Source organism: Microbacterium aoyamense (assembly GCF_023155855.1).
GTDB lineage: Bacteria > Actinomycetota > Actinomycetes > Actinomycetales > Microbacteriaceae > Microbacterium > Microbacterium aoyamense.
The window spans coordinates 1-55,770 of record NZ_JAKNUT010000007.1 but is presented as its reverse complement, the minus strand read 5'-3'; the positions used below and the strand labels follow the sequence as shown (position 1 = coordinate 55,770).

51 protein-coding genes, 1 pseudogene and 1 other annotated feature (1 of these 53 only partly in view) are annotated in these 55,770 nt (G+C 68.2%); of the genes and pseudogenes, 26 read left to right on the top strand and 26 right to left on the bottom strand.

What is annotated here, in order from left to right:
* Positions 1-754, top strand: the 3' portion of a protein-coding gene (locus tag MA876_RS16365; protein WP_308221670.1) for an aggregation-promoting factor C-terminal-like domain-containing protein. The gene continues 185 nt to the left of window position 1, outside the view; only the last 754 of its 939 coding nucleotides appear in the window; its start codon lies beyond the left edge, outside the window; its stop codon occupies positions 752-754.
* A 14-nt stretch (positions 755-768) separates the two neighbouring features.
* On the opposite strand, the gene MA876_RS16360 is transcribed toward MA876_RS16365, so the two are convergent.
* The gene (locus MA876_RS16360; protein ID WP_248151998.1) at positions 769-1,230 is read right to left on the bottom strand and encodes a hypothetical protein; all 462 of its coding nucleotides are present in this window, start codon (positions 1,228-1,230) and stop codon (positions 769-771) included.
* A 214-nt stretch (positions 1,231-1,444) separates the two neighbouring features.
* Between MA876_RS16360 and MA876_RS16355 the strand changes: the two genes are divergently transcribed.
* Positions 1,445-2,143, top strand: coding sequence for an aspartate/glutamate racemase family protein (locus tag MA876_RS16355; protein ID WP_248151990.1), 699 nt, complete (start codon positions 1,445-1,447; stop codon positions 2,141-2,143).
* A gap of 1 nt (position 2,144) precedes the next feature.
* Here the strand turns inward: MA876_RS16355 and MA876_RS16350 are convergent, their stop codons facing one another.
* Positions 2,145-2,714 carry a helix-turn-helix domain-containing protein gene (locus tag MA876_RS16350; RefSeq protein WP_248151988.1) on the bottom strand — a complete coding sequence of 190 codons (570 nt, stop codon included), beginning with the start codon at positions 2,712-2,714 and terminating at the stop codon, positions 2,145-2,147.
* Between the two features lie 29 nt (positions 2,715-2,743).
* Between MA876_RS16350 and MA876_RS16345 the strand changes: the two genes are divergently transcribed.
* Together MA876_RS16345 and MA876_RS16340 are read left to right on the top strand one after the other, a co-directional pair.
* Complete coding sequence (locus tag MA876_RS16345; RefSeq protein WP_248151986.1) at positions 2,744-4,246, top strand: FAD-dependent oxidoreductase; 1,503 nt, start codon at positions 2,744-2,746, stop codon at positions 4,244-4,246.
* A gap of 55 nt (positions 4,247-4,301) precedes the next feature.
* A complete protein-coding gene (locus MA876_RS16340) occupies positions 4,302-5,501 on the top strand; it encodes an MFS transporter (protein ID WP_248151983.1) in 1,200 nt (399 codons plus the stop codon).
* Here MA876_RS16340 and MA876_RS16335 read toward each other — a convergent pair whose 3' ends face one another.
* From MA876_RS16335 to MA876_RS16325, 3 genes are all read right to left on the bottom strand, one after another.
* Positions 5,502-7,172, bottom strand: a complete 1,671-nt coding sequence (locus tag MA876_RS16335) for an ABC1 kinase family protein (RefSeq protein WP_248151975.1) — start codon at positions 7,170-7,172, stop codon at positions 5,502-5,504.
* 57 nt (positions 7,173-7,229) lie between these two features.
* Positions 7,230-7,802 (bottom strand): PadR family transcriptional regulator, encoded by a 573-nt coding sequence (locus tag MA876_RS16330; protein WP_372491542.1) that lies wholly within the window; start codon positions 7,800-7,802, stop codon positions 7,230-7,232.
* An 89-nt stretch (positions 7,803-7,891) separates the two neighbouring features.
* The gene (locus MA876_RS16325) at positions 7,892-8,713 is read right to left on the bottom strand and encodes an SDR family NAD(P)-dependent oxidoreductase (protein WP_248151972.1); all 822 of its coding nucleotides are present in this window, start codon (positions 8,711-8,713) and stop codon (positions 7,892-7,894) included.
* Between the two features lie 78 nt (positions 8,714-8,791).
* Between MA876_RS16325 and MA876_RS16320 the strand changes: the two genes are divergently transcribed.
* Positions 8,792-9,859, top strand: coding sequence for a DNA polymerase IV (locus tag MA876_RS16320; RefSeq protein ID WP_248151970.1), 1,068 nt, complete (start codon positions 8,792-8,794; stop codon positions 9,857-9,859).
* Between the two features lie 3 nt (positions 9,860-9,862).
* Here the strand turns inward: MA876_RS16320 and MA876_RS16315 are convergent, their stop codons facing one another.
* Complete coding sequence (locus tag MA876_RS16315; RefSeq protein ID WP_248151967.1) at positions 9,863-10,354, bottom strand: DUF427 domain-containing protein; 492 nt, start codon at positions 10,352-10,354, stop codon at positions 9,863-9,865.
* Positions 10,355-10,444: 90 nt separating this feature from the next.
* On the opposite strand from MA876_RS16315, the gene MA876_RS16310 reads away from it, so the two are divergent.
* Complete coding sequence (locus tag MA876_RS16310) at positions 10,445-11,140, top strand: LON peptidase substrate-binding domain-containing protein (RefSeq protein WP_248151964.1); 696 nt, start codon at positions 10,445-10,447, stop codon at positions 11,138-11,140.
* 7 nt (positions 11,141-11,147) lie between these two features.
* Here the strand turns inward: MA876_RS16310 and MA876_RS16305 are convergent, their stop codons facing one another.
* Together MA876_RS16305 and MA876_RS16300 are read right to left on the bottom strand one after the other, a co-directional pair.
* A complete protein-coding gene (locus tag MA876_RS16305; protein ID WP_308221669.1) occupies positions 11,148-12,230 on the bottom strand; it encodes a DNA glycosylase AlkZ-like family protein in 1,083 nt (360 codons plus the stop codon).
* Positions 12,231-12,346: 116 nt separating this feature from the next.
* Positions 12,347-13,759 (bottom strand): dihydrolipoyl dehydrogenase family protein, encoded by a 1,413-nt coding sequence (locus tag MA876_RS16300; protein ID WP_248151962.1) that lies wholly within the window; start codon positions 13,757-13,759, stop codon positions 12,347-12,349.
* 142 nt (positions 13,760-13,901) lie between these two features.
* Here MA876_RS16300 and MA876_RS16295 point away from each other — a divergent pair, with 142 nt between their 5' ends.
* The 6 genes from MA876_RS16295 to MA876_RS16270 all read left to right on the top strand — a co-directional run bounded on the left by MA876_RS16295 (position 13,902) and on the right by MA876_RS16270 (position 18,137).
* Entirely contained in the window at positions 13,902-14,726 is an 825-nt protein-coding gene (locus MA876_RS16295) for an ABC transporter ATP-binding protein (RefSeq protein WP_248151960.1), read from the top strand.
* Entirely contained in the window at positions 14,723-15,394 is a 672-nt protein-coding gene (locus MA876_RS16290; protein WP_248151957.1) for an ABC transporter permease, read from the top strand. Before MA876_RS16295 ends, MA876_RS16290 begins: the two co-directional genes overlap by 4 nt.
* Positions 15,391-16,119: an ABC transporter permease gene (locus MA876_RS16285; RefSeq protein ID WP_248151953.1), complete on the top strand. Its 729-nt coding sequence runs from the start codon at positions 15,391-15,393 to the stop codon at positions 16,117-16,119. The genes MA876_RS16290 and MA876_RS16285 overlap by 4 nt, the downstream gene beginning before the upstream one ends.
* Before the next feature lie 34 nt (positions 16,120-16,153).
* Positions 16,154-17,071 carry an ABC transporter substrate-binding protein gene (locus MA876_RS16280; protein ID WP_248151951.1) on the top strand — a complete coding sequence of 306 codons (918 nt, stop codon included), beginning with the start codon at positions 16,154-16,156 and terminating at the stop codon, positions 17,069-17,071.
* A gap of 22 nt (positions 17,072-17,093) precedes the next feature.
* The gene (locus MA876_RS16275; RefSeq protein ID WP_248151950.1) at positions 17,094-17,396 is read left to right on the top strand and encodes a DUF427 domain-containing protein; all 303 of its coding nucleotides are present in this window, start codon (positions 17,094-17,096) and stop codon (positions 17,394-17,396) included.
* Positions 17,397-17,531: 135 nt separating this feature from the next.
* Positions 17,532-18,137: a winged helix-turn-helix transcriptional regulator gene (locus MA876_RS16270; RefSeq protein WP_248151948.1), complete on the top strand. Its 606-nt coding sequence runs from the start codon at positions 17,532-17,534 to the stop codon at positions 18,135-18,137.
* Between the two features lie 6 nt (positions 18,138-18,143).
* Here the strand turns inward: MA876_RS16270 and MA876_RS16265 are convergent, their stop codons facing one another.
* The 3 genes from MA876_RS16265 to moaA all read right to left on the bottom strand — a co-directional run bounded on the left by MA876_RS16265 (position 18,144) and on the right by moaA (position 22,491).
* Entirely contained in the window at positions 18,144-20,522 is a 2,379-nt protein-coding gene (locus MA876_RS16265) for an FdhF/YdeP family oxidoreductase (protein WP_248151939.1), read from the bottom strand.
* Positions 20,519-21,397 carry a formate dehydrogenase accessory sulfurtransferase FdhD gene (gene fdhD, locus MA876_RS16260; protein WP_248151934.1) on the bottom strand — a complete coding sequence of 293 codons (879 nt, stop codon included), beginning with the start codon at positions 21,395-21,397 and terminating at the stop codon, positions 20,519-20,521. The genes MA876_RS16265 and fdhD overlap by 4 nt, the downstream gene beginning before the upstream one ends.
* Before the next feature lie 65 nt (positions 21,398-21,462).
* Positions 21,463-22,491 (bottom strand): GTP 3',8-cyclase MoaA, encoded by a 1,029-nt coding sequence (gene moaA, locus MA876_RS16255; protein WP_248152530.1) that lies wholly within the window; start codon positions 22,489-22,491, stop codon positions 21,463-21,465.
* Positions 22,492-22,753: 262 nt separating this feature from the next.
* On the opposite strand from moaA, the gene MA876_RS16250 reads away from it, so the two are divergent.
* Genes MA876_RS16250 through cydC form a run of 4 tightly spaced genes read left to right on the top strand, consistent with a single transcriptional unit; the run spans position 22,754 to position 28,631 of the window.
* The gene (locus MA876_RS16250) at positions 22,754-24,199 is read left to right on the top strand and encodes a cytochrome ubiquinol oxidase subunit I (protein WP_248151932.1); all 1,446 of its coding nucleotides are present in this window, start codon (positions 22,754-22,756) and stop codon (positions 24,197-24,199) included.
* Between the two features lie 9 nt (positions 24,200-24,208).
* A complete protein-coding gene (gene cydB, locus MA876_RS16245; protein ID WP_248151931.1) occupies positions 24,209-25,243 on the top strand; it encodes a cytochrome d ubiquinol oxidase subunit II in 1,035 nt (344 codons plus the stop codon).
* A 38-nt stretch (positions 25,244-25,281) separates the two neighbouring features.
* Positions 25,282-26,967 carry a thiol reductant ABC exporter subunit CydD gene (gene cydD, locus MA876_RS16240; protein WP_248151928.1) on the top strand — a complete coding sequence of 562 codons (1,686 nt, stop codon included), beginning with the start codon at positions 25,282-25,284 and terminating at the stop codon, positions 26,965-26,967.
* Entirely contained in the window at positions 26,964-28,631 is a 1,668-nt protein-coding gene (cydC, locus tag MA876_RS16235; RefSeq protein WP_248151926.1) for a thiol reductant ABC exporter subunit CydC, read from the top strand. Before cydD ends, cydC begins: the two co-directional genes overlap by 4 nt.
* Before the next feature lie 9 nt (positions 28,632-28,640).
* Here the strand turns inward: cydC and MA876_RS16230 are convergent, their stop codons facing one another.
* From MA876_RS16230 to MA876_RS16195, 8 genes are all read right to left on the bottom strand, one after another.
* Positions 28,641-29,174, bottom strand: coding sequence for a gluconokinase (locus MA876_RS16230; RefSeq protein WP_248152527.1), 534 nt, complete (start codon positions 29,172-29,174; stop codon positions 28,641-28,643).
* 29 nt (positions 29,175-29,203) lie between these two features.
* Positions 29,204-30,124, bottom strand: a complete 921-nt coding sequence (locus MA876_RS16225; protein WP_248151924.1) for an amidohydrolase family protein — start codon at positions 30,122-30,124, stop codon at positions 29,204-29,206.
* Positions 30,117-31,025: an NAD(P)-dependent oxidoreductase gene (locus MA876_RS16220; RefSeq protein WP_275563290.1), complete on the bottom strand. Its 909-nt coding sequence runs from the start codon at positions 31,023-31,025 to the stop codon at positions 30,117-30,119. The genes MA876_RS16225 and MA876_RS16220 overlap by 8 nt, the downstream gene beginning before the upstream one ends.
* Positions 31,022-31,930, bottom strand: coding sequence for an NAD-dependent epimerase/dehydratase family protein (locus MA876_RS16215; RefSeq protein ID WP_248151918.1), 909 nt, complete (start codon positions 31,928-31,930; stop codon positions 31,022-31,024). The genes MA876_RS16220 and MA876_RS16215 overlap by 4 nt, the downstream gene beginning before the upstream one ends.
* Positions 31,927-32,949, bottom strand: coding sequence for an ABC transporter permease (locus MA876_RS16210; RefSeq protein ID WP_248151915.1), 1,023 nt, complete (start codon positions 32,947-32,949; stop codon positions 31,927-31,929). Before MA876_RS16210 ends, MA876_RS16215 begins: the two co-directional genes overlap by 4 nt.
* Positions 32,946-34,379: a sugar ABC transporter ATP-binding protein gene (locus MA876_RS16205; protein ID WP_248151913.1), complete on the bottom strand. Its 1,434-nt coding sequence runs from the start codon at positions 34,377-34,379 to the stop codon at positions 32,946-32,948. Before MA876_RS16205 ends, MA876_RS16210 begins: the two co-directional genes overlap by 4 nt.
* Before the next feature lie 104 nt (positions 34,380-34,483).
* Positions 34,484-35,539: a sugar ABC transporter substrate-binding protein gene (locus tag MA876_RS16200; protein ID WP_248151911.1), complete on the bottom strand. Its 1,056-nt coding sequence runs from the start codon at positions 35,537-35,539 to the stop codon at positions 34,484-34,486.
* Positions 35,540-35,591: 52 nt separating this feature from the next.
* Entirely contained in the window at positions 35,592-36,932 is a 1,341-nt protein-coding gene (locus MA876_RS16195; RefSeq protein ID WP_248151909.1) for an NAD(P)H-dependent oxidoreductase, read from the bottom strand.
* Positions 36,933-37,119: 187 nt separating this feature from the next.
* Between MA876_RS16195 and MA876_RS16190 the strand changes: the two genes are divergently transcribed.
* A complete protein-coding gene (locus MA876_RS16190; RefSeq protein ID WP_248151908.1) occupies positions 37,120-38,160 on the top strand; it encodes a LacI family DNA-binding transcriptional regulator in 1,041 nt (346 codons plus the stop codon).
* On the top strand, positions 38,157-38,471 hold the full coding sequence (locus tag MA876_RS16185) for a putative quinol monooxygenase (RefSeq protein WP_248151907.1): 315 nt from the start codon (positions 38,157-38,159) through the stop codon (positions 38,469-38,471). The genes MA876_RS16190 and MA876_RS16185 overlap by 4 nt, the downstream gene beginning before the upstream one ends.
* Positions 38,472-38,589: 118 nt before the next feature.
* On the opposite strand, the gene MA876_RS16180 is transcribed toward MA876_RS16185, so the two are convergent.
* The 5 genes from MA876_RS16180 to MA876_RS16160 all read right to left on the bottom strand — a co-directional run bounded on the left by MA876_RS16180 (position 38,590) and on the right by MA876_RS16160 (position 45,862).
* Positions 38,590-39,189 (bottom strand): GNAT family N-acetyltransferase, encoded by a 600-nt coding sequence (locus MA876_RS16180; protein ID WP_248151905.1) that lies wholly within the window; start codon positions 39,187-39,189, stop codon positions 38,590-38,592.
* A gap of 9 nt (positions 39,190-39,198) precedes the next feature.
* The gene (locus MA876_RS16175; RefSeq protein ID WP_248151903.1) at positions 39,199-41,493 is read right to left on the bottom strand and encodes an FdhF/YdeP family oxidoreductase; all 2,295 of its coding nucleotides are present in this window, start codon (positions 41,491-41,493) and stop codon (positions 39,199-39,201) included.
* A 9-nt stretch (positions 41,494-41,502) separates the two neighbouring features.
* Entirely contained in the window at positions 41,503-43,059 is a 1,557-nt protein-coding gene (locus tag MA876_RS16170; RefSeq protein ID WP_248151901.1) for an SDR family oxidoreductase, read from the bottom strand.
* A 125-nt stretch (positions 43,060-43,184) separates the two neighbouring features.
* The gene (locus MA876_RS16165) at positions 43,185-45,074 is read right to left on the bottom strand and encodes a helicase HerA-like domain-containing protein (protein WP_248151899.1); all 1,890 of its coding nucleotides are present in this window, start codon (positions 45,072-45,074) and stop codon (positions 43,185-43,187) included.
* Positions 45,075-45,184: 110 nt separating this feature from the next.
* Complete coding sequence (locus MA876_RS16160) at positions 45,185-45,862, bottom strand: phosphatase PAP2 family protein (protein WP_248151897.1); 678 nt, start codon at positions 45,860-45,862, stop codon at positions 45,185-45,187.
* Positions 45,863-45,903: 41 nt separating this feature from the next.
* Here MA876_RS16160 and MA876_RS16155 point away from each other — a divergent pair, with 41 nt between their 5' ends.
* Together MA876_RS16155 and MA876_RS16150 are read left to right on the top strand one after the other, a co-directional pair.
* Complete coding sequence (locus tag MA876_RS16155; protein ID WP_248151894.1) at positions 45,904-46,392, top strand: nitroreductase family deazaflavin-dependent oxidoreductase; 489 nt, start codon at positions 45,904-45,906, stop codon at positions 46,390-46,392.
* Positions 46,392-46,865, top strand: a complete 474-nt coding sequence (locus MA876_RS16150) for a nitroreductase family deazaflavin-dependent oxidoreductase (RefSeq protein ID WP_248151893.1) — start codon at positions 46,392-46,394, stop codon at positions 46,863-46,865. The genes MA876_RS16155 and MA876_RS16150 overlap by 1 nt, the downstream gene beginning before the upstream one ends.
* A 3-nt stretch (positions 46,866-46,868) precedes the next feature.
* Here MA876_RS16150 and MA876_RS16145 read toward each other — a convergent pair whose 3' ends face one another.
* Positions 46,869-48,227 (bottom strand): multidrug effflux MFS transporter, encoded by a 1,359-nt coding sequence (locus MA876_RS16145; RefSeq protein ID WP_372491541.1) that lies wholly within the window; start codon positions 48,225-48,227, stop codon positions 46,869-46,871.
* 559 nt (positions 48,228-48,786) lie between these two features.
* Positions 48,787-50,274: an HNH endonuclease signature motif containing protein gene (locus MA876_RS16140; RefSeq protein ID WP_248151890.1), complete on the bottom strand. Its 1,488-nt coding sequence runs from the start codon at positions 50,272-50,274 to the stop codon at positions 48,787-48,789.
* Between the two features lie 321 nt (positions 50,275-50,595).
* On the opposite strand from MA876_RS16140, the gene MA876_RS16135 reads away from it, so the two are divergent.
* The 6 genes and pseudogenes from MA876_RS16135 to MA876_RS16110 all read left to right on the top strand — a co-directional run bounded on the left by MA876_RS16135 (position 50,596) and on the right by MA876_RS16110 (position 55,494).
* On the top strand, positions 50,596-50,997 hold the full coding sequence (locus tag MA876_RS16135; RefSeq protein ID WP_248151888.1) for a hypothetical protein: 402 nt from the start codon (positions 50,596-50,598) through the stop codon (positions 50,995-50,997).
* Entirely contained in the window at positions 50,994-51,866 is an 873-nt protein-coding gene (locus tag MA876_RS16130; protein ID WP_248151885.1) for an AHH domain-containing protein, read from the top strand. The genes MA876_RS16135 and MA876_RS16130 overlap by 4 nt, the downstream gene beginning before the upstream one ends.
* On the top strand, positions 51,857-52,420 hold the full coding sequence (locus MA876_RS16125) for a hypothetical protein (RefSeq protein WP_248151882.1): 564 nt from the start codon (positions 51,857-51,859) through the stop codon (positions 52,418-52,420). Before MA876_RS16130 ends, MA876_RS16125 begins: the two co-directional genes overlap by 10 nt.
* Before the next feature lie 100 nt (positions 52,421-52,520).
* Positions 52,521-52,973, top strand: coding sequence for a hypothetical protein (locus tag MA876_RS16120; protein ID WP_248151880.1), 453 nt, complete (start codon positions 52,521-52,523; stop codon positions 52,971-52,973).
* A gap of 101 nt (positions 52,974-53,074) precedes the next feature.
* Positions 53,075-54,067 carry a hypothetical protein gene (locus tag MA876_RS16115; RefSeq protein WP_248151877.1) on the top strand — a complete coding sequence of 331 codons (993 nt, stop codon included), beginning with the start codon at positions 53,075-53,077 and terminating at the stop codon, positions 54,065-54,067.
* 165 nt (positions 54,068-54,232) lie between these two features.
* Positions 54,233-55,494: pseudogene (locus tag MA876_RS16110) on the top strand (IS3 family transposase).
* Positions 54,516-54,644, top strand: a sequence feature (AL1L pseudoknot). (Overlaps the previous pseudogene by 129 nt.)
* Positions 55,495-55,770: the final 276 nt, after the last annotated feature.

Below are 55,770 nucleotides of genomic sequence, written 5' to 3'. Positions count from 1 at the left end.
GACTCCTGCGCCGTCGGCGACGGCCGAGGCTCTGGCGTCGGATTCGGCGGAAGGCGAGTCCGCTGTGACGACGGCAGAGGCTTCACTCGCTGCGGCCGCGTCGATCACCGCCGACATCGCGGCATCCGGTCTCGACCTCGGAGTCGGCGACACGTCCGTCGATACGACTGACCTCGCGGATGTCGCATCCCGCCTGTCGCTCGCCGTCGAAGGCGACCAGCCCGACCTGATCGTCGACTCACTCGTGCTCGACGTCACCGAACTCGTCGCGCCCGTCGACGAGCGGGTCGCCGCGCTGCGCGGCAGTCTCGAGGCCGCCGTCGCTCTCAAGGCGAAGCAGGAGGCGGAAGCCGCTGCGGCTGCTGCCGCCGCGGAAGCCGCAGCCGCCGCACAAGCCGCAGCCCGCCCTTCGCCCGTCTACGCGACGGGTGGTGCGGCCGGCGACAACAGCCCCGCGGGTGCCCAGGCGTCCGCCCGCGGGATGCTCGGCGGCTACGGCTGGGGCGATGACCAGTTCGGCTGCCTCGTCGCGCTGTGGAACAAGGAGTCCGGCTGGAACTACCAGGCCTACAACGCCTCGAGCGGCGCAACCGGCATCCCGCAGGCTCTCCCCGGCAGCAAGATGGCCAGCGCCGGTGCCGACTGGCAGACGAACGCCGCCACCCAGGTCGCGTGGGGCCTCGGCTACATCGCGGGTCGATACGGATCGCCGTGCGGCGCGTGGTCGCACTCGCAGTCGGTCGGCTGGTACTGACCGCCGCTCCGATCTCACCTCACGCCGGCGTAATCGTCGAGTGTCAGGATGCGGATCCCGTCGTCGTGAAGTCGGAACTGCGCCCGGAGCGGCACACCCTCTTCGCGACACGCGTCGGCCATGGCGCGCGCCCAGTTGAGCTCGTCATCCCCGAGCGTGGCGGCTCCTGGGCGCTCCCACACCAGGACGACCCGCGCGGCGCCCGTCAGTTCGAGGATCCTGCCCAAGCGGTCGGCCAGGAGGTGCGCGAAGTCGGTGAGTCCCGCCTCCGGATCGGTGAACAGCTCGTCGGGATCGCTCGGATAGTCGTCGCACGGCATGATGACGTCGCTCAGACGGTCGTCGGCTTCGAGGAACAGCAGCCAGAGCTGCCGCGGGTTATAGGCCCGCTCCAGCAGTCGGTCGAGCTGGTCGGCGAGGTCGGTGTCGGTCGTGAGGCAACGGTCGCGATCGAGTCGCGTACGAGAACTGGTCATGGGTCCAAGATCGTCGGGTTGCACACTGCCGCCACCTCTCCGCGCTGCATCTGTGAGCACTGCCGCGCGGTCGACGAGCTGGGGAGGAGTCGTCGACGCACTCAGGGCGGGCTCCCCGGTCAGAAGGTGCGGAGTCGGCGGGGATCCCGACGTCGCAGACGTTGCCGTCGCCGTCGCACGTGCCGCAGGATGAGAACCGACGAAGGGACCACCGATGCGCCGGATCGGGATGCTGGGCGGCATGAGCTGGGAGTCCACGGCCGAGTACTACCGCCTTGCGAACGAGATCGTGCGCGATCGGCTCGGCGGCGTCCACTCGGCGCTCGTCCTGGTCGATTCCGTCGACTTCGCCGACATCGAAGCGCTCCAGTCCTCGGGCGACTGGGCGAGCGCCGGCGCGGTGCTGGCGGAACGTGCTCAGGTCCTCGAGAACGCCGGCGCCGAGATCCTCGTGCTGTGCACCAACACGATGCACAAGGTGATCGGCGCCGTTGAGCGTGCCGTGACGATCCCCGTGATCCATATCGCCGATTCGACGGCGGAGCAGGTCCGTGCCGCGGGACTCGGGAGCGTCGCGCTCCTCGGCACGGCGTTCACGATGGAGCAGGACTTCTACCGTGAGCGACTCGCCGAGCACGGGATCGACGTGAAGATTCCGGATGCCGCGGACCGGGCGATCGTGCATCGCGTCATCTACGACGAACTCGTCCGCGGCATCGTCTCCGACGGCTCCCGGGCCGAATACCGTCGGATCATCCGCAGCCTCGTCGACGACGGTGCCGAAGGTGTCATCCTCGGATGCACCGAGATCGAGCTGCTCGTCACACAGGCCGACAGCCCCGTGCCGGTGTTCCCGACGACCCGGATCCACGTCGAAGCCGCCGTCGCTCGGGCGCTCGCGCCGCAGCCCTGACTCAGCCGCTGCGGGTATGCATCCGCTCGCCGGCGGCGTTGAAGATGCTCAGCACCTCGACGGCCCCGGAACCGGCGGCGCTCATGGCATGCGGCGTCCGTGTGTCGAACTCGGCGGCTTCGCCCGGCTCGAGCTCGAGGTCCTGATCTCCCAGCCGCAGGCGCAGGCGTCCGCTCAACACGTACAGCCACTCGTACCCGTCGTGCACGCGCAACTCGGGCAGCTCCGAGACTGCCGGGTACGTGATCTTGAAGGTGCTCACGGGCGAGTCCTCGAGCGTGAGCGGCGCGATGACGACTCCCCCGCGACGTCGCGCGGGGCGCCGCACACGGGGGTCCACGGCATCCGGACGCACGAGATCGTCGAGGCGGATGCCGAGCAGTCGCGTGAGCGGCACGAGCAGCTCGAGGCTCGCCTGACGCTTGCCCGACTCGAGCCGCGAGAGGGTGCTCACCGACATACCGGCCCGCGCGGCGACGTCTTCGAGCGTGAGCCCGCGGTCCTGGCGCGCTGCCCGCAGGCGTGGTCCGACGAGAGCTGTGCTTGCCGATTCCGCAAACTCGCTTGCCATGCGAGCAGTATGCCACGCACGCTGGAGACATGGAAACCTGGGATGCCATCGTCATCGGAGGCGGCGCCGCCGGCCTCAGCGCCGCACAGATGCTCGGCCGTTCGCGGCGTCGCACGCTCGTCATCGATGCGGGCTCGCCGCGCAACCGCTTCGCCGCGCACATGCACGGCGTGCTCGGCCAGGACGGCACCGCGCCGCTCGACCTCGTCGCCCGGGGGCGCGCCGAACTCGAGGCCTACGGGGTCGCATGGCGCGAGGCATCCGTCCTCCGCGTCGATGCGCACGCCGCCGGCGTCGCCGTCACGTTCGACGACGGCTCGGTCGAGAACGCCCGCGCGCTCGTCGTCGCGACGGGGCTCACCGACGAACTGCCCGACGTTCCGGGGCTCGCGGAGCGCTGGGGCACGAGCGTCCTGCACTGCCCCTACTGCCACGGGTGGGAGGTCCGCGGCCGGCGCCTCGGGGTGCTGATGGTCTCTCCGCATCAGGTTCACCAGGCGCAGCTCGTTCGCCAGTGGAGTGACGACGTCGTCGTGTTCGCCGCGATCCCCCTCGACCCCGCGTTCGAACACCGCCTGCGGGCGCGCGGCGTCGAGATCGTGACGGATGCCGTCACCGCGCTGGTCGGCGACGGAACGGCGCTCACGGGTGTCGCGCTCGAGAGCGGCGCAGTGCACCCCGTCGATGCTCTCTTCACGATGGGAGCGGCGCGCCCACACGACGCCTTTCTCGCGCATCTCGACCTCGATCGCACCGAGACTCCCGTCGGCTCGTTCCTCTCCGTCGATGCGACCGGCCGGACGAGCTCGCCGCGCATCTGGGCCGCGGGCAACGTCGTGAACCCCATGGCCAACGTGCCCCTCTCGATGGGCGCGGGGGCTCTCGTGGGCGGCGCGGTCAACGGCGCCCTCGTCGAAGAGGACTTCGACAACGCCCCGGCGGTGTACTGGGAGGGCCGCTACGCGGATCGCCTCTGGTCGGGCACGCCGAACCGCACACTCGTCGACGTGGTCGAGGGGCTGGAGCCGGGTCGCGCGCTCGACCTCGGCTGCGGCGAGGGCGCCGACACGATCTGGCTCGCGGAACGGGGGTGGGATGCGACGGGCATCGACATCTCCGCATCGGCCATCGCACGAGCGCGCGCTGCGACGACTCGGGCGCGCTTCGAGGTCGCCGATCTCGGAAGCCATCGACCGGCGGGCGACTACGACCTCGTGACGGCGAGCTTCTTCCAGTCGCCTGTCGCGCTCGACCGTGCGCGGATCCTGCGCGACGCCGTCGCGCGGATCGCTCCCGGTGGCCGACTGCTCCTCATCTCGCACGCGGCACCCCCGCCGTGGTCGACGCACGCTCACGCGCACGGCGGCACTTTCCTCTCGCCCGGCGACGAGCTCGCGGCGCTCGCGCTCGATCCGAGCGAGTGGACGACAGAGCTCGCCGAGGTGCGCCACAGGCCTGTCACGGCTCCCGACGGCACGCCGTCGACGCTCGACGACACCGTGGTGATGGTGCGCCGCACCCCTCGCCCTTAGCGTCGCGACACCGCGGTGTTGGTGCGTCGCATCCGTCCTCGCTAGCGTCGACGACATGACGAACGCGAGCAGCCGCGCGGTGTCGGCCGCGACAGGCTTCTGGATCGTCGCCGTCGTCTTCCTCACGGCGATGGCCTACTCGACCATCCCGACGCCGCTGTACACGCTCTACCAGCAGCGCGACGGCTTCGCCGTCTGGGTGATCACGATGATCTTCGCCGCGTACGCCGTCGGGGTCGTGCTGAGCCTGTTCTTCGCCGGTCATCTGAGCGACGTGTTCGGCAGGCGACGGATGCTGGTCATCGCCGTCCTCGTCTCGGCGGCCTCGGCCGTCATGTTCCTCGTGTGGAACGACGTCGCCGGACTGCTGGCGGCGCGCCTCGTGAACGGCGTCAGCATCGGCATCCTCACCGCCACCGCGACGGCTCACGTCTCCGAGCTCAGGGCGAGGTCGAAGCCCGACGAGGATCCGATCATCGCGGCGTCCGTCGCGGGCGCCGCGAACCTCGGCGGGCTCGCGCTGGGGCCCCTCATCGGCGGATTCTTCGTCGAGTTCCTCCCCGACCCGCTCGTGCTGCCGCACGCCGTCTTCCTCGTGCTGCTCCTCGCGGCGGGCGCCGCACTGCTCGTCGTTCCCGAGACGGTGATGCGGCCGGTTCCCCGGCCGAGATACCACCCGCAGCGACTCGCGTTCCCGCCCGGGTCGCGACCGTCGTTCGTCGCGGCGGGGCTCGGCGCGTTCGCGTCCTTCGCGCTGTTCGGCCTCTTCACGTCGCTCGCGCCGACGTTCCTCGTCGATGCGTTCCACGCACCGAGCCACCTCCTCGCGGGGGCCACACCGTTCGCGGTCTTCGCCTCGGCGGCCATCGCGCAGGTCGTCCTCGCCCGCGTCGCGCTGCGGCGTCAGCTCGCGATCGCCGTCCTGAGCTGCGCCGTCGGCCTGATCGCGATCGCGGTGGGCGCCGTGCTCCCCTCACTCGCCCTCTTCCTCGTGGGCGGGATCATCGGCGGCGTCGGCGTCGGCATCCTCTTCCGCTCCGCCATCGCGACGGCCGCCGGACTCGCGGCCCCCGGCAAACGGGGCGAGACGCTCGCGCTCATCTTCCTGATCGCCTACTGCGGACTCGCTCTGCCGGTGATCGCCGTCGGTGTCAGCCTGCTCTTCTTCGGTGAGACCGCCGTGCTCCTGGTCTTCACCGCCCTCGTGCTCGTGGCAACGGTGTCCGCGGGAACCGTGATGCGCCGCCGCGCATGATCAGCGCCGCGTCGCCCACCCGGCGAACAGCGCGTACGCGAGCGGCAGCGCCGAGACGATCATCAACACCGTGCCGAACACCGCTTCCTGCGAGCGGAGCACGACGCCTCCGATGAGCAATCCGGCGAAGAGCACGCCGGCGAGGATGCGGCGGCCGACGCGTTCGAGACTGCGGATGCGCGCATCGAGCCGTGGCGTGTCGACGGCGAGCTTTCCGCTCTCGAGGCGCGTGAGCGCGTCATCCATCCGCCGCGGCAGCCGCGCCGTGATCCCCGCGACCGACACCGCTTCGCGCGCGAACGCCTGCACGACGTTGCCGCGCTCGTCGCGCAGGAGTCCGTCGGCGTAGGGCTCGACGGCGTCCCAGATGTTGAAGTCGGGATCGAGCCCGCTGCACATGCCCGACGTGAGCGACACCGCCCGGATGATCAGCAGGAAGTTCTCGGGCAGCTGGAACGGCATCGCGCGGACGACGTCGCCGAACTCGGTCGCGAACTCCTGGAACTCGCGCGGGTCGACCCGCTGCAGCTCGGCGAAGCCCATGCCGCCGAAGCGCGCGAAGAGCGCCGTCATCGCACGCTCGAGCTCGACCGTGTCGGCCGACGGCAGCAGCACGCCGACCTGGCGGATCGCCTCGACGAGCTGCGGACCGTTGCGGGATGCCGCGGCGATGATGAGCCTGCGCAGCCCCTCGCGCAGACGTTCGGGCACCTCGCCCATCATGCCGAAGTCGATGAACGTGAAGATCCAGTCCCCATCGTCTCCGGGCGTCACGAAGATGTTCCCCGGATGCGGGTCGGCGTGGAAGAACCCGTGCAGGAAGAGCTGGTCGAACATGACGGCGGCGAACCGCTTCGCGACCTCGGACGGGTCGATCCCGGCATCCCGCAACGCGCCTGTGTCGTTGATCTTGATCGCCGTGACGTCCTCGAGCGTCAGCACGCGGCGCGTCGTGCGCTCCCATGCGATCTCGGGTACGGCGACCCGATCATCACCCGCGAACGACTCGGCGAAGCGTTCGGAGTTCGCCGCCTCGTGCAGGTAGTCGATCTCCTCCTGACTCGTGTGGGCGAACTCCTCGATGAGCACGGGCAGGTCGACGTGCTCCGACACGATGCGCACGCGGTCGAGCCAGCCCGCGACGCGGCGCAGCGCCTTGAGATCGACCGCGACGACCTCGTCGATGCCCGGGCGCTGCACCTTGACGACGACGTCCTCGAACCCGGTGTCGGCGGCGTCGCGGGGCAGCAGGCGCGCGCGATGCGCTTGTCCAAGGGATGCCGCGGCCACCGGATCCGGGTCGACCCACGCGTACGCGCGATCCAGCGGCATGCCGAGCTCGGCCTCGGCGAGCGAACGGATCGCGGGGAACGCGACGGGCGGGACTTCGTCCTGCAGCCCCTCGAGCTCCTTCGTGATCTCGGGCGGAAGCACGTCGAGGCGCGACGACATGAACTGGCCCACCTTGATCATGAGCCCGCCGAGCGACACCGCCAGCTTGTGGAAGCTGCGAGCGATGCCCTGCAGTCGGCGTGCGCGACCGCGCGCCGCGAGGCGCCCGAGCCCGATGCGGGGCAGGAACAGCTCGAACCACCACGCCTGCGCCATGTAGCGCGCGGCGAATCGCAGGATACGGCGATAGCGGGCGCGGGAGCCGGCCGCGTCGGGCATGGGGTCTCCTGTCACCGGCGGCCCTCGTCCGACGGCCGCCGGGATCCGGTCATCCGGTCAGTCCTGGGCGAGGATCGAGTAGAGCTTACGCCGGGCCTCGGCGAGCACCTCGGTCGCCTGGGCGATCTGCTCGGGCGTACCCGAGCGCCCCACCTGTGCCGCCGCCTGCGCGAGGTCGATCCCCGCCTTGGCGAGGCCGCCGGACCGACTGCCCTCCTTGGGCGCGCTGGATTCCCACGGAGCCGCCTTCGGAGCATCGGCGTCGACGACGGCACGACCCTCGGCCGTGAGCGAATAGGTCTTGCGACCGTCGGACTCGGACGCGCTGATGAGTCCCTGATCGGTCAGCAGCTGGAGCGTGGGGTAGACGGAGCCGGGACTCGGCTTCCACGAGCCGCCGCTGCGCTCATCGATCTCTCGGATGATCTGGTAGCCGTGCATCGGCGATTCGGCGAGGAGCGTCAGCACCGCTTGGCGCACATCGCCCTTCGCCATGCGCGAACCGCCGGTCTTCTGCTCGAACTGCCCCTTGAGCTGGTCGAACGCCTCCCAGAGATTGTTCATGGGCCAGGGCTGCGAACCGCCCCGCCCGCGCGATGCGAACATGTCGTTCAGGAATGAATCGCTCATGACGAGCCTCCTCGATGCCGAACACGAGCGGTTCAGCGATACACAACGATATATCGCTGAGACGGATCACAGAACGGGATGCAGGAAGTTCACAGCCCGGTCATCTCGGCGCTTTCGTCCCACAGTCGCGCGGCGATCGCTGTGTCGTCGGCGATCGGACTCGTCCGAGCGACACGGTCGTTGGCGTAGTACTCACCCGGTCGCCACGAACCGCCCGGCACACCGAGCGCGAGCCACGTGAGATGAGCGCCCCCGGCATCCGCCGACACGAGGATCTTCTTCGCGAGCGGGTTCGTGTACAGGAACCGCCACGCTCCGTGCGCCTGCGCCGCGAAGCTCGTCGCGACGGCGCCCGGGTGGAAGGCGACCGCTGAGATGCCCTCATCGCGATACCGGCGATCGAGCTCCTTCGTGAACAGGACGTTCGCGAGCTTCGCGTTGCCGTAGGCCGTGCTCGCCGTGTACCGCCGCTCGCCCTGCAGGTCGTCGATGTCGAATCGCGAGAACCGCTTCGCGGCGAGGCTGGAGGTCTGGATGACGGCGGCCTCGCTCTCGATGAGGCGATCGAGAAGCAGGTTCGTCAGGAGGAAACCCGCCAGGTGGTTCACCTGGAACGTGATCTCGTACCCGTCGCCCGTCACCCGTCGCTCGCCGAATACGCCACCCGCGTTGTTGGCGAGGACGTCGATGCGGGGATGGTTCGCACGCAGATCGGCCGCGAGAGTGCGCACCTGCGCGAGCTCGCTGTAGTCGGCGACGTACGACGCGACACCGAGTTCCCCCGCGATCGCCGCGGTCTTGGCAGGGTCCCGCCCGACGACGACGACCTCTTCGCCCGCGGCGTGCAGCTGCCGCGCGGCGGCGGCCCCGATGCCGTCGCTGGCTCCGGTGATGACGATGGTGCGCGGCACGATTCCTCCGATGTTCGAGAACGTCACCCTATTCGACGCCCCTGGCCGTTCGGATGCGATTCCCGCCACACTGGTGCCATGACGAGCTGGGTGCTGCACGTCGACCTCGATCAGTTCATCGCGGCGGTCGAGATCCTGCGGCGCCCCGAGCTGGCGGGCCTGCCCGTCATCGTCGGGGGGCGAGGGGATCCGACAGAGCGCGCCGTCGTGTCGACGGCTTCGTACGAAGCGCGCGCCTTCGGCGTCGGATCGGGGATGCCGCTGCGCATCGCCGCGCGGAAGATCCCGGATGCCGTCATCCTGCCGGTCGACGCACCCGCGTATACGGCCGCGTCCGAGGAGGTCATGCAGACGCTGCGCGCGCAGCCCGGCGCCGTCGTCCAGGTCCTCGGCTGGGACGAGGCGTTCGTCGGTGTGGACACGGAAGATCCCGAAGCGTATGCGCGCGGCATCCAGCGCGCCGTCCTCGAACGCACCGAGCTGCACTGCAGCGTCGGAATCGGCGACACCCTCGTCAGAGCCAAGAACGCGACCGACTTCGGCAAGCCGCGCGGCACGTTCCGGCTCACGGCCGAGAACTGGCTCGAGGTCATGGGCCACCGCCCGACGATCGCCCTGTGGGGCGTCGGATCGAAGGTCTCGAAGCGTCTCGCCGCTCTCGGCATCGAGACGGTCGACGAGCTCGCGCGGGCCGATCTCGATGCCCTCGCCGCGGAGTTCGGTCCCAAGATGGGCCCGTGGTACCGCCAGCTCGGCCGAGGCGACGGGTCGAATGTCGTCGACGACACCCCCTGGGTCGCGCGCGGCCACGGCCGCGAGACCACGTTCCAGCAGAACATCGTCGACCCGGACGAGATCGCGCGGGCAGCGCGCGACCTGCTCGCCCAGGTGCTGGAGGACGTCGCGAAAGAGGGTCGGCCCGTCGTGGGCGTGGGCCTGAAGGTGCGTTACGCACCGTTTCTCACGAAGACCTTCACGCGCAGGGTCGCCACGACCTTCGACCGCGACGCGGTGCTCGCCGAGGTCATGGCGCTCGTCGCGAAGATCGAACCCGATCGGCCGCTGCGACTGCTCGGCGTCCGCGCCGAGATGGAGATGCCCGACGACGCCCGCGAGGGCCACACCCCGACCCGGGGAGGCTGGTGAGGGCTACCAGCCCATGGAGCCGGGGACGCCCTTGAACGGGCCGACGATCTCGGGCGTGATCCACCCTCCGTAGAAGCCCCCGGGCTGGGGCACGACCACGACGTCGTCGAGCGTGCACCGGTCCATCACGCCGGCGTACACCGCGACGCGGCCCGCGAGCACTTCGTATCCGGGAGACGGATGCGGGTACGTCCAGCCCGCGCGCGGCCTGTGCTCGTCGCCGCCGTGGACGTCGAAGTAGCGAGCGCCGCCCTTGAACTCGCAGAACGACGAACCCTCGCCCGGCGTGAGGGCGCCGGGGGCGAAGGCGTCGATCGGCACGTAGTAGACGGGTGGATGACTCGTCTCGAGCACGCGGACGACATCATCCGTATCGACGATCACCTCGCCTCCGAGCTCCATGCTCACGCGCTTCGACACGTGCTCGACGCGAGGCGGCCGGGGATAGTCCCACACGGACTCCTGGCCCGGCAGGACGGGATGGCGCGTGATCATGAGGTCACGCTACGCGCGCGGGGCGAGCGCGAGGCTGTGCATGCCCTGGACATCGGCCGCGGCATGCGACACCGGTGGTTGACTGACCGCATGGATGCCTCGCCGATGTTCCCGCTGGGGTCGGTGCTGTTCCCGCACACGCCGCTGCCGCTGCGGATCTTCGAGCCGCGGTACCTCGTCATGCTCGGCGAGCTGCTCGACGATCCCGATCCGGAGTTCGGCGTCGTCCTCATCCAGCGCGGGCACGAGGCGGGCGGCGGCGACCAGCGGCTCGACCTCGGGACGATGGCGCGTGTCATCCGGGTCGTCGCCGGTGAGGAGGACATCCAGCTCGTCGCGATCGGCCGTCGTCGTGTCGCGGTGACGCAGTGGCTCGAGGACGACCCGTACCCGCGTGCCGTGCTCGAGGTGCTGCCCGACCTCGTGTGGAACGAGGAGTACGCGCCCCTGCTCGAGCAGGCCGAGAGCATCGTGCGCCGCGTGCTCGCCCGAGCTGGCGAGTACGCCGAGACGCGATGGGATCCCGACACCGAGGTCTCGGACGAGCCCGTCGAGGCCGCGTGGCAGCTGGCCGCGATCGCGCCGCTCACGGAGTGGGATCAGTACCGGCTCTTGCGTGCGAGGAGCGTAGGCGAACTGCTCGCGACCCTCATCGATCTGACACTCGCTGCCGAGCCGGAGCTCACGGCACCGCCGCCGGGCGACGACTTCGACCGCGAACTCGAAGACCTGCTCCGCGAGGCGGATGGCCCCGAGCCAGGGGATCCGGAGTCCGAGCGCGACTGAGCGCCGGTCAGCTCATCGCGACGGTGACGCCGAGCCACTCCGCGAGCTCGGCGATCTCGGCGCGCACCATCTCGTGCTCCTCGGGCTCGAACGGCAGGAACTCGTGCACGGCGTTCACGCGGAGCACGTCGCGCGAGCGATCGAGCTCGGCATCCAGCATTCCGACGAATCGATCGCCCATGAGGATCGGATGCGCGAAGTACCCGTAGCGCCGCTGGGGCTTGGGCTTGAACTGCTCGAGCACGTACTCGAACTCGAAGAGCTCGCGCAGCCGGCCGCGGTCGAAGAGCAGGCTGTCGTAGGGGTTGAGGAACGCGACGCGACCGCCGTCGTCGGCCTCTTCGAGCGCGGCGAGCGCTTCGGGATCGACCCGCAGCTTCCACGTGCTCCCCTCGACGACGGCTGCCTCGCCCGAGTTCTTGCCCACGCCGTTCCACCACCAGTGGGGCTTCGCGAGACCGGCGGCCTGCAGCATCCGCTCCCCCAGCAGCTCGGCGGCTTCTTCGTCCGAATACGCCGGCAGGTCGGTCGGGTAGACGCGCTCGGCGAGGTCCCAGCGCCGGTGCCGGCCCTCGCGGCCGACGATCGCGACCTTGCCCTGCCGCAGCAGGAAGTCGAGCATGATCGGCACCTGGTTCGAGCCGCTCCACCCATCGGGTGCGCGGCTCACCTGCGCGGTGTCGGGGATGTCGGATGCCAGGAGCGGCCCGTCGGCCTTCAGGCGCGCCAGGATGTCGCGCGCGAACCGGTCGTTGGCTTCGAGCCACTGCTTCGTCTTCTCGCGCTCCGGCCACCTGCGCATCTTCGGCAGCATGAGCGGCAGGAGGCTCATGGGGCGGAACGCGCCGTCGAACTCGAAGAGCTGCCGATCGATCTCGACCGCCTTCTGCAGCTGCCCCGGCTCGTACGACCACCCGATGCGCGACCACAGCACGGTGTGCTCGCACGGCGCGATGGTCGCGGTCGGGTCGATCTTGACGTAGCCCAGCTGCTCGGCGACCTCGACGACGTCCCCCGCTCGGCCCGCGTCCAGCAGCTGCGCGCGCACGATGATGCGGCGCGCCTGGTCCTTCGTGAGCTCGTGCACCACGTCGACGACGTTACCGAGCGCCTCGGACTTGGGGCGCCCCATTCCCGTTGGGGCGGGCCATCCCCCGCCCCAACGGGAATGGGCGCCCCGAACCCGAAGAACCGGCAGAAGGGCGATCAGCGACCCCAAGCCTCGAGCCAACGCAGCCAGACCTCGCTCACGGTCGGATAGGACGGCACCGCGTGCCAGAGGCGCTCGATCGGCACCTCTCCGACGATCGCGATCGTCGCCGAGTGCAGGAGCTCCGCGATGTCAGGGCCGACGAAGGTCGCGCCGATGAGCACGCCGCGCTCCTCGTCGACGATCGCCCGTGCCCGGCCGGTGTAGTGGTCTGCGTAGGTGCTCGCGCCCGCGACCCACGAGAGGTCGTAGTCGAGGACGCGGATGCCGATGCCCGCCGCCTGCGCAGACGCCTCGGTGTGCCCGACGGCAGCGACCTCGGGGTCGGTGAAAACGACCTGCGGCACCGCCGCGTGATCGGCCGTCGCGACATGGCGGCCCCACGGGGCATCCATGACCTCCCCGCCGCGCGCTCGCGCCGCGATGACGTCGCCCGCGGCACGCGCCTGGTACTTGCCCTGGTGCGTCAGAAGCGCGCGGCGGTTGACGTCGCCGACGGCGTAGAGCCAGTCGAAGCCCTTCACGAGCATCGTGTCGTCGACGTCGAGCCAGGATCCGGGTTCGAGTCCGACGGCGTCGAGGCCGACGTCCTCGGTGCGGGGCGTGCGCCCGGTCGCGACGAGAATCTCCGCGGCGCGGAGTTCCGATCCATCCGAGAGCGTGACCACGACACCGCCGCCGTCGCGGGCGACCGCGTCGACGCCTCCGGACCGGATCGTGACGCCGGCTTCGCGCAGTGCATCGCCGACGAGCTCGCCCGCGAACGGTTCGAGCGTCGTGAGCAGACCCGACCGAGCGACGACCGTGACCTCGGTCCCGAACGAGGCGAACGCCGTCGCCATCTCCACCCCCACGACGCCACCGCCCAGGGTCACGAGCGAGGTCGGCACGACCTCGACGCTCGTCGCTTCGCGACTCGTCCAGGGGGATGCCTCGGCGAGCCCCGGAATGCCGGGGACCGCGGCATCCGTCCCTGTGCACACGGCCACCGCGTGGCGCGCGACGAGCGTGACGGTCGATCCGTCGGGTGCCTCGACCGTCACCTCGCGCTCTCCGCTCAGCCGCGCGTGGCCCCGAACGAGGTCGATGTGCGCCTTGTTCAGCCACGCGACCTGCGACTCGTCGCTCCATTCGTGGACGATGTCGTCACGCCGCTGCAGCGTCGCCGCGACATCCAGTCCGCCCGTCACCGCCTCGCGGGCTCCCGCGATATCTCGCGCGGCGCGCAGCGCGGCGCCGCCGCGCAGCAGCGCCTTCGACGGCATGCACGCCCAGTACGAGCACTCTCCGCCGACGAGCTCGCTCTCGACGATCACAGCGGTGAGACCGCCCTGCACGGCCCGGTCGGCGACGTTCTCGCCCACGGGTCCGGCTCCGATGACGACGAGATCGTACTCACGAGTGCTCATGGGCCTACGGTACGCCCGCGCGCAATCCGTCGGCGCGAGGACTGCGAAGTGCCATAGATGACGTTGTGGGTCAAGGGTCACGCACATTCCGGCCCGGTGTCGGCCACCTGTGGTTGGCTGGAATCCCGCCCGAGAGGACAGCATGGCGATCGAGTTCCGCGGTGTGACCAAGCGCTTCCCCGACGGCACCGTCGCGGTCGACGACTTCAGTCTCGTCATCCCCGCCCACAAGACGACGGTCTTCGTCGGTTCATCCGGCTGCGGCAAGACGACGCTGCTGCGCATGATCAATCGGCTGGTCGAGCCGACGAGCGGCGACATCACGATCGACGATGAATCGATCTCTCAGAAGGACCCGGTGCAGCTGCGCCGCGGCATCGGCTACGTGCTGCAGAACGCGGGGCTCCTCCCCCACTTCTCGGTCGTCGACAACATCGCGACGGTGCCCGTGCTCAAGGGCACGCCGAAGAAGCACGCGCGTGAGCGTGCGCTCGAACTGATGGATGTCGTGGGTCTCGACCGTGCGTTCGCCGATCGATACCCGAGCCAGCTCTCGGGCGGCCAGCAGCAGCGCGTCGGCGTGGCCCGCGGTCTCGCGGTCGATCCCAACATCCTGCTCATGGACGAGCCCTTCGGCGCGGTCGACCCGATCGTCCGCAAGGAACTGCAGGCCGAGACGATCCGCCTGCAGCGCGACCTCGACAAGACGATCGTCTTCGTCACGCACGACATCGACGAGGCGTTCCTGCTCGGCGACCAGGTCGTGATCCTCGAGAAGGGCGCGCACATCGCGCAGATCGGCACCCCCGACGAGATCATCGAGAACCCCGCGAGCGACTTCGTCGCGAGCTTCATCGGCGCCGAACGCGGCGCGCGGGCCCTGCACGAGAAGAAGACGCCACACGGCACCGTGCTCGTCGACGCCGACGGCCGCACGCAGGGAGTCCTTGTCGAGGGCAGTCCGTGAACTGGGTCCTCAACAACCTCGAACTGATCCTGCAGCTCTCCGTGCAGCATCTGCGCCAGAGCGCCATCGCGATCGTGCTCGGATTCGTCATCGCCCTGCCGATCGGGTGGGCGGCATTCCGCTACACACGGCTCCGCGGCTCGGTCCTCACGACCGTGAGCCTGCTGTACACGATCCCGTCCTTCGCGCTGTTCGCGATCCTGTCCCTGTTCGGCGTGCCGTACCTCTCCGAGACGAACCTCGTCATCGCTCTGACGATCTACGCGATCGCGATCATGACGCGATCGGTGACGGACGGCCTCGCGTCCGTCGACGCCGTGACGCGCAGCGCAGCGATCGCCGTCGGCTTCGGCCCGTGGCGGCGCTTCTGGACCGTCGACTTCCCGCTGGCCGGCCCCGTCATCCTCGCGGGCCTCCGCGTCACCGCCGTCTCGACGATCTCGCTCGCAACCGTCGGCGCCCTGATCGGCGTGCAGAACCTCGGCTATCTGTTCACCAACGGCGCGCAGCGGCACATCGTCGGCGAGATCCTCGCGGGCGTCGTCGCCGTCGTGGTCATCGCGCTCGTGATCGACCTGCTCCTGGTCCTGGTCGGCCGTGCGCTGATGCCGTGGACGAGGCGCACGCCCTCCGCGACGCGCTTCGCCGTGAAGGCGGCGGTCGCATGAACCTCCTGTTCGAGGCGTTCGCCTGGATCTTCTCCCCCGACCGCCTGACGGGTTCCGTCCCGCTGCCCACCGCGATCGCGCAGCATCTCGCCTTCACCTTCGGCTCAGTGCTCATCGCAGCCATCATCGCCATCCCGTGGGGCTGGGCGATCGGGCATTTCGGCCGAGGGCGCGAAGTCGCAGTGTTCCTCTCGGGCGCCGCGCGCGCGCTTCCCGCCCTGGGGGTCGTCGCGCTCCTCCTCGAACTCATTCCCGTCTCGTACAAGACGCTGGCGGCGGTCGTCGCCTTCGTCCTGCTCGCGATCCCGTCGATCCTCGCCGGGGCGTATTCGGGCATCGAGGCGATCGACCGGACGGTCATCGGCGCCGGCCGCGCCGTGGGCATGACGCAGTGGCAGATCCTCTTCAAGATCGAGATCCCCCTCGGGCTGTCGTTGCTGATAAACGGCCTTCGATCGGCGACACTGCAGGTCGTCGCGACCGTCACGATCGCCGCGTACTTCGGCCTCGGCGGGCTCGGCTTCTACATCATGCAGGGGCTCGCCAACCGCGACTTCGTGCAGATCCTCGGGGCATCCATCATCATCATCGCCCTCGCCCTCATCCTCGACGGGCTCTTCGCGCTCCTCGCACGGTACGCCGTCCCGCGCACGGAGTCTCGGCGTCGGCGGCGGCCGACCCCGGCCCCGATCAGCTCGAACGTCGGCTACGCGCCGTCCCTCTGACTCCCCCTGCCCCTCACAACACCGGAGGTTCCACATGAAGATCACACGCACACGGCTCTCCCTCGCACTCGCCGGCACCGCGGTCGCCGCGCTCGCCCTCGCGGGCTGCGCGTCCGGCGGCGATCCGCTCGACGGCGGCTCGAGCGGCGACGCCGGAGGCGGCGACTCCGAGACGATCGTGGTCGGCTCGCAGACGTACTACTCGAACGAGATCATCGCCGAGATCTACGCGCAGGCGCTCGAAGGCGCCGGCTTCACGGTCGAGCGCAAGTTCAACATCGGGCAGCGGGACGCCTACATCCCCTCGCTCGAGGACGGCTCGGTCGACCTGTTCCCCGAGTACACCGGCAACCTGCTGCAGTTCTTCGAGCCCGACGCGACGGCGACCACGTCCGACGAGGTCTACGCGCAGCTGCAGGAGGCGCTCCCCGACGGCCTCACGGTTCTCGACCAGTCGTCCGCGACCGACCAGGACTCGTACAACGTGACGTCGGCCTTCGCCGACGAGAACGGCCTCACCACGATCGGCGACCTGGCCGGCATCACGCCGCTCGTGCTGGGCGGCGCTCCCGAACTCGAGACGCGTCCGTACGGGCCGACAGGCCTCAAGGAGATCTACGGCGTCGACGTCACGTTCAACCCGACGGCCGACACGACGGTCGCCGAGCTCGTGGCCGGGAACATCCAGGTGGCCAACGTGTACAGCGCCGACCCGGCGATCGGCATCAACGATCTCGTGACGCTCGAGGACCCCGACGGGCTGCTCCTGGCATCCAACGTCGTCCCCGTCGTCAACGCGGATATCGCGGACGAGATCGCCGACGTCATCAACGCCGTGAGCGCCGCCCTGACCCCTGAGGGTCTCGTCGCGCTCAACGTCGAGTCGACCGTCGACGAGCGCTCGTCGGCCGACATCGCGAAGGACTGGCTCGCCGCGAACAACCTCGGCTGAGCCTCTCGCAAAGGAGGACGAAATGAAGGCAGTCGTGAACGGCACGGTCATCGCCGAAGCCGATAAGGACGACCTGATCTCGATCGAGGGCAACTGGTACTTCCCGCCCGCGAGCGTGAAATGGAGCGAACTCGAAGAGAGCGCCACCCCCTACACGTGTCCGTGGAAGGGCGAGGCCCAGTACTACTCGGTCAAGACAGCGGACGGCGTGCTGGCGGACCGCGCGTGGTCGTACCCGACTCCGTACCCGACCGCGTTCGACCGCGTGGGCAAGGACTTCTCGGGCTACGTCGCTTTCTGGAAAGAGGTCGACGTCACGGAGTGACCCGTTCTCACGAGACGGGGTCCGGCCGCTGCGCCGGGCCCCGTCTCGCACGTTGTCCCGGAATCCGAGTGAGCACCGGCGCGTGCTGACAGTGCTCCGCGCCACGGCCTGAGCATCGCGTGGAATGATCGGGGTATGGCCCGCACGTCCTATAGCGCCATCTCGAGCTACTCACGCGTCGAGATCCTGCACCTCCTGCAGGTGAGCCCCGGTCGCACGATCCAGGACCTCTGCGAGCACACCGGCCTGCACGCCAACACGGTGCGGGAGCACCTGCAGCGTCTCGCCGACGGCGGATACATCGTCACGGAACGCGAGCACCGTACGACGCGCGGTCGTCCCCGCGTCTTCTACAGCGCCGCGACCGGAGCCGACGACGCGTCCAGTCCCATAGCCCGCCGCAAGGCGATGGATGCCGCGCGCCGAGGCGACCTGCTGCGGCGCGTTCTGCCGCCGACGGATGCCTCGGCGCTCGAGGACGACGCCGTGCACCAGCTCGACGCACTGGTCGAGGATCTCGAGGCGGCTGGCTTCGACCCCATCGTCGACGAGCGCGAGCTCACGGTCGACCTGAGTCCGTGCGCGCACGCCGACATGGACCCCGCGCAGCGCGGCATCCTGTGCTCGGTGCACGTCGGGCTCATGCAGAGCGTGCTCGCCGAGGCGCGCGGACCGCTCCAGGTCGACGGTCTCGCGCCGTCGTGCGACCCGACGACGTGCGTCGTGCACCTCGCGCGCTGACCTCGATCAGATCGTGACGGGACGCCCGCCCGTCGCGGCGAGCTCGCCCTTCTCGACCCGCACGACGATCTGCTTCGACGTGGGTGTGTTGCAGATGTCCGCCACGGAACCGCGGGGCACGAGCGCGTTGGCCTCGGGGAAGTACGCCGCGACGCATCCCTTCACGGTCGGATACGACACCGCACGGTAACCGCGCAGCACGCGGTCGGGCTCGCCCGGCCATTCGCTGAAGATGTCGACCGTGTCGCCGTCCGCGAGGCCTCGCGCCGCGAGGTCGTCGGGGTGGATGAACAGCACGAAGCGTCCCTTGTGGATGCCGCGATACCGGTCGCTCAGCGAGTACATCGTCGTGTTGTGCTGGTCGTGCGCACGCATGGACTGCATCATCAGGCGGCCCTCGGGAGTCTGCACGTGCTCGACGTCCTGGATCGTGAACTCCGCTCTGCCCGACGGCGTCGGGAAGGTGCGCGAGTCTCGCGGCGGGTGCGGCAGGACGAAGGTGAGATCTTTCTTGACACGCGCGTTGAAGTCCTCGAAACCGGGCACGACGTGCGCGATCGCGTCGCGGATGGCGTCGTAGTCCTCTTGGAACGCCGCCCACGGGATGCCGGGATGCGATTCGCTGAACAGTCGCTTCCCCAGCTCGCACAGGATCCAGACATCCGATCGCACGTCGTCCGAGACGGGCTTGAGCTCGCCGTGGCTCATGTTGATGCGGCACACCGTGTCTTCGCTCGTGAGGAACTGCAGACCGAAAGACGTCACGTCGCGTTCGGCGCGCACCGTCGCCGGAAGCAGCAGCGATTCCTTGCCGGTCACGACGTGCGAGCGGTTGAGCTTCGTCGCGACCTGGATCGTGAGGTCGACCTCGCGCACCCCCGCCTCGGACCGCCCCGAGTCGCTCATCGCGGCGATGAGGTTGCCCGCCATCGACATGAAGACCTTGACCTTGCCGTCCTCCATCGCGTTCATCGCGTCGACGGAGTCGAGCCCGGGCTCGGTGGGGACCTCGAAGGCGAACTGCCTGCTCATCGCGGCGGCGAAGGCGGGACTGATCTTCTCCCAGATGCCCATCGTGCGATCGCCCTGCACGTTGCTGTGCCCGCGAATCGGCGAGGCGCCGGCACCCTTCTTGCCGATGTTGCCTCGCAGCAGCAGGAGGTTCATGATCTCGGCGATCGTCGCGACCGCCTTCTTGTGCTGCGTGATGCCGAGAGCCCACGTGATGATCGTGGCGTTGCTGTCGATGTAGCGCTGGGCGAGCTCATCGATCTCGGCGCTGGTCAGCCCCGTCGCCGCAAGCACGCCGGACTCGTCGACGGCCATGACGTGCTCGCGGTACGCGTCGAAGCCGTTGCAGTACGTGCGGATGAAGTCGTGATCGAGCACCGTCCCCGGCGCCTTCTCCTCGGCCTCGAACAGCCGCTTGGCGACGGCCTGCAGCAGGTGCTGGTCGCCGCCGATCTTGATCTGCACGAACTGGTCGGCCATCTGCTCGCCCGTGCCCAGCTCGCCCGACACCTTCTGCGGGTTCTTGTAGCGCTTGAGGGATGCCTCGGGCAGCGTATTGACGGCGACGATCCTGCCGCCGCGGGTCTTGGTGTCTTCGAGCGCGTTGAGCATCCGCGGGTGGTTGGTGCCGGGGTTCTGCCCCATCACGATGACGAGGTCCGCCCATGCGAAGTCGTCGTAGTGGACGCTCGACTTGCCGATGCCGATCGCGGGCGTCATCCCCGATCCGGTCGCCTCGTGGCACATGTTCGAGCAGTCGGGCAGGTTGTTGGTGCCGAGCGCGCGCGCGAACAGCTGCAGCAGGAACGCGGGCTCGTTCATGATGCGGCCCGACGTGTAGAAGACGGCCTCGTCGGGGCTGTCGAGGCCGCGCAGCTTCTCGGCGACCTTGTCGAGCGCATCGCTCCACGAGATCGGCACGTAGTGGTCGGAGTCCGCGGCCTTGTACATCGGCTTCGTGATGCGCCCTTGCAGGCCGAGCCAGTACTCGCTCTTGTCGAGCATGCTCGTGAGGCTGTTCTCGGCCCAGAACGCGTCCTCGATGACGACGGGCGTGGCATCCCACACGATGTTCTTGATGCCGTTCTCGCAGAACTCGAGCGTCTTGGAGTGGTCGGGGTTCGCCCATGCGCACGAGGGGCAGTCGAAGCCCTTCTTGTGGTTGACGGTGAGCGACAGCTTCGCCGTCTTCTCGACCCCGAGGTGCTCGGCCATCGGGAGCATCGCCTTCTCGACCGCCTCGATGCCGACGGCGTAGTCCATCGGCTTCTTGACCTCGAGGTCCGCGTCGGTGAAGTCCTCGGCGAGGGGCTTGTCGAAGAGATGGATCGGATCGAGCGCGTTGATCGGGTCGGGTCGGTGCAGATCGGTCATGCGCGTGGTCCTTTCACGGCAGCGGGAGTGCGGACGGTGATGCGCTCGGGGCGCGTATAGACGTTCATGGACTCGCCGCGCAGGAAGCCGATGAGGGTGAGTCCGGTGGACGCTGCGAGCTCGACCGCGAGCGACGACGGCGCCGAGACCGCGGCGAGAATCGGGATGCCGGCCATGACGGCCTTCTGCACGAGTTCGAAGCTCGCGCGGCCCGACACCTGCAGGACGGTGCCGCTCAGGGGCAGACGGTCTTCGAGCACCGCCCAGCCCACGACCTTGTCGACGGCATTGTGGCGGCCGACGTCTTCGCGCAGCACGAGCAGGTCGCCGGTCTCGGCGTCGAAGAGCGCCGCGGCGTGCAGCCCACCGGTCTTGTCGAAGACCTCCTGGCGGGCACGGAGTTCACCCGGGAAGCTCGTGACGGCGAGCGCCGAGACGCTCACGGGGTCGGCGGCGACGTCATAGTGCGACACGGTCTCGACGGCGTCGATGGATGCCTTGCCGCACACACCGCACGAGCTGGTCGTGTAGAAGTTGCGGTTGGGCTCGGGGGCGGCGACACCGGGAGCGAGCGTCACATCGAGGACGTTGTAGGTGTTCTCGGCGCCCGCGCCGTTGGTGCCCGGGCCGCCGCAGTGGATCGCGGAGCGGAAGTCGCCGCCGTGCGCGATGACGCCCTCCGAGACCAGGAACCCCGCCGCGAGTTCGACGTCGTGGCCGGGCGTGCGCATCGTGACGGCTAGTGGTGTCCCGCCCACGCGGATCTCGAGCGGCTCCTCGACGGCCAGGACGTCAGGACGGCGGGATGCGGCATCCGTCCCGTCGGCACCCACGCGGATGCGCGTCACCGGTCTGCGAGCTGTGATCCGCCCCATTTCGCCATGCTAACCCCGCCGTCGACGCGCGTGTGCGGCGCAAGCGGCGGGTTCGTGCCGAGTCCTCAGCCGCCGATCGCGTTCATGCCGCGTGCCGGCTGAAGGAACGACGGGTCGTTGATCGCGTGTCCCGGCAGCTTGCCGCGCACGCACGAGCGCAGCATGGCGGCGACGGCCGCGTCATCCCCGCCGCTGCGCAGCACGGGGACGAGGTCGTACTCGGTCGTCGAGAAGAGGCAGTTGCGCAGCTGCCCGTCGGCGGTGAGCCGCAGGCGGTCGCAGTCGCCGCAGAAGGGCGCCGTCACCGACGCGATGACGCCCACCGTGTGCGGGCCGCCGTCGAGCGTCCACCGTTCGGCCGGTGCACCGCCACGGCCCGGCACAGGGGTCAGGCTCCAGCGTGCGCCGAGCTTCTCGAGGATCTCCTCGCGTGTGACCATCTGCGTGCGATCCCACGTGTGCCCGGCGTCGAGCGGCATCTGCTCGATGAAGCGCAACTGCGCGCCGTGCCCGATCGCGAACTCGACCAGGTCGACGAGCTCGTCGTCGTTGACGTCGCGCATCGCGACGGCGTTGAGCTTGAGAGGCCGCAGAGTGGATGCCGCGGCCGCCGCGATCCCGTCGAGCACGTCGTCGAGTCGATCACGACGCGTGAGATCGCGGAACCGCTCTCGGTCGAGCGTGTCGATCGAGATGTTGAGCCGCGCGAGACCGGCGGCCTCGAGGTCGGGCAGAACCTCGGGCAGGCGGATGCCGTTCGTCGTCATCGCGATCTGCACGGGCTCGCCATCCGCCGTGCGGATGCGAGCGAGCCGACGGACGACGTCGACGATGTCGGTGCGCAGCAGGGGCTCGCCGCCCGTGAGCCGGAAGGTCGTGATGCCGGCCGCCGCCGCGACCCCGGCGATCCGGACGATCTCGTCGGTCGAGAGGATGCTCGAGCGCGCCAGCCACTCGTTGCCCTGCTCGGGCATGCAGTACGTGCACCGCAGCGAGCAGCGGTCGGTGAGCGAGATGCGCAGGTCGCGGTGGACGCGGCCGTGCGTGTCGACGAGCGGGCCGCCGGACTCCACGGCTGCGGCGGGATTCGGCATCCGGACCCCGATCGCGACCGGCACCGCCGTCACGAAGTCGCCCCGTCCATATCCCGAGGGTAATCGCTCCCCCGAGCGTCACGGCGATCGGACCGTCCGATCTGCGCCCATTCGGCGTTTTTCACGGCGGAGAGGCTTGCCTCACCTGGGAGAACCCTGTGTACCGTATCGACCAATGCGGACCGCTGCGAATCCTATGGTCTGACCACATGCTAGCGTGTGGTCAGACCACAAGCGTCGCCTGAACCGATCGGAGAACCGCGTGGATCTGCTCGACCCTCTCCTCCTGGCGCGATGGCAGTTCGGCCTGACGACGCTGTACCACTTCATCTTCGTGCCGCTCACACTCGGCATGGCGCTGACGGTCGCGATCTTCCAGACGGCGTGGGTGCGCACGGGGCACCTCAAGTGGCTGCACCTCACCCGCTTCTTCGGCAAGATCTTCCTGATCAACTTCGCCATGGGCGTCGTCACCGGCATCGTGCAGGAGTTCCAGTTCGGCATGAACTGGTCGTCGTACTCGCGGTTCGTCGGCGACGTGTTCGGCGCCCCGCTCGCCTTCGAGGGCCTCATGGCCTTCTTCTTCGAAGCCACCTTCATCGGCCTGTGGATCTTCGGGTGGGACAAGCTCCCGCGGAAGCTGCACCTCGCGACCATCTGGATCGCGACGCTCGGCGCCTGGCTCTCGGCCTACTTCATCCTCGCCGCCAACGCCTTCATGCAGAACCCCGTCGGCTACAAGATGGCCGAAGACGGCGGCCGCGCCGAGATGACGGACTTCTTCAAGGTGCTGTTCAATCCCGTGGCGCTCGCCGCCTTCCCGCACACGATCTTCGCGTCTCTCATGTTCACGGCGGGCGTCATCATCTCGATCGCGGCATGGCACCTCATGCGCCACCAGAACCAGGAGCTCATGCGCCCGACCCTCAAGTACGGCGGCTGGCTCATGATCGGCGCCTTCGCCGGGACGGCACTCTCGGGCGACCAGCTCGGCCTCGTGATGGTCTCGACGCAGCCGATGAAGATGGCCGCCGCCGAAGCGCTCTTCGATACCGCGTGCGGGGCCCAGGCATCCTTCTCGATCTTCACGCTCGGAACACCCGACGGGCATACCGAGCTCTTCTCGATCCGCGTGCCGTATCTGCTGGCGTTCCTGTCGACCCACACGCTCGACGGATGCGTCGAGGGCATCCGCGACCTCAATGCCGAGTACACCAACGAGGTGTTCCCGCAGTTCGCAGACCAGGTCGACGGCAACTTCGCGCCGATCCTGTGGATCACGTACTGGTCCTTCCGCTGGATGATGGGCTTCGGCTTCCTCGCCACCGCGGTCGCCGTCGTGGGCCTGTGGGTCACCCGCGCGAAGGCGAAGAAGCCGCCGGCGATGTGGATGTGGCGCGTCGCCGTCTGGTCGGCCCCCCTCGCCCTCTTCGGCATCCTCGTCGGCTGGATCTTCACCGAGATGGGCCGTCAGCCCTGGATCGTCTTCAGCCTCATGCTGACGGAGGACGGCGTCTCACCGAGTGTGCCGGGCTGGAACGTGCTGCTGTCGCTCGTGGCCTTCACGCTGATCTACCTGATCCTCGCGGTCGTCGAGTTCGGGCTGATCATGAAGACGGCCAAGAAGGGGCCTGATCCGCTGCCTGAGCCGGGATCACCGGGCGCCGCGCCGACCTCGGTCGAAGACACTCCCACGACGGTCTACTAGGAGAGCGCCATGGATCTCGCATACCTCTGGTTCTTCATCGTCGGAGTGCTGTTCGTCGGCTACTTCGTGCTCGACGGCTTCGACTTCGGCGTCGGGATGTCCCTCCCGTTCCTCGGCAAGGACGACATCTCGCGCCGCCAGATCATCAACACGATCGGCCCCGTGTGGGACCTCAACGAGACGTGGGTCATCGTCGCCGGCGCGTGCCTGTTCGCCGCCTTCCCGGAGTGGTACGCGACGCTCTTCAGCGGGTTCTACCTCGCACTGCTGCTGATCCTGCTCGCGCTCATCATGCGCGGCGTCTCATTCGAATACCGCCACCAGCGCGACAGTGTGCGATGGCGCCGCAACTTCGACCGCATGATCGTGATCGGCTCCGCGGTCCCCGCGCTCCTGTGGGGCGTCGCGGTCGGCAACATCGTGCAGGGCGTCCCCCTCGACGCCGACCACGAGTTCACCGGCTCGTTGCTGACGCTTCTCAACCCGTACGGCCTGTGGGTCGGCGTCACGACGCTCCTGCTCTTCTGGCTGCACGGCGTGTACTTCATCGCGCTCAAGACCGACGGACAGGTGATGGAGGATGCCCGAAAGCTCGCCCTGCGCCTGTTCATCCCCGCGGTGATCTTCGCCGCCGGCTGCGTCGTGTGGACGATCGCGATCGCGGCCGGCCGCGAGGCCCCGCTCCTGTGGGCCGTGATCGCGTGCGGCGCCGTCGCAGCGGTGTTCCTGATCGTGTCGTTCCTGTTCAACCTTCGCCGCTCCGAGGGGTGGGCGTTCACGGCGGGAGCGATCACGATCGTGTTCGCGGTCCTGACCCTGTGGCTCGCGCTGTTCCCGTACGTCATGCCGTCGACGGTCGACCCGGCGACGAACAGCCTGACGATCGAGAACGCGTCGAGCACCGACTACACTCTCACGATCATGTCGTGGGCTGCGCTCGTCTTCCTGCCGCTCGTGCTGCTCTACCAGGGCTGGACGTACTGGGTCTTCCGCAAGCGCGTCTCGCGCACGCGCATCGAGAAGGCGGCTGCCGTCGCCCACTGAGCTCACCGCCGATCCGTGCTCGATAGGGTCGAAGAGTCATGACTGAGACGGATGCCGCGCCGCCGCGCACGAGCGCACGACCCGTCGATCCACGGCTGCTGACCTACGCCGCCGCCTCACGTGGCTTCTTCATCGCGATCGGTGCGATCGCCGTCCTGCAGACCGCCGTCATCATCGCGTTCGCGTGGCTGCTCACGCGCGCGATCGTGGGAGCGATCGAGGGGATGCCGTGGCCCGAGCTCGTGACGACCCTCGGCGCCCTGGCCGTCGTGATCGTGATCCGGGCGATCCTGTTGTGGGCGCGCGATGCGGTCGCTGCCCGCGGTGCCGCCCGCGTGCAGACGCAGCTGCGGCTCGCACTGACCCGTGCCGTAGGAGAGCTCGGGCCGGACTGGCTCGCGACCCGCAACTCCGCGGCACTGGCCGTCACGGCCGGGCGCGGTCTCGACGCGCTCGAGGCGTACTTCGGCCGCTACCTGCCGCAGCTCGTGCAGACCGTGGTCGCGACACCGCTCATCGTGGCGGTCATGTGGTGGCAGGACTGGATCTCGGGGCTCACCGTCGTCCTGACGATCCCCCTCATCCCGATCTTCATGGTCCTCATCGGACTCGCGACGCGCGCCGTGCAGCAGAAGCAGTGGAAGACCCTGCAGCACCTCGCGGCGCGCTTCGCCGACACGGTGCAGGGCCTGTCGACGCTGAAGGTGTTCGGTCGCGAGCATCGGGCCGCGGCATCCATCGAACGCGTCACGCAGGACTACCGACGCGAGACGATGAAAGTGCTGCGCATCTCGTTCCTGTCGGGGTTCGCACTGGAGTTCCTCGCGAGCATCTCGGTCGCGATCATCGCGGTGTCGATCGGGTTCCGGCTGATCGACGGCTCGCTCGCTCTCGCCGTCGGCCTGTTCGTGCTGCTGCTCGCGCCCGAGGCGTACCTGCCGCTGCGGCAGGTGGGCGTGCAATTCCATGCGGCGGCCGAGGGCATCGCCGCGACGGACGACGTCTTCGATGTGCTGGATGCCGCGGCCGCGCGCCCCGTTTCCCCGCTCCTCGAGCGAGCGAGCCCCGCGCACGAGTCACGGCGCGACGATCCGACCCTCGTGCTGCGCGACCTCCGTGTGCAGCGCGGCGAGCGACACCTCCCGCCCGTCACACTCGTCGCATCCCCCCGCACCGTGACGCTCATCGAGGGGCCGAGCGGCTCGGGCAAGTCGAGCGTGTTCGCCGCGCTCCGCGGCGCGGCACCCTTCGAGGGCACCGCCGCCTACGCGGGAGCCTCCGTGCGTGATCTCGCGCCCGCGCGCTGGCTCGCGTGGGCGGGGCAGCAGCCCGGTCTCGTCGCGGGCACGATCGCGTCGAACGTGACGCTCGGCGACGCTGCGCCCGACCCGGCTGTCGTCAGGCGAGCGCTCGCGCTCGCCTGCGCCGATGACCTCGCGCCCGACCTCGAGCTCGGGGTGCAGGGTGCCGGCCTCTCGGGGGGCCAAGCGCAGCGCGTCGCGGTGGCGCGGGCGTTCTACCGGCGACAGCGCGGGCATGCACAGGTCGTCGCACTGGACGAGCCCAGCTCGGCCCTCGACCGCGAGACCGAGGCCAGGCTGTGGCGCGGCATCCGTTCCCTCGCCGACGACGGCGCCACGGTGCTGCTCATCTCGCACCGCGCGACCGCGCGCGACATCGCCGACACGGTCGTCCGGCTGGAGCCGAGCGAGGTGGTCGCATGACCGCCGGGCGGATGGATGCCTCGACCGCCGCGGTTCTGCGCGGCGCGCTGCCCCCAGCCAAGCGACTGTGGCCGGCCCTCGCGGCCGGGTTCGCGTCCGAGGCCTCCGCCGTCGCGCTCCTCGCGACGAGCGCGTGGCTCATCGTGCGGGCGAGCGAGATGCCGCCCGTGCTCTACCTGTCGTTCGCGGTCGTCGGAGTGCGTTTCTTCGCGCTCTCGCGAGCGGTGTTCCGGTACCTCGAGCGTCTCGCGGGTCACGACGCGGCGCTCCGCCAACTCGCGACCACGCGAGCGAACCTGGTGCGGCGGCTCGTGCCGCTCGCGCCCGACGGTCTCGCGCGCACGCGGCGCGGGTCCGTGCTCGGCGCGCTCGTCGACGATGTGGACGAACTGCAGAACCTGCCCCTCCGCGTCGTACAGCCGCTCGTCTCGTCGGCGGCCGTCGCGGTCGCGGCGGTCGTGTTCCTCGCATTCGTGTGGTGGCCGGCATCCCTCACTCTCCTCGCCTGCCTGATCGGCGCCGGCGTCGTCGCCACGGCATGGGGATGGATCGCGGGCGGGCGCGCCGAGCGCGCCATCGCTCCCCTGCGCGCTCGTCTCGCCGACGCGGTGCTCGATCACCTGGGGAGTCTCGACGTCCTCCTCGCGTACGGCGCCGAGCACGAGAGCCTCGCGCGCATCGAGCGGGCGGACGCCGACCTGCACCGAGCGGTCGTGCGCCGCACGTATGCACAGGCCGGCACCGCCGCCGTCGTCTCGCTCCTCGCCGGAGCGGCCTCGATCGCCGCCGTCCTGGTGTCGGCGCCGGCCGATCTGGCCGGACCGACACTGGCGATCGCCGTGCTCGTGCCGATGGCGGTCTTCGAGGTCTTCGCGTCGGTGCCCCTCGCGGCATCGGCGTGGCGTCAGGTGCGCTCGTCGGCCGCGCGCGTCGCGGCATCCGTCCCCGCAGATCTTCCCGACGGTCTCGTGGACGAGAGGATCGCGCCCACCGGCGAAGGCCCCGCTCTGGGCGACGGCGTGCGGCTGTCGGGCGCCTCGGTGCGCTGGCCGGGTGCGGCGGCGCCTGCGCTGCACGATGTCGACCTGCACGTCGGCCCCGGAGAGCGCCTGCTCGTCGTCGGTTCGAGCGGCGCGGGCAAGTCGACCCTCGCGCACGCTCTCGTGCGGTTCCTCGAGACGAAGGGCGAATATGCCATCGGCTCCGCATCGGCGCACTCTCTCGCGGGCGACGACGTGCGGCGCACGATCGGCCTGTGCGAGCAGCGGCCCATGCTCTTCGACGAGGACATCCGCCAGAACCTCCTCTTCGCCCGCGACGATGCGTCCGACGCCGAGCTCGAGGCGACTCTCGAGCGCGTCGGCCTCGGCCCCTGGCTGCGCGAGCGCGGCGGGCTCGGAGCGCGCGTCGGCGAGCGCGGAGCTCTCGTCTCGGGCGGGCAGGCGCAGCGCATCGCCCTCGCGCGGGCGCTCCTGCGCGGCTTCCCTGTGCTCGTGCTCGACGAACCGACGGCGGGCGTGGACCCCGAGGCATCCGACGCCCTGCTCACCGACCTTCTGTCGGCGATCTCACCCGATCAGGCGGTCGTGCTCATCTCTCACGTCGCCGTGCCGGACGGGCTCATCGACCGCACCATGCGCATCGAGCGCGGGCGGATCGTCTAGCGCTGCTCGTCACGGCGAGTCCGCCTCAACGGAACTTCCTCCGGTGGATGATGGCGCGCTGGTCAAGTGGACCTGGTTGTGGAGGTGACCAATCGCATCGGCGATGATGACGTCGACGTCCTGATCAGCATCGATACGGACGCCTCGCTCGTCATCTTCAAGCGCCTCGAGCAGCGCGTACTGCGACGCCAGAAGTGAACTCGGCATGAAGTGGTTGCTTCTGCTTTGAGCTCGAACGACGACTCGGTCCATGTCAGCGTCCAGATGGACGAAGACAGCGTCTGGCGCTTCCTGCGCGATGATCGCGCGGTAGTGGCGCCGCAGAGCGGAGCAGGCGAGCACGGCGCCATCATCTGCTCTGGCCAGAGTTTTCCCGCACTCGCGGAGCCAAGGGAGCCGATCGGCCTCCTCAAGCGCGATTCCGCCGGCCATCTTGGCGACGGACCGAGCAGAATGGAGGTCGTCACCATCGATGAAGCGGACGCCGTAGTGATGAGCGAGTGCGAGGCCGATAGTCGACTTGCCGACCGCGGAAACGCCCATGACCACCACGCGAGGGGTTTGGCCCCGATTCATGTGTGGGACACGTCCAATCGGTAGGCGCGGATCGCGGTGCCCGCGAACATCTCCGCTCGCTCCATGCGCGAGTATCCGCGAGTGATGCCGGCGAACGCGCCATAGAGCGCAGTCATGCTGGAGTACATTCCGTCAACAGGGAAGTTGCTCCCGAACATGACGCGGTCGGGCCCGAACGCATCGATCGTCTGATGGATGAGTGGAGCAATGCTCTCCGGTGTCCAGAAGTGGTCTGTCGTACCGATGGCTGAGACCTTCACGACGACGTTGGGGCGCTCGGCGAGGAGTCGGAGAGATGCCGCCCACTCGTGCAGATACTCCGGCTCCCGCGACAAGGGCATACCGATGTGATCGAGCACGATCTGCGTCGTGGGATGGTCGGCGGCGAGCGCAGCAGCGGAGGTGAGTTGATCGGCGAACACCTGAAGGTCGAATGAAAGCCCCAGGGTCGCGAGCTGCGCGAACCCGGAGCGCCATTGCGGCTCGTCGATCATCCCCGGTCGCGGTGTATGGCTCTTACGAGGATCTTGATGCCAGTTGAGAATCTGGCGCACACCGCGCACATGCTGCATCGACGCCAGGGTCTCCAGCTGAACGCTTACGTCGGGTTGAGTCAGGTCGGCACGACATACGTGCACGGCGGGGATCGGCGCGCTTTCAGCAATGACCTCGCCGATCCACCGCGCTTCAGCGACCGGGTCAGCTGCGCCGTTCTCGACGTGGACCGATGCGATGACCGGAAGGTCGGCGACATCGGCGAGGTAGTCGCTGACGAGGTAGTTCCTTCGCAGATCGCGATCATCGCCGTGGTAGCGGTCGATGGGGGCGTCCGGCGCGAGCCACGGATATCCGAGATCGAGACGTGCGAGGTGATGATGCGCGTCGACGATCGGAACGTCGATGATCGATTCACTCATCGTTGAGCTCCGCTCGTCGTTCCACGACACGGATTACGCCCGTGTGATCGAGCTCGCCCTCGCCGGCGGCGACCATTTCGGCGAACAAGCTCATCACGGCGGTCGAGACCGGCAGGTCGATGGAAAGCTCGCGAGCAGCTTCCTCGACGAACCGCAGATCCTTGAGCTGATTGGCGGCGCTGCCCCCCTCGGTGTAGTCCGCGCTGAGCCATTTCGACTTCTTCTGCCGAAGCACCTCGGACGCGGCGAGACCGCCTTCGAGGATCTCGATGACGGTTGACTTCTCGAGCCCTGCGCGCGCGGCCAGGCTGAGTGCCTCGGATATGGCCGCGACCGTCGACGCGACCACGATCTGGTTGCATGCTTTGGCCAGTGCTCCGCTCCCGGCCGGCCCGAAGTATCTGATCACGCGTCCATAGAGGCGGAAGATGGGTTCGGCGTGCCTCGCAATCATGGGGTCTCCGCCCACCATGATGCTCAGCGTGCCAGCGGCTGCGCCGATCGTGCCCCCGCTCAACGGTGCGTCCACGACCGAGACGCCGTGCTCGCGCTCCATAGTGCGTGCGAATGCTGCGGTATCCACGGGTGAGGTCGTGCCGTGGACGACGAGCACAGGATGTGACACACCCCTGGCCGCCCAGCCGGCGAGCAGCCCATCGTCCCCGGCGAGAATTCCCTCGACCTGAGGGAGATCGGGAAGGACGGTGAGGACGATGGGTAGTGCGGCGTCGGAGGGGGTGAGCGCAAAGGAAGCGCCGCGCGCGACGAAGGGGTCAGTGCGGGACGGCGTGCGATTCCAGACGGTCAGGTGGGATCCAGCGTCGAGCAGCCTCCCCGCGATGGGCCCACCCATCGGCCCGAGTCCACAAATGGAGACTGGTTCGGCGACAACGGAACTCATCTTCTCCCCTCCTGCACTGAGGCAAGCAGGTCGAGTCCCAGATCCTCGAGAAGCAGCTGTGCCTGGAACTTGAGGAGGGAACTGGACCGCTCGAGATTCAGGCCGACGTCCCGACCGCACAGATCCCCGATAGGGACGTCCGGGATGACCATTGCGGCTGCTTCTCGGGTCTCCTCGATGAGATAGGTCTGCGATGCAGCGACGAGGATTCCGGGTGCAGGGGGCGTCTCCTCTCGGAGTGCGCAGAGGACGGCTTGCGCCGCGTCTCCCGCGTGGAGGTAGCTCCACCCCTCGTAGGCCTGTCGCAGGGGATCCAGTCTGAGTGCCGTACGCACGTGGTCGGCGAAGGCGGCGCCGTTGCCGGCCGTGAGATCGCGGACGAGGGGGAATCGCAGTCCTGTGAGCTGCAATCCCCACGCGGTCGCTGCCATCCGCGCCGCGTATTCGTTGGCTTCCTTGGAGAGTGAGTAGGTGTCAGCGATCGATACTGGTTCCGTCTCGTCATACGGAATTCGCGTGGGCGCGCGACGTTTGCCGATCGGCAGCCCGTTGACGTTGATGCTTGAGGCGTAGACGACCTTCTGGACTCCGCTTCTGGCCGCGGCCGAGAAGACCGAATAGGTGCCGACCGCATTCACCTCGTAGGTGGTGACGTCGTCCTCGAGGTTCGGTCCAGGGATTCCGCCGAGGTGCACAACTGCGTCGGCGTTCGCCATGACGTCGCCGACCGCTCGGTCGTCTCTGAGGTCGCCGACGACGGACTCCACCCCGGACACAGCCGACGCTATGCGGTCGAATACGACGACCTTCGCCCGTTTCTGGCGGAGCAACTCGACGGTGGGCCGGCCGATGAGGCCCGCCCCACCGGTGACGACGATGCGAGCGCCAGCAACGTCTCCAATCACCCAGCCAGCTCCTGGACCGGAGTCGCTGCGACATCGTCCTTCGACTTGCCGCGCTTGAGCATCGGCCAATCCTTTGCACTCTGGTCGAGGGCCACCGCGATGATCACAACGAGCCCCGTCACGATCTGCTCGTAGAAGCTCGGGACGTTGAGCAGTACGAGGCCGTTCGTGAGAGCACCGAGAATAAGTGCACCGACGAGGGTTCCGGCGATGCGTCCTTCACCACCCATGAGGTTGGCGCCGCCGATGACAGCCGCCGCGATAGCGGTCAGGAGGTAGGGACTCCCCCCTTCGGTTTGGGCGGCGTTGATTCTGGCGACGAGGATGAGACCGGCAAGTCCAGCGAGACCACCGGAGAGGGCGTACACCGCCACCTTGACCCGGTTGACGCGGATGCCCGAGAGCCAGGCAGTCTCCTCGCTGCCGCCGACAGCGATGACGTTCTCGCCGAACACGGTGCGCCGGAGGAGCAGCCAGCACAGCACGCCTACTACCGCGACGATGATGACCATCACCGGGATGCCGCCGACGTAGCTGTTCAGCAGGAGTACGAACTCCGGCGGGATGTTGTAGACCGGCTTGCCGTCAGTGGTGACGTAGGCGAGCCCCTGAAAGACGCTCATGGTTCCCAGTGTTGCGATGAACGGCGGGAGTTTCAGCCTGGTGATGAGCAGTCCGTTGGCCGCGCCGCACGCGAGGCCGACCACGATCCCGATGAGGAGCGCGAGAATCGGGGCGACGCCGCCCGAGACCATGAAGGTCGCGGCGACGATGCCTACGAGGCTGGCGATCGACCCGACGGACAAGTCGATTCCCCCAGTGATGATGACGAACGTGACGCCGAGTCCGATGATCGCGTTGATGCTGGCGGCGACAGCGATGTCGCGCAGGTTGCCGATCGTCAGAAACGATGGGCTGAGGATGCCGAAGATGATGAAGATGATCGCTGCGGCACCGAAGATGCCGAGCGTTTGGACGTTGACGCGCAGTCGACGCGGACTGCGGGTGGGCGTGCTCATTTCTGTCCTTCCGCGACGCCCATAGCGCTTGCTACAAGGGTCTGTTCGTTGATGTCGTCTCCCTCGAAGGAGCCGACGAAGCGTCCGGCGCGCATGACGAGCACCCGGTCGCTGAGAGAGATGACTTCTGGCAGATCGGACGAGACCACGACGATGGAGTGGCCCTCCGAAGCGAGTCGGTCGATGAGCCGGTAGATCTCGACTCGGCCGCCGACGTCGACGCCCTTGGTGGGCTCGTCGAACAAGTACACGCTGGCACCACGCCAGGTCCACTTGGCGATGACGAGCTTCTGTTGGTTCCCACCCGAGAACTGTCGCGCGTTGAGGCGGACGTTCGCAGGTCGCAGCGACATGCCCTGCGTCTGAATCGTCGCCGTGTCGATTTCGCGCTTCTTGCTGACGACCGGACCCACCGTGTTGAACTGATGGTCCGCGGTCATCGCGATGTTCGCGTACGCGGGGATCTGCAGGACGAGGCCCTGCCGCTTGCGCTCTTCTGGGATGAACGCGATGCCGGCGCTGCGACTGGTGTGCGGATCGACGACGCGGAACGGCTTGCCGTCGATTGCGATGTGCCCGGTGCTGCCGTGGTCCGCGCGGACAATCGCGCGGAGAAGCTCCGTACGGCCGGAGCCGACCAGTCCGGCGATGCCGACTACTTCACCTGCGCGAACTGCGAGCCGCAAGGGAGCAGGGTGCTTCGGGTGCCGCACGTCTGTCGCTTCGAATCGCACAGCCGCGTCGGGCTTCATCGGATGTTCCCGAGTGAATCCGAGCAGTTCGCGACCCACCATCTTCTGGACGATTTCTTGCTCGGATGTCTGCGCGATCTCAGCTCGGTACGCGTTCTTACCGTCCCGCAGCACGACAACGCTGTCCGAGACCCGCATCACTTCGGGCATCTTGTGGGAGACGAACAGAACTGCGACACCGCGCTCCTGCACGATCTCGCGTACCCGTTCGAGCACCTGGGCCGCGTTGTGCTCGAGCATGCTCGTGGTCGGCTCGTCGAGCGCGATCACCTTCGCGCCGAAGGCGAACGCGCGGGCGATGGTGAGCGCCTGGCGCTCCGCCGGGCTGAGCTTCGAGACAGGGGTCGACGGCGTCGTCTCGAAGCCCATTCGATTCATGTCGGCGATGACGCCGTCTACCGCCCCCGGGACCTGCTTGCGCTGGGCGCGGGACTTCCCGATCGTCACGTTCTGGGCGACGGTCAGTTGCGGAACGACCGCGGGCTCCTGCTGGGCGATGACGATTCCGTCCGCCAGCGCCCGGCGCGGGGAGTATTCCTCGCGCCGGACGCCGTCGATGGTGATCGAACCGCGGTCGGGAGTCAGCGACCCGCCAAGGATGGCGAGCAGTGTGCTCTTTCCCGCCCCGTTCTCGCCCGCGATCGTGCAGATCTCGCCGGCGTTGACGTCGAACGTCACGCCATCGAGCGCCCGAACTCCGGGAAAGCTCTTCGCGATTCCTTCGATCTGAAGTAGCGCGTTCAATCGATCACCTCTTTGTTCTCGAGTGGGTGGCAGCCGACTTACGGCATGCCTTCGGCGTAGTCCGCGACGTTGGCCGAATCGATGATGAAGGCCGGGACCTCGATCCAGCCGGGTACTTCCTTCCCTGCCAGGAGCCAGAGACCGACGTCGACGCCGGCCGCGCCCTCCTGGTTGGGCTTCTGACTCACGGTTGCGGTGATACGTCCGTTCTGGATCTCGGTCTTCGCCTGCGGGATTCCGTCGGTGCCTACGATCAGGACTTCACCCGTCTTGCCCGCGCGCTCGACGGCGGTTGCGACGCCGAGTGCCATGCCGTCGTTCTGGACGTAGAACGCCTTCAGGTCGGGGTTGGCCGTCAGCATCGCGGTCGCGATGTCCTGCGCCTTGGTCTGATCCCAGTTGGCGGTCTGCGCCGCGACCAGCTCGAGGTTCGGGTGCTCGGCCAGGCCGTCTTCGAAGCCCTGGCCACGGTTGAGGGCGTTGGATGATCCTGGATCGCCTTCGACCATTGCGACCTTGCCGCCATCGGGGAGCTGCTCGGCGAGGTAGTCGGCAGCGGTCCGACCCGTGGTGAGGGAGTCCGGGCCGGAGTAGACGACTCCTGGGAGGGTGCCCTTCGCGTCATTGAGGACGATGGCGGGAACGCCCTGCGCGAGCGCATCCGTGAACACAGAGTCGAGCCCGGTGGCCGAGATCGGAGAGGCGAGCAGGACGGTGCAGCCCTGTGTGAGCGCGCTCTTGGCCTTGTCGAGTTGCTCGGTGATCGACGCTTCGTCGTTGACGGCGAAGATCTGCACCTCGGCGCCGAGTTCCTTCGCGCGGTTCTCGACACCGTCGGCGACGAGCGACCAGTACTCGTTCGAGAGGGTGCGGGTGACGTAGCAGATCTTCGTACCGTCCGGCACCTCGGGCTCGCCGAGCGAGCCGAGCGCATCTTCGTACGGCTGCACGTCGTCGGCCTGGACGAGGGAAACGATGTCGCCCTCACCGGCTGCACCGCCTCCCCCGTCGGGGGTCGCGGTGCAGCCTGCGACTCCGACGCCGAGGGCCGCCGCCGCGAACACGGCGAGCGCGATCTTGGTAGTTCTGGTCATGGTCATACCTTTCATCTTTGTAAGGGGGTCGTGCCAGAGAAGGAGTGAAGTGTTAGACGGTCGTGAACATCGCTTCGGTCTCACGACGCAGTTCGAGGGCAGTTGTGAGCGAGTCGTCCATCTTGACGTCGTCCCAGCTCACGATCTCGCCCTTGGGGACATCGTTGATGAGTTCCACGTGGTGAGCGAGCGCGACGGGGAGCGCATGTGAGGCGGTCGAACGGGCCGCTGAGACGAGCTTGCCCCAGACGGTGTAGCCGCCCTCTCCGTCGAGGAACTCTCCGACGTGCAGATCCTTCTTCGCGGTGGCAACGACGTCGGCGTAGAAGCCGACGGGAGATCCGGTCGGGATGCCGCGGAGCGCGGCATTGGCGATCGACACATTCAGCTCGAGCCCGACGTAGTGATAGGGGCGGTAGAGCGCCGCGTACTGGCCGGTGGGATCCGGGTGCCAGGGGTACTCGACGAAGCAGTTCGACACGTATTCGTTGGTCGCCTTGACGACGACGAAGACGCCCTCCTGTGTGTTGTGGGGAATCCAGTCGCCATCCCGAGTGACACTGGACATGACATCCACGGTTCCTTCGTGTGCCAGCACCCCGCCAGTCGATGCCGGTCGACAGATCGTGGCGATCTGCTCGACGTCACCAGGGGTGAAGGTCAGTCCGTCGTCCGACGGAATCAGGGCTGCCGCATTCGCGACGGCAGCCATCTCGATCGCAGCCTTCGTCCCGTCGCGGAACGAGGTGTGCATGTAGGGATTGAGCTGCCCGGAGTCGGTGAGCTCCTTCGAGAACTCCCAGTTCTCCCAGACGTTGTCGGGGTTCATCTCGTGGTAGTGGCTCAAGTACTTCGCGCCCTTGCCTGCGCAGACGACGTCGAAGCCCGAGGTGCGGGCCCAGTCGACGAGTTCCATGATCAGTGCCGGCTGGTCGCCGTAGGCCATCGAGTACACGACTCCGGCCTGCTCCGCTCGGCGAGCCAACGCGGGGCCCGCGAGTGCATCCGCCTCGACGGTCACCATGATGATGTGCTGGTTCGCCGCGAAGGCTTTGAGCGCGTGGTCGATACCGACGATGGGGTTTCCGGTCGCCTCGACGACGACGTCGATCCCGGAGCAGAAGAGGTCGCTCGACGAGCCGATGATGGCGGTTTTGCGGGTCGCGAGCGCGTCATCCACCGTGTCGGTGATCAGTTCGGCCGGCCATCCGGCGAGCTCGAAGGCATTGCGCGCGCGGTCCACGTTGATGTCTGCAACGGCTACGACGTGGATGCCGGGGATGTTCCGAGCCTGAGCGAGGTACATGTTCCCGAAGCGACCGGCGCCGATCAGCCCGACGCGAATCGGACGTCCTTCGGCCTCGCGCTCGGTGAGCAGGTGGTGCAGGTTCATGTCTTCCTTCTCCCTGTTCGACGTTGACGAGAGGTGCCCGGAGGCGATGGACATCAATGTCTTGCAGCGTTAGAGTGGTAACGGTTCCACTTTTGTACCACTCTGCGAAGCGAGACGTCAACACCCTGTCGAGAACGAGGGCCATCGACGCTCGCTAGCATGGCGAGACAGGACACGGAGGAGTTCGATGAGGAAGCCACCCACCATCCGCGACGTGGCGTCTGCAGCGGGCGTGTCGGTCGCTGTGGTGTCGCGCGTTCTCAACGACACGGGGCCGGTGGCCGCGAAAACGCGCGATCGCGTTGTGGAGGCTATCGAGAAGCTTGGATTTCACCCTCGCGCTGCGGCTCGGAGTCTGGTCACAGGCACGACGACCCTCGGACTCATCGTCACGGACCTGGAGAATCCCTTCTTCGCCAGGCTTGCCGACCGGATCGTCTGGGAGTCACGCAGCGCGCGCATCCAGGTCGTCCTCATGACGACGCACGAGGACACGCATCTCGAACGAGAGACGCTCGATCGGTTGCAGGACCGCTCAGTGGCGGCGATCATCGCGACACCCACTGGCGGAAACGCCGACAAATGGGAGCGCCTGATCGAGCTCGGCATCCACATCACCTTCGTCGACAGATCTGTGCCGGGCGTTCCCATCGACGTCGTTCGTATTGAGAACGTCGATTCCGCACGAAGCGCGACGGAGCACCTGCTCAATCTCGGCCACGAGCGGATCTCGATCATCTCCGGTCCTGAATCCACCACAACGGGAAGTGAGCGGATATCCGGCTATCGTCTGGCCCTCGAGGAGCGAGGCATCGCGTATCGGAGTGAGCTCGTTCACGCTGTTCGTTTCCGTGGAGACGCAGGCGCCGACGCGGTCGGTTCTCTGCTCAGCCTGCAAAGCCCCCCGACGGCTCTGATCGTCGCGAACACGGCGCAGGTGCACAATGCCCTGCGACGTCTCGAGCAGTCCCGCATCCGGATTCCGGATCAGCTCTCCGTCATCGTCTTCGACGACAACCCATGGACCGACCTCTTCACGCCGCCTCTCGCCATCGTTCGACCCCCCATCGACATGCTCGCGGTGCACTCGCTTGAGCTGGTCGGCGGCCGACTACGCGGCCAAGTAGGCGATGTGCCCCGATCCGTCGCCGTCTCAGCAGAGTTCGTCGCGCGGTCCAGCACCGCACCCCTGCAACTGGCATTCCCCGAACAGAAAGATGAAGAATGACCGACGTGATCGTGACCGCTGTTTTCCGCGCCGCCCCAGGCATGCGCGACGCCCTGATCGATGCACTCCGACGCGGGATCCCGGCTGTTCACGAAGAGGCGGGATGCGTCCTTTACGCAATTCACGACGCCGCCGATGGGTCGATCGTCATGCTCGAGAAGTGGACGTCCACTTCCGAACTGGATGCGCACGCTGACGGTATTGCCGTGAAGAAGCTCAACGAGCTGATCGGGCCTTTCCTGGCTGAACCTGTAACCGTCACGACGATGACTCCGATCCCGGCTGGCACCGCGGCTCAGGGAGTCCTGTGATCGAGCAGGCAGCGAGCATCAACGTCGTCCGACTGGCGGTGATGGGGTCGAACCTGGCCCGCAATCTCGCGAGCCGCGAAGCGAACACAGTCGTCCCAAGTCAAACGGACTCACTCGTCTAGGACAGCCGCATGCCGAAGGCCTGCACGCCGGGGTGCGATTCCAACGGCGTGAAGCCGACGCGCGGGTAGAACGCGAGCGCCCCCTCGTTCTCTGACGCCGCGGCGAGGTGCAGGCCCGTCACGCCGCGCTCACGCAAGGCGGCGACGAGGGACTCGATGAGGCGTCGCCCCCACCCCTCTCCCTGCAGCTCGGGCAGCAGGTCGATATGCAGGTGTGCGGGGTATTCATCGCCGTAGGGCTCCGCTCCGCCGCGGCGGCCGTAGGCGTAGATGAGCGTGCCGTCCTGACGTGATCGCTCCACCTCGGGCAGAGGCCAGGCTCCGTTGCGTGACGGCCACCACTCGTCGTGGAACCAGTCCTCGAAAGCCTGCGTGTCGGGCGTCCCGACGATGTAGCCGGCCACGCGACCGTCGTCGGTCTCGACGACGAACGCGAGATCGGGGTGCCGGGCGACGTAGGGCAGGACGAAGACCTCGGCCCAGATGCGATCGTCGTCGAACACGCCCGTCGCGTCGCGCCCGGCATCCGCCGTCTTCAGGCAGATGTCGGCGAGCGCGGGTTCGTCGCCGGGACGGAAGGGACGGATGCTGGCCACCGGCCGAGTCTACGAGACGGGTGGGAGCCGATGCTCGAGCCGCACCACGATCGACTTCGATGTCGGCGTCCCGCTCACGTCTGCCACCGAGTCGAGCGGCACGAGGACATTCGTCTCGGGGTAGTACGCGGCGGCGTTCCCGCGCGGGGTGGGGTACGCCACGATCCGGAACGCCTCGGCCCGACGCTCTTCGCGGGTGCGGTCCGCCGCCGTCCACTCCGACACGAGATCGACGACCTCGCCGTCGATGAAGCCGAGCGCGACGATGTCCTTCGGGTTCACGAGGACGACCCGACGGCCGCCGTGGATGCCGCGATAGCGGTCGTCCTTGCCGTAGATCGTCGTGTTGTACTGGTCGTGAGAGCGGAGCGTCTGCAGGAGCAGACGACCGAGGGGGATGCGGGGATACTCGAGCGGATTCGCGGTGAACCGTGCCCGGCCGTCCGCCGTCGCGAAGCGCCGCGCGTCGCGCGGGCCGTTCGGCAGGTGCAGCGTCCGCCCTCTGTCGATGCGCTCCTCGAAGTCGTCGAAGCCCGGAACGACGCGCGCGATGTGGCGTCGGATGCCGGCGTAGTCGCGCTCGAGCGCAGCCCAGTCCGCCTGCGGGTAGTCGGCGCGATCGCCGAACACGAGCGCGCACAGGCGCGCGACGATCGCGACTTCGCTCAGCAGCCCGTCGGACGGCGGCGCGAGCCGGCCCCGCGAGGCGTGCACGGCGCCCATCGAGTCCTCGACCGTCACGCGCTGGTCACGATCGCGATCCGTGCGGCCGAGCGTCGGGAGGACGAGCGCACTGCGCCCCGTCACGACGTGCGACCGATTGAGCTTCGTCGACACCTGGACCGTGAGGTCGACACGTCGCATCGACTGTTCGACGACGGCGGTGTCGGGCGTCGCCGAGACGAAGTTCCCGCCCATGCCCACGAACACACGCACCCGTCCGTCCCGCATGGCGCGAATCGCCTGCACGGTGTCGAAGCCGTGTTCCCGCGGTGCGGCGAACCCGAACTCCGCGTCGAGTGCGTTCAGGAAGGCCGAGGACGGCTTCTCGTAGATGCCGACGGTGCGGTCGCCTTGCACGTTCGAGTGACCGCGCACGGGGCAGACCCCGGCGCCCTTCCGTCCGATGTTCCCCTGCAGGAGCAGCACGTTCACGACCTCGCGCAGCGTCGGCACCGAGTGCTTGTGCTGCGTCAGCCCCATCGCCCAGCAAACGATCGTCGCCGTCGAGGTGCGCACGGCCTCGGCCACGCGCCGGAGCCCCGCCTCGGGGATGCCGGTCGCCGCGACGAGGTCCGGCCACGCGGCATCCCTCATCGCGTCCGCATACGCCTCGAAGCCGCTCGTGTACTCGCGGACGAACGCGTGATCGACGGCGCCGTGCTCGATCAGGTGCTTGCCGATCGCCTGGAACAGCGCCTGATCGCCGCCGAGCCGGATCTGCACGAACTCGTCGGCGAGCTTCGATCCGCCGAATGCGACACCGCGGACGGTCTGCGGGTTCTCGAACCGCACGAGGCCCGCTTCCGGCAGCGGGTTGACGGCGATGATCCGCGCGCCGCCCCGCTTCGCCTTCTCGAGCGCCGACAGCATGCGCGGGTGGTTCGTCCCCGGATTCTGACCGGCGACGATGATGAGGTCGGCATCGTGGATGTCGTCGATAGAGACGGTGCCCTTGCCGATGCCGATCGTCTCGGTGAGCGCGGAGCCCGATGACTCGTGGCACATGTTCGAGCAGTCGGGCAGATTGTTGGTGCCGAGCCCGCGCACGAGCAGCTGGTACAGGAACGCCGCTTCGTTCGACGTGCGCCCCGACGTGTAGAAGACGGCTTCGTTCGGGTCGTCGAGATCGCGCAGGGCATCGGCGACGAGACCGAGCGCGTCGTCCCACGAGATCGGGCGGTAGTGCGTCGCGCCTTCGTCGAGGATCATCGGATGCGTCAGCCGCCCCTGCTGACCGAGCCACCACTCGTCGTGGCCCGCGAGATCTTCGACCGAATGCTCCGCGAAGAACTCCGGCCCCACGCGACGCAGGGTCGCCTCCTCGGCGACGGCCTTCGCACCGTTCTCGCAGAACTCCGCGATGTGGCGCTTGTCCTCTTCGGGCCACGCGCAGCCGGGGCAGTCGAAGCCGTCCTTCTGGTTCACCTGCACGAGCGTCTGCACCGACCGGACGACGCCCATCTGATCGTTCGCGATCTGCAGGGCATGCAGGACAGCCGGAACACCGACGGCGACCTTCTTCGGGCTCGTCACGCGCACGCGTGTCTCGTCGATGTCGTTCTGCGGGGGCTTCCTCGCCATACGCCCAGGCTATGCCGTGCCGTCGGGATGCGACGTCTCGACGATGTCCGCCGCGGTCGCGGTGATGCGGCGGGCCATGCCGCTGAAGATGAAGCCGTGGAAGGGCAGCACCGCGAGCCAGTACAGCCGTCCCGCGAGCCCGTGCGGGAAGAAGACCGCGTGCTGGTCGTAGCGCGAGCCCGCGGCATCCGGAGTCACGCGCATCTCGAGCCACGCGAGTCCCGGGACCTTCATCTCGGCGCGCAGCCGCAGCAGCGAGCCCTGCTCGATCGTCTCGACGCGCCAGAAGTCCAGGGCGTCGCCGACGGCGAGACGCGCCCTGCTCCGGCGGCCGCGCGCGAGACCGATGCCGCCCACGAGGCGGTCCATGATGCCGCGCACGGTCCACAGGAACCGCGACGAGTACCAGCCGTTGTCGCCGCCGATCCCCTGGACGACGCGCCACAGCGCCTCGGGCGACGCGGTCGTGACGGCAGAGCGGACGTCGGTGAAGACGACCCGCCCTGCCCAGTCGGGATCGCTCGGCAGCGGGTCGCTCGGCACGCCCGAGATGTCGCCGTCCTGCCAGCTCGTCTCGATCGCATCGTCGCCCTCGCGCGCGAGGGCGAGGCGCACCGCCGAGCGGTACGGGGTGAGCCCGTCCGCGGGCGGCGGGATGATGGCATCCACGTCGTGCTCCTTGACGATGCATTCGTTCTGCAGCGATTCGACGAGCGGACGCGCGATGGATGCCGGAATCGGCGTGACCAGCCCGACCCAGTGCGATGCGAGCCCCGGCGTGAGCACCGGCAGCGCCGCGATCGGACGTTGCGGCAGCCCCGCCTCGACGGCGTAGCCGTTCATCATCTGGCCGTAGCGCAAGACGTCCGGCCCGCCGATGTCGACGGCGCGGTTCACCTCGTCGGGCACGCGCGCGGCGCCCAGCAGATAGTGCAGCACATCGCGCACGGCGATCGGCTGGATGCGATTGCGCACCCACTTCGGCGCCGGCATGTAGGGCAGCACCTCGGTGAGGTGGCGCACCATCTCGAACGACGCCGACCCCGAGCCGATCACGACGCCCGCCTGCAGCACGAGCGTCGGCACGCCCGACGCGAGCAGGATCTCGCCCACCTCGACGCGTGACCGCAGATGCGGCGAGAGCTTCGCGTCGTCGGGGTGCAGCCCGCCGAGGTAGACGATGCGGCGGACGCCCGCAGCGACCGCACGGTCGGCGACGGTCTCGGCGGCGCGGCGATCGGTGCCTTCGAAGCCCTTCCCGGCTGACATCGAGTGGATCAGGTAGTACAGGACGTCGACGTCCGAGACCGCTCGGGCGACGGCATCCGGATCCGTCGCGTCGCCCTCGATCACCTCGACGTCAGCACCCCACGTGAAGGCGCCGAGGCGTGCTGCGTCGCGCGCGACGACGCGCACCCGGTAGCCCGCCGCGAGCAGCCGAGGCACGAGGCGCCCGCCGATGTAGCCCGTCGCGCCGAACACGAGCGCGCGCGGGCCCGCGCCGTCGTCTCGCAGCTGCGCGGCGAGTTCGGGCTCGCGCCCGGTGGGGGCGGTGAGATCATCCATCGGGCCCACGCTACGCTCGCGCGATCACGGCCCGGGAGGGGTTGACACGATCTCGCGCACCGCCGCCTCGCCGAACCCGACCATTCGATCTCGTCGACTCCACGAGGCTCGCGGGAGGCCGTGCGTCAGCGCTTGCCGGTACCGAAGATACCCCGGATCACGCCACTCAGGATCGTCTGGGTCGACTTCGAGTTGAGCACCTGCTCGATCCCCGACTTCGGCGCACGCGAAGACGTGCGCGAGGTGCCGGCGGTCTTCTTCAGCAGGCGCTCGTACTCGGCCTGCGCCTTCTTGTCGGCGGCGGCCTGCGCCTTGTCGATCGCGGCCTGCTGCTTCGCGAACTCGGCGTCGGCCTTCGCCTTCGCGAGGGCGGCCTCTTCGGCAGCGGCCGCGTCATCCGCCGCCTTCATCTTCGCCGTCAGGATCTCGCGCGCCGATTCGCGGTCGATCGCCGTGCCGTACTTCGCGAGGAGGACGGATGCCTTCACCGCCGCATCGATCGCGGGGTCGGGCGTCGGCGACATGAGGCCCTGCGGCGCGCGCAGGCGGGTCCACGCGACGGGTGTCGGCGCGCCCTTCTCGCTCATGACGGTGACGATCGCCTCGCCCGTGCCGAGCTCCTGCAGCGTGCGCTCGAGGTCGTACCCCGACTTCGGATACGTGCCGACCGTCGCGCGGAGCGCTTTCGCGTCATCCGGCGTGAAGGCGCGCAGGGCATGCTGGACGCGCGAGCCGAGCTGCGCGAGCACGTCGGACGGCACGTCCTTCGGGGTCTGCGTCACGAAGAAGACGCCGACGCCCTTCGAGCGGATGAGCCGCACGGTCTGCGTGATCGCCGAGAGGAAGTCCTTCGAGGCGTCCTTGAAGAGCAGGTGCGCCTCGTCGAAGAAGAACACGAGCTTCGGCTTGTCGAGGTCGCCGACCTCGGGAAGGATCTCGAACAGCTCGGCGAGCAGGTACATCAGGAACGTCGAGAACAGCGCGGGCTTGTCGGCGATGCCCGGAACCTCGAGCAGGCTGATGATCCCCCGACCGTCGGGCGCCGTGCGCAGGAAGTCCGTGACCTCGAACTCGGGCTCGCCGAAGAAGACGTCGGCGCCGTCGTCGGCGAACGTGATGAGTTCGCGCAGGATGACGCCCGCCGTCGCCGCCGAGAGGCCTCCGAGCTCTTTGAGCTCGGCCTTGCCCTCGTCGCTCGTGAGGTAGCTGAGCACGGCACGGAGGTCGGACAGGTCGACGAGCGCGAGGCCGTTCGCGTCGGCGTAGTGGAAGACCAGCCCGAGGCTCGACTCCTGCGTCGCGTTGAGGCCGAGGACCTTGCTCAGCAGCAGCGGCCCGAACCCCGACACGGTCGCGCGCACGGGCACGCCCTTGCCGATGCCGCCCAGCGCGAAGTACTCGGTGACGGATGCCTCGGGCTTCCAGTCCTGCCCGATCGCCTGCGTGCGGGCGAGGAGCTTCTCGCTCGACTCCCCCGGCGTCGCGACGCCCGAGAGGTCGCCCTTGATGTCGGCCGCGAAGACGGGCACGCCCTTGCTGGCGAGCTGCTCGGCGAGGCCCTGCAGAGTGCGGGTCTTGCCCGTACCTGTTGCACCTGCGACGAGACCGTGGCGGTTCATCATGCCGAGCGGGATGCGGATCTGCGCCGCCGCGACGGGCTCGGTGTTCATGAGCGCACCCAGGTCGAGGGTCGTGCCCTCGAAGGTGTAGCCCTTGACGACCGCGGCGATCTCGTCCGCGTCGAGGGGCCCGGAGGTGTCGGGGATGGATGCCTCGGCCGGCGCCGGTGCCTGCTCGGCCGGGGCCGCCTCGGCCGGCGCCGGTGCCGGCTCGGCCGGGGCCGCCGCGGGACTCGCAGACGCGGGGACCCCCGCCCTCGCCTTCGCCGCCTCGGCTTCGGCGGCGGCGAGCGCCGCCTTGGCCTGAGCTGCCTTGAGAAGGGCTTCCGCGGCTTCGGCCTCGGCCCGGAGGCGCGCGAGTTCGGCTTCGGCGGCGGCGACGGCGGGGTCGGTCATGCGCTCAGCCTAGCCAGGCGCTCTCACCGAGGCATCCGTCCCGTCACGCCTCGAGACCCCATCGATGAGAAACCACCGCAGCCGTGAGAAACCACCGCGGGAGTGTTTTCTCACGCGTCCAAGGGTTTCTCATGGGGACCCGGCTGCTCGCGCGCGAGCGGGACGGCGAACGCCGCGGCGACGGCGAGCGCGGCGCCGACCCCCACGAGCGCGCCGCCGAGCGTGTCGCTCAGCCAGTGCGCGTGCAGATAGGTGCGGCTGAACGCCATCAGCAGGGTCCAGGCGACACCGAGGATGAGAACGCCGAGTCGGGGGAACAGGATGACCACCGCGGTGGCGAGCGTCGCCGCGCCCGCGACGTGGCCAGAGGGGTACGACCCGTAGTCCGAATGCACCAGGATGTCTTCCGGGCGCGCGCGCCCGAACGTCGACTTGAGCACCTGCACGAGCCCCGCCGAGATCGCCTGCGCAGCGATGAAGTAGGTCGCCGACCACGGCCGGCGCAGGATCACGAGCACGATCGCTCCGCCGATCGGCACCGCGAGGATCGCGAACCATCCGCCGCCCAGGAAGTTCATGACGAGCGAGAACCCGCCCAGGAACGACGACCAACCCGAGGCGAGGAGGGTGTTCCACCACACGTCGATCGTGAACGCCGCGTTCTCGCGCGAGAACAGCCACCAGCCCAGCCCCGCCGACAGCAGGATCAGCGCGAGTCCCCACACGACGAACGCCACGACCGGAAGTCGGGATGCCGCGGCATCCGGTTCGCGCAGGTTCGCCGTCATCCGCCCATTCTGCCGTGCCGACCATGCGCGAAGATGGCACCATGCCCCGCGTCGTCGATGTCGTGCGCGCCACGATCGCCCCCTTGACCCGCACCCGCGCGTTCCGCCGCGCCGGTCCGTGGCTCATGCCACGGCTCGAGAAGGTCTTCGCGGCTCTGACGGGTGGCAGGGTGCCGCTCAGCGGGCTCCTCGTGCCGTCGCTCGTCCTCCATACGACGGGAGCGAAATCGGGCGAGCCGCGCGACGCGGCGCTCATGTACACGCCCGACGGTCACGGTCGCGCGATCGTGGCCGGCACGAACTTCGCCGGCGGGCACCACCCCGCGTGGACGAACAACCTCCTCGCGCATCCGGATGCCGGGATCACGGTCCGCGGCAGGTATATGCCCGTGCGGGCATCCCTCATTCCCGACGACGAGCGCGAGGTCGCGTGGGCGCGCATCGAGGATCAATGGCCCGGGTATCGCAACTACGAACGGGCGTCGGGGCGCAAGGTCAAGCTCTTCCGCCTCCAGCCGGTGCGGGGCTGATGCGCGTCCTCCGCGCCATCACCGCGCCGCTCTCGCGCACGCGGTGGTTTCGACGCTTCGCGGTCACGGCGCTGCCGCCGATGGAGCGCTGGACGTCGAGGGTGTCGGGCGGTCGCATCCAGCTCACCGCGTTCCTCGTGCCGTCGCTCGTCCTGCACACGATCGGCGCCAAGAGCGGTGAACCCCGCGACGCCCCGCTCATGTACACAGCCGACGGCGAGGGCCGGGCGTACGTCGCGGGGACGAATTGGGCGGGGGCTGCGCATCCCGCATGGACGACCAATCTTCTCGCGCACCCCGACGTCTCCATCACGGTGCGCGGGCGGCACATGAAGGTGCACGCGTCCCTCGTGCCCGACGACGAGCGCGATGCCGCCTGGGCGGTCATGGAGGCGCAGTGGCCGGACTACCGCGAGTACGAGCGCGACTCCGGGCGCACGGCCCGCATCTTCCTTCTGCAGCCTGTGCGCTGATGCCTACGGAGCGAGGCGCTCCACCGTGCGCGGTTGCACGATGAACCACAGCGCGAGTGCTCCGACGATCGCGCAGCCGACCATGACGGCGGCCATCGTCGTCGCGGTGATGCCGGCATCCTTCGCGATCCATCCGACGAGCGGAGAGATGAAGCCCGCGACGCCGAAGTTCGTCGCGCCGATGATCGACTGCGCCGTGCCGGCGGCCTTGCCGTGGCGATCGAGCGCGAGCACCTGCACGCACGGGAACGTGAACCCGCACGCGGTCATGAAGACGAACAGGGGGATGATCGTGCCCCACAGGCCGAGACCGAGTTGGTCGGTGACGATGATGGATGCCGAGGCCAGCACGAGCACGCCGGTCGAGACCGCCATGACCCACTGCGGCCCGAAGCGGGCGGCCAGCCGCGAGGCGACCTGCACGCCGACCACGACGCCGAGCGAGTTGGCCGCGAAGAGCATTCCGTACTGCTGCGCGTTGAAGCCGTACGAGATCTGGAAGAGGAAGGACGACGACGACAGGTACGAGAACAGCCCGCTGAAGGTCATGCCGCCGATGATGAGCACGCCGATGAACACGCGATCGCTGAAGACGCTCTTGTAGCGCTGCCAGATCGTCGTCGTGCCCTTGCCGCCGCGCCGTGCGGGCGGCAGGGTCTCGGGCAGCAGGAAGAGGGATGCCGCGAGCATGACGGCTCCGTAGACCGCGAGCACGATGAAGATGCCGCGCCAGGGCATGACGAGCAGCAAGGCCGACCCGACGAGCGGAGCGAGCACGGGGGCGACGCCCGACACGAGGGCGAGCCGCGAGAGCATCGTGACGAGCCGGCGGCCGCCGAACAGGTCGCGCACCATCGCCGCGGCCACGACGCCACCCGCGGCGGCCCCCGCCCCCTGGAAGAAGCGCGCGACCATGAGCAGTTCGAGGGTGGGCGCGAAGGCGGCGCAGATGCTCGCGACGACGTGGACCGCCGTGACGGCGAGCAGCGGGACGCGACGCCCGACCTTGTCGCTGAGCGGGCCGACGATCAGCTGACCGAGGGCGAAGCCGACCATCGTTCCGGTGAGCGTGAGCTGGATCGCGGCGGCCGTCGTGTCGAAGTCCGCCTCGAGCACCGGGAACGCCGGCAGGTACAGGTCGATCGTGAACGGCCCGAGGGCGGTCAGGGCGCCCAGCAGGATGATGTAGAGGACCCGCCGACGGTTCGAGATCGAATCGCCGGGGTGGAGCATGATCGGCGCCGTGGCCGGATTCGGCCCGAGCGTGCGGATCGCGCCGGTCGGCGACGGGATGCGGATCGACCCTGTCGCCGGGGCTTTCTCGGCCGACGGGGTGACGGGAACGGGAGCGGTATCGAGCACGGAGGTTTCGTTTCGGCGACGAGGCGGGAGCGTCGACACCGGGATGACCGGCTCAGGCGCGAGGAAAGCGAATCGCAGGATCGAAGACGGATCGAATCGATTCGAGTCCATGATACCGGATGCCTCGTGTGCACACGACAGCGAATCTGCCGACCCGGCAGTGTCTTCTCCGCGAGGTGCGGCCCACTGCTCGGTGATCGCGGTCACGCTCGTGGTCAGATGCGTTCCGGACGCGATGCTGCGGCCAGAGCTACATATCGCGAGTTGCTCTCTGCCCGTCAGCGGTGTCACGGCCGCGGCGCCTCCTCGCCCCGGTTCAGGAGCGCCACCGCCGTCGTACCTGATCGGGCCAAGTGGTCGCGAGGTCCAGACTGACGACCGGCGACATGTCGGGCGCTCACCCTCTCGCGTCGATCGCCGGGCGCCCATCGCCGCCGATCGGGCCGCGTGGTCGTGGGCTCGGCGCTGAAGGTCGCGCGACTGTCGGCGCACACTCCGAACGCCGGGCCCCGTCGCAGGGGCCTGGACGTGTGCGGATCGCGCACGGTGATCTTCGATTTCATGCTGCTTCGAATCGTCGGGGCGACTTGGACTGGAGCATCACGGGCTCGGCGATCTCGCCCGTGTCGGGGTCGGGTGGTGGGTGGAGCCAGTAGGTGTCGTGCTGCGTTTCGGGATCACGCGTGCGGGTGATACGCCAGCCTTGGTTGTGGAGCCGCATATGGCAGTTGCGGCAGAGCGGCACTCCGTCATCGACGTCAGTTCTGCCGTGGTCTTCGGACCAGTGATCGATGTGATGGAATTCGCACCACGAGACGGGCGCGGAGCAGCTCGGCCACACGCATCCCCCGTCGCGGGCGGCGATCACGATCCGCTGCTTCGCGGTGAAGAGGCGCCGTTCGCGACCGAGGTCGAGTGGCCTGCCGAACGCGTCGAAGCGTGCGGTGGTCGACCCGGCGTCGCACAGGTACTTCTCGACCAGACCACCGGGGATCGCCTGCCCGCCGTCTTCGAGGTGGCCGACACCGACCACTCCCATGCTTCCGCGCTGCGTCGGGTCGTCCATCGCGGACTCTTCGACGATGATCCGCACGCCCGGCTGTCGATCACCGAACGCCTGGGCCGGGTCGACATTCGCACCCGCGCGCAGGATCGCCATGAGGGTGTCGTACTGCAGCTGCTCGTTGGTGCGCTCGTCTTCCCCACCCGCACCGGCGCGCTCGTTGTCCGTGGCATCCGCGTCGACGAACCGCGGTCCGCGGCGGGGGCGGAGTGCGGAGCTGAGGATCGTGTTCACCCACGCGGCGGCGTCATCGTCGTAGCTGATCCTGGCGTGGTGTTGGCCGTGCTCGTCGACCCAGGTGCGGTACGAGCGGGCGACGAAGCGTTCCTCGAACCGCAGCGTCACCCCGACGGGGTCGAGCCTGTCCCGCGCGATGCGCGCCGCGTTCCGCAGATCCTCGACCGACAGTGCGGATGCCTCGTGCAGGAGGATCTCGACTGCGCGTGCCCACGCTTCGGGCAGGAAGTCCGGGTCGAGGTCGGGGTACCGCTCAGTCGGGGGCTCACCGAGGCCCGTGCGGATCGCCTGGAACTGGGTCGAGCTGATCCGCCCCTCGGTCAGCGCCTCACGCAGCAGCACACTCCACCGTGGCACCCGCGGCTCCGACGGTTCGTCAGCGTCGGGCGTGGGGGTTGCCGCGGCATCCCGCAGCTCTTCTCCGGTACGCAGCGAGCGGAACACGTCGCCCTTGGACTGCCCCGTGATGTTCTGCACGAGCGAGGTCACGTTGCGATGCCCTTTGCGCTGCGCGAGCCCGGCATATCCGAGCTCGCGCGCCGAACGGCGCGCCACCTCGGCCGACGTCGCCGAAGCGATCACCTCGAGAGCCTTCCGCGCGTCACTGACCTCACCCAGAAGCTCCAACAGCCCCTCGTCATCGAGCCCGGTCGCCGCAGCGATCGGATCCGCATCCGCCAATCGGCTCGCGATGAGCGCAGCAGCATCCACCAACCGTCGAACCGGTGCGGACGCCAAGTGCTTCATTGAACAAAGATACGAAGCACCTCCGACATCGGAGGCCCGAAACCATGCCCTTTCCAGCACATAAGGTCACGGAAAGATAACGGTTGCCGGGGTGGCCGACGCGGCGATGTCGTAGCCGATTCGAGCGAGGACTTCGGGACGAGACGCGGCACGCAGGCCGCGCCCGAACTCATGAAGCCGCATCGCGAAGGGCAACCACCCCTCGAGGACAAGTTCGTATCAGCCAAGTCTTGCCCCCGCTGGCGCGCCATGTGTAGCTTCAGCGGTGGAGACCGCTTGACGCGGGGAAGCGCACGTTGGGCTTGGGGACTATGGAGTTCCGTGACGTATTCGGTGCGCTTCGCGCTTGTCGCAATGGTCGGTTCGCTTTCGCTCGCAGTGCCCCTGGGTTTGCCCGCGACCGTGGTGGAGGTCCTCCCCGCTGCTGTGACGCAGCAGTCCGTCGACCCGTCCGATCTGCCCGCGCTGCCTGCGAGCGCGCTGGAGTCGGAGTTGGCCCCCTGGCCGGAGGAGCCGTTCGCGTCGACGGTGCTCGGTCAGCCGGATGCGTCGGAGGCGCCTCCCGCGGTGATCGAAGACGCGCCGAGTGGTGTGATCGATCAGGCGGAGTTGACGCCGGAGCGTGTGGTTGCGCAGTCGGAGTTCACGACGACGTATGAGCGCCCGTCGGGTGGGTTCGTGGATGTGCTGTCGCAGCGTGGGCGCAGAGTGCGGGCGGCGTGATCACACGGACGGTCGGGCTCCTCGGCGGCGCGTCCTGCACGATCAGCGGCACTGACAAGACCTGGTCGGTGCCGAGCATGCTCGGCCACACCCTCGTCACCCGCGGTGCGACCACCAGCAGCATCCACCTCTGGGATCCGTTCGGGCAGCCCCTCGACCCCACCACCGGGACCATCGGCACCAGCACCGCCGACGACACCGGACAGCTCAACGGCAACACCGGCTGGCACCAAACCGCCCTCAAGAACGCCGAAACCGTCGGCAGTGTCCAGATCATCGAGATGGGCGCCCGAATCTACGTCCCCAACCTCGGCAGATTCCTCAGCGTCGACCCCGTCGAAGGCGGCAACGCAAACGCTTACACCTGGCCCACCGACCCCATCAACTCCGAAGATGTATCAGGGCTGGCGCCCGGAGGGTCGATGCTCAACGACAGCCTGGCGGTCTATCAAGGCCTCCGCGTTGCCGGCGGCGCCGCGATTAGGGGAGGAGCGAGTGGTTTCGGGAGCTGGATTCAGTCCAAGCCATCTGCAGTGGCCCTGCGCGCAGCTGTCGAGCGCGCAGGGAGTTCGGCTGCCGCGCGGTCTGCCGCTCATCACATAGTCGCTGGGAAGGACAGGAGAGCGGCGGGAGCACGAGCGGTTCTCACGAAGTTCCAAATCAGCATCAATAGCGCGTCGAACGGCGTGTTTCTCCCTCGCAACCTCGCAGCGCCGAACCCGGCCGGATCTGCGGTGCATTCCACAGTCCACACCAACGACTACTACCGGACCGTCGACCGCATGATGCGAAGTGCGACTACGCGAGAAGAGGCATTGGAGACTCTCGAGACAATCCGTGGGCAGTTACTGTCGGGGACATGGCCATGACTGAGATTGCCGGCGCGGTTGAGATTGGTGCTTGTGAGGGCTACGAGTGGGCGATCCCCGAAGATGACGATGGCCACGAAGCACTGGCGTCGATCGATCATCACATCGAGGCCCGGTCGTGGCCGCGGCCTCGTTTCGAGCTGGTCACGCGCGCCCGCGGTCGACGATTCCGCCGGGCCACGATGCCGTGGTGTAACGACGAGGTCCTCGTCTTGCGAGACGAAGCGATCGAGCGCGTAGGCCCTCTACTGAGCGGATCGGGGATCTTCCTGCCTGTGTCGTGCGACGACGCTGCGCTCGTTCTGTTTTACGCCTGGGCTCGTTCAGATGCTCTGGATGTGGGACGCTCCTCGATCACGCGCTTCCCGAGCAGCGGCCGCGTGATGCGGATTGATCGGCCAGTGCTCCACGCCGCATGTCTCGCCGAGCCCGGTGCGTTCCGAGTCGCAGAGTCCCCGCGAGGGCCGACCTTCATGACCGACGACGTGGCAGAGGGCATCCAACAGACTGGGATCGCGACCGGCGCGCTCTTCACCGATGTTGAGATCAGCTGAGTGGCGCTCAGGTGCGTTCAGCGATCGAGCACATCGGTGAGGGGAGACCGTGTTGAAAGCGTTGCGACGAGCACACGTCGTTTCCTGGGGCGCACCGTGCGTGGCCACGAGCATCCTTCTGCTCACAGGCTGCGCGATGCTGTCGGTTCCAGCACGGCCGAATGACCGACCACTTGCGGTGACGGCGCGGGATGGAGGCGTCTGGTTCGCGTGGTGCGGACAGCCCACCGATGAGTTCGGATATCTCCAGATCACATACCGTGAATACTCCTCGGACACGGGGTTCGTCACAGCCGCGCGTGGCACCGGGGAGTTCCGATTCGAGCCGGGAACGGAGTTTTCAACGACCACACCCCCGGTGGGCTTGACTTTCGATGTCGATGAGGGGATTGCTCTGGACGCGGGAGCGATGCGCATCTTCGTCGCTCCTGGGCAAAGCGCGGACAACCTCGCACCCTGGTCTGTGATCTTCGAGGTCGAATCGCCCGACGACATCACGGACGTCTGGCTCCATCCATCTGGCGAAATGACGAGCGAACCCTGTGTCGACTAGATCAATTCGAATCTGCGATGTGTGAGATGCGCGGGGATGGGACCGAGGTCAGTCAGGGAAACCCTGCGAATGACTCCCGAATCGTTCGCGCGTACCTTCACATGCTGCTGGACGGTCATAGTGAGGACGACTCCGCGGAGCTCGCGGCAATCGCCGCACTGAACGACGGACGATCGTGGCAACTCCAGAGCGCGGCCCTCAACGCACGGCTCCCCTACGCCCTCAAGTGGAAGCTCTGGTGGTGGGAGAGTCTGCCACTCTTCCAGACCAACAACGCGCCTACCGTTGACGACCTGAGCTGCTCGCTCGTCAGGCACCCCTCGCTTGTCCCCTGGTTTACAGACTGGATCGAGACGGTTCTCCATCCCGGCGGAGATTGGCTCGGGGTACTCTTCGCTGACCAGGCCGCGGCACAGTTGGGCGTCGATTCCATAGACCACGAGCGGAGGCTGGCTGGGAAGGCAGCTCGCGACGAATGGCACGATGAAGTCCCGGACTACAGCGTGGTCCTGGGCGGCCTCTCGCGTGAACGGCTCGTCAGGCCTGGGACCGCCGCCGAAGTGTATGACCTCGCGCTCTCGCTCCACTCGCCACTCGACCTGGGCGTGCTCTGCTGGGGCGCCGCGGGCGGGTCGGTGGCAGCGACCGAGCGACTTCGCGAGAAAGTCGATGGCCTTGCTGACTCGGGAACGCAGGGGGTCGCCGAGCTTGTCCTCGGCCTCGCGGACGAAGTCACCGGCTGGCACACCTTGCCAGCCACGGGAACTCGACGCCTCGCGTTGGGGAGAGCGCAAGAGTTTGTCGACGCTTCGATCGGCGGGCACGTGACCTACGACGAGGTGCAAGACGCATGGACCACGTCGTTGCTCGATGTGCATGATCACAGAGCGGTCGAGATTGGGTCGGTTATCCAGGCGAGTGGGCCACGACTACGCGCTCACCTACAGCACCTCTCGGAAGCTGACGACACGTTCAACGACTGGGCGCGAGCCCGCGCTAGACAGGCGATGGACACAACGGACTTGCCGATCGCACCTGTCGTGCTTCGCGACGCGTTGGAGCGCACGCTGTGGGATCTGAATCGGAATGGCTAAAGGGGTTCCGGCAGAACTCGAACCGTTTGTTTTCGCAGACGGTCGGCTCGGCGTACCCGGCGACGAGGAGATCCCGTTCGTTCTCGAAGTTTCTGCCGAAAAGCGACCGTCATTGAATCGCCCCGGGTCTCGTGGAGGGTCTGAATCCCCGAGAGGATGATGACTATGCCAGCACCGAGGAAGTATCCGCCGGAGCTTCGTGAGCGTGCGATGCGGCTTGTCGCCGAGGCCAGGAAAGAAGATCCCGAGCTGTCGTTGAACGCGGGGTGGTGCGGGTCGGGCAGCGTGTCGGGGTGAACTCGGACACGTTGCGTGGCTGGTGCAAACAAGCTGCGATCGACGCGGGCGAACGCCCCGGGACCACCACGAGCGATGCCGCTCGGATCAAGCAGCTCGAGGCAGAGAACCGGGAACTGAAGCGTGCCAACGAGATTCTGTTGGCGGCGTCCTCGTTCTTTGCGCGGGAGCTCGACCCGCGACTGCCGTGGTAGTTCAGTTCATCGACGATCATCGTGACCGGTTCGGGGTCGAGCCGATCTGCCGCGTGCTCACCGCGCATGCAGTGCCGATCGCTCCGTCCGGGTACTACGCGTTCAAGAAGCGACCCGTCTCGGCGCGGGCGGTGACGGACGCGGAGTTGGTCGTGCAGATCGAGCGGGTCTTCTGGGACCGGAAACTGGGCCGCGGTATCAGCGGCGTCCGCAAGGTCTGGCGGCTGCTGCGCCGAGACGGGGTGGTCGTGGCCCGCTGCACGGTCGAACGACTCATGCGCCAACAGGGGCTGCGGGGCATCCGCCGCGGGAAGCAGTTCATCACGACCCGCCCGGACACCGCCTCGACGAGGCCGCCGGATCACGTGCACCGCGACTTCACCGCGGACCGCCCGAACCAGCTCTGGGTGGTCGATTTCACCTACGTGCCGACGTGGTCGGGGATGGCGTTCACCGCGTTCGTCACCGACGTCTACTCACGAAGGATCGTCGGCTGGCGGACCATGGACCGGATGCCGACCGCGCTGCCTCTGGACGCGCTCGAGATGGCGCTCTGGGTGAGGGACCGGGCGGGTCAGGACGTAACCGGACTGATTCAACACTCGGACGCCGGGTCGCAATACACCGCGATCCGCTACGCGGAGCGTCTCGCTGACGCCGGCGCGATCGCCTCGATCGGACGTGGGTGATTCGTACGATAACGCGCTGGCAGAGACGGTCGTCGGGCTCTACAAGACCGAGTGCGTGAAGATTGACGGCCCGTTCCGCACCGCCGACGAACTCGAACTCGCGACGCTGTCCTGGGTGCACTGGTTCAACGAGAACAGGCTGCACTCATCGATCGGATACGTCACCCCCATCGAGAAGGAGACCGAGTACTACCGTGAGAACAACCCCCAGCGTCAACCGGCGTTGGGAGAACTCGCCCTCCACTAAACCCGGGGCGATTCACATCGAGTCATTTGGCTCTGGCCGTCGAGTGCGGCGCGGCAGTACGAATTTGGGACCTTAATGACGCACCGTCTGGCGGGGGTTCGCTCGCCTTCTTGGGCGAGGTGATCGAACAGGTGCGCTATCTGGCAGTCTGACTCGCCCCGGCATGTCCGGAGAGCGTTTTGCTGGTGTCAGCCGGCTTTCTCGACCGGTTCGGTGTGAGCGTAGTCGAGTTGCTCGACCTCGAGGGGTGTGAGGTCGTCGATCGAGCGGTGGGTG

Coding starts and splice junctions, on each gene's coding strand:
- MA876_RS16285 (WP_248151953.1), top strand. CDS start 15,391: ATGAACCTCCTGTTCGAGGCGTTCGCCTGGATCTTCTCCCCCGACCGC.
- MA876_RS16115 (WP_248151877.1), top strand. CDS start 53,075: ATGCTGCTGGACGGTCATAGTGAGGACGACTCCGCGGAGCTCGCGGCA.
- MA876_RS16270 (WP_248151948.1), top strand. CDS start 17,532: ATGGCCCGCACGTCCTATAGCGCCATCTCGAGCTACTCACGCGTCGAG.
- MA876_RS16175 (WP_248151903.1), bottom strand. CDS start 41,493: ATGGCGAGGAAGCCCCCGCAGAACGACATCGACGAGACACGCGTGCGC.
- MA876_RS16295 (WP_248151960.1), top strand. CDS start 13,902: ATGGCGATCGAGTTCCGCGGTGTGACCAAGCGCTTCCCCGACGGCACC.
- MA876_RS16200 (WP_248151911.1), bottom strand. CDS start 35,539: ATGACCAGAACTACCAAGATCGCGCTCGCCGTGTTCGCGGCGGCGGCC.
- MA876_RS16170 (WP_248151901.1), bottom strand. CDS start 43,059: ATGGATGATCTCACCGCCCCCACCGGGCGCGAGCCCGAACTCGCCGCG.
- cydB (WP_248151931.1), top strand. CDS start 24,209: ATGGATCTCGCATACCTCTGGTTCTTCATCGTCGGAGTGCTGTTCGTC.
- MA876_RS16350 (WP_248151988.1), bottom strand. CDS start 2,714: ATGGCAAGCGAGTTTGCGGAATCGGCAAGCACAGCTCTCGTCGGACCA.
- MA876_RS16155 (WP_248151894.1), top strand. CDS start 45,904: ATGCCCCGCGTCGTCGATGTCGTGCGCGCCACGATCGCCCCCTTGACC.
- MA876_RS16220 (WP_275563290.1), bottom strand. CDS start 31,025: ATGAGTTCCGTTGTCGCCGAACCAGTCTCCATTTGTGGACTCGGGCCG.
- MA876_RS16210 (WP_248151915.1), bottom strand. CDS start 32,949: ATGAGCACGCCCACCCGCAGTCCGCGTCGACTGCGCGTCAACGTCCAA.
- MA876_RS16345 (WP_248151986.1), top strand. CDS start 2,744: ATGGAAACCTGGGATGCCATCGTCATCGGAGGCGGCGCCGCCGGCCTC.
- cydC (WP_248151926.1), top strand. CDS start 26,964: ATGACCGCCGGGCGGATGGATGCCTCGACCGCCGCGGTTCTGCGCGGC.
- MA876_RS16280 (WP_248151951.1), top strand. CDS start 16,154: ATGAAGATCACACGCACACGGCTCTCCCTCGCACTCGCCGGCACCGCG.
- MA876_RS16185 (WP_248151907.1), top strand. CDS start 38,157: ATGACCGACGTGATCGTGACCGCTGTTTTCCGCGCCGCCCCAGGCATG.
- MA876_RS16230 (WP_248152527.1), bottom strand. CDS start 29,174: ATGGGCGTTTCCGCGGTCGGCAAGTCGACTATCGGCCTCGCACTCGCT.
- MA876_RS16340 (WP_248151983.1), top strand. CDS start 4,302: ATGACGAACGCGAGCAGCCGCGCGGTGTCGGCCGCGACAGGCTTCTGG.
- MA876_RS16360 (WP_248151998.1), bottom strand. CDS start 1,230: ATGACCAGTTCTCGTACGCGACTCGATCGCGACCGTTGCCTCACGACC.
- MA876_RS16265 (WP_248151939.1), bottom strand. CDS start 20,522: ATGACCGATCTGCACCGACCCGACCCGATCAACGCGCTCGATCCGATC.
- MA876_RS16165 (WP_248151899.1), bottom strand. CDS start 45,074: ATGACCGACCCCGCCGTCGCCGCCGCCGAAGCCGAACTCGCGCGCCTC.
- MA876_RS16160 (WP_248151897.1), bottom strand. CDS start 45,862: ATGACGGCGAACCTGCGCGAACCGGATGCCGCGGCATCCCGACTTCCG.
- moaA (WP_248152530.1), bottom strand. CDS start 22,491: ATGCCGAATCCCGCCGCAGCCGTGGAGTCCGGCGGCCCGCTCGTCGAC.
- MA876_RS16190 (WP_248151908.1), top strand. CDS start 37,120: ATGAGGAAGCCACCCACCATCCGCGACGTGGCGTCTGCAGCGGGCGTG.
- MA876_RS16320 (WP_248151970.1), top strand. CDS start 8,792: ATGACGAGCTGGGTGCTGCACGTCGACCTCGATCAGTTCATCGCGGCG.
- MA876_RS16330 (WP_372491542.1), bottom strand. CDS start 7,802: ATGAGCGATTCATTCCTGAACGACATGTTCGCATCGCGCGGGCGGGGC.
- MA876_RS16225 (WP_248151924.1), bottom strand. CDS start 30,124: ATGAGTGAATCGATCATCGACGTTCCGATCGTCGACGCGCATCATCAC.
- cydD (WP_248151928.1), top strand. CDS start 25,282: ATGACTGAGACGGATGCCGCGCCGCCGCGCACGAGCGCACGACCCGTC.
- MA876_RS16310 (WP_248151964.1), top strand. CDS start 10,445: ATGGATGCCTCGCCGATGTTCCCGCTGGGGTCGGTGCTGTTCCCGCAC.
- MA876_RS16335 (WP_248151975.1), bottom strand. CDS start 7,172: ATGCCCGACGCGGCCGGCTCCCGCGCCCGCTATCGCCGTATCCTGCGA.
- MA876_RS16195 (WP_248151909.1), bottom strand. CDS start 36,932: ATGAACCTGCACCACCTGCTCACCGAGCGCGAGGCCGAAGGACGTCCG.
- MA876_RS16150 (WP_248151893.1), top strand. CDS start 46,392: ATGCGCGTCCTCCGCGCCATCACCGCGCCGCTCTCGCGCACGCGGTGG.
- MA876_RS16355 (WP_248151990.1), top strand. CDS start 1,445: ATGCGCCGGATCGGGATGCTGGGCGGCATGAGCTGGGAGTCCACGGCC.
- MA876_RS16140 (WP_248151890.1), bottom strand. CDS start 50,274: ATGAAGCACTTGGCGTCCGCACCGGTTCGACGGTTGGTGGATGCTGCT.
- MA876_RS16125 (WP_248151882.1), top strand. CDS start 51,857: ATGGCCATGACTGAGATTGCCGGCGCGGTTGAGATTGGTGCTTGTGAG.
- MA876_RS16300 (WP_248151962.1), bottom strand. CDS start 13,759: ATGAGCACTCGTGAGTACGATCTCGTCGTCATCGGAGCCGGACCCGTG.
- MA876_RS16275 (WP_248151950.1), top strand. CDS start 17,094: ATGAAGGCAGTCGTGAACGGCACGGTCATCGCCGAAGCCGATAAGGAC.
- MA876_RS16315 (WP_248151967.1), bottom strand. CDS start 10,354: ATGATCACGCGCCATCCCGTCCTGCCGGGCCAGGAGTCCGTGTGGGAC.
- fdhD (WP_248151934.1), bottom strand. CDS start 21,397: ATGGGGCGGATCACAGCTCGCAGACCGGTGACGCGCATCCGCGTGGGT.